Annotated in this window: 52 protein-coding genes and 2 tRNA genes (1 of these 54 running past the window's edge); 34 read left to right on the top strand and 20 right to left on the bottom strand. The window is 65.0% G+C overall.

Translation table 11 applies throughout. The features are described from left to right. From C4N9_RS15910 to ugpC, 6 genes are all read left to right on the top strand, one after another. Positions 1–1,244, top strand: partial view of an NAD(P)/FAD-dependent oxidoreductase gene (locus tag C4N9_RS15910; protein ID WP_109534343.1) — the 3' portion only. The gene continues 58 nt to the left of window position 1, outside the view; only the last 1,244 of its 1,302 coding nucleotides appear in the window; its start codon lies beyond the left edge, outside the window; the stop codon is at positions 1,242–1,244. 286 nt (positions 1,245–1,530) lie between these two features. Beyond that, on the top strand, positions 1,531–2,313 hold the full coding sequence (locus C4N9_RS15905; RefSeq protein ID WP_109534342.1) for a polysaccharide deacetylase family protein: 783 nt from the start codon (positions 1,531–1,533) through the stop codon (positions 2,311–2,313). A gap of 253 nt (positions 2,314–2,566) precedes the next feature. After that, positions 2,567–3,889, top strand: a complete 1,323-nt coding sequence (gene ugpB, locus C4N9_RS15900) for a sn-glycerol-3-phosphate ABC transporter substrate-binding protein UgpB (RefSeq protein WP_109534474.1) — start codon at positions 2,567–2,569, stop codon at positions 3,887–3,889. Between the two features lie 76 nt (positions 3,890–3,965). Continuing rightward, a complete protein-coding gene (gene ugpA, locus C4N9_RS15895) occupies positions 3,966–4,850 on the top strand; it encodes a sn-glycerol-3-phosphate ABC transporter permease UgpA (RefSeq protein WP_109534341.1) in 885 nt (294 codons plus the stop codon). A gap of 10 nt (positions 4,851–4,860) precedes the next feature. Beyond that, positions 4,861–5,709 carry a sn-glycerol-3-phosphate ABC transporter permease UgpE gene (ugpE, locus tag C4N9_RS15890; protein WP_109534340.1) on the top strand — a complete coding sequence of 283 codons (849 nt, stop codon included), beginning with the start codon at positions 4,861–4,863 and terminating at the stop codon, positions 5,707–5,709. A 1-nt stretch (position 5,710) separates the two neighbouring features. Further along, positions 5,711–6,760, top strand: coding sequence for a sn-glycerol-3-phosphate ABC transporter ATP-binding protein UgpC (ugpC, locus tag C4N9_RS15885; protein WP_109534339.1), 1,050 nt, complete (start codon positions 5,711–5,713; stop codon positions 6,758–6,760). Here the strand turns inward: ugpC and C4N9_RS15880 are convergent. From C4N9_RS15880 to C4N9_RS15870, 3 genes are all read right to left on the bottom strand, one after another. Next, positions 6,750–7,883: a peptidoglycan-binding domain-containing protein gene (locus tag C4N9_RS15880; protein WP_109534338.1), complete on the bottom strand. Its 1,134-nt coding sequence runs from the start codon at positions 7,881–7,883 to the stop codon at positions 6,750–6,752. The two genes, ugpC and C4N9_RS15880, sit on opposite strands and share 11 nt — an antisense overlap. Before the next feature lie 61 nt (positions 7,884–7,944). Continuing rightward, the gene (locus C4N9_RS15875) at positions 7,945–8,601 is read right to left on the bottom strand and encodes a GntR family transcriptional regulator (RefSeq protein ID WP_109534337.1); all 657 of its coding nucleotides are present in this window, start codon (positions 8,599–8,601) and stop codon (positions 7,945–7,947) included. A 56-nt stretch (positions 8,602–8,657) separates the two neighbouring features. After that, entirely contained in the window at positions 8,658–9,362 is a 705-nt protein-coding gene (locus tag C4N9_RS15870; protein ID WP_109534336.1) for a M48 family metallopeptidase, read from the bottom strand. A gap of 154 nt (positions 9,363–9,516) precedes the next feature. Between C4N9_RS15870 and C4N9_RS15865 the strand changes: the two genes are divergently transcribed. The 10 genes from C4N9_RS15865 to C4N9_RS15820 all read left to right on the top strand — a co-directional run bounded on the left by C4N9_RS15865 (position 9,517) and on the right by C4N9_RS15820 (position 18,080). Beyond that, a complete protein-coding gene (locus tag C4N9_RS15865; RefSeq protein WP_109534335.1) occupies positions 9,517–9,846 on the top strand; it encodes a TIGR02300 family protein in 330 nt (109 codons plus the stop codon). A gap of 221 nt (positions 9,847–10,067) precedes the next feature. Beyond that, positions 10,068–10,143: transfer RNA gene (locus C4N9_RS15860), tRNA-Ala, on the top strand. Between the two features lie 383 nt (positions 10,144–10,526). Then, positions 10,527–11,618, top strand: a complete 1,092-nt coding sequence (locus tag C4N9_RS15855) for an aminotransferase class V-fold PLP-dependent enzyme (RefSeq protein ID WP_109534334.1) — start codon at positions 10,527–10,529, stop codon at positions 11,616–11,618. Further along, positions 11,615–12,076, top strand: coding sequence for a RidA family protein (locus tag C4N9_RS15850; RefSeq protein ID WP_109534333.1), 462 nt, complete (start codon positions 11,615–11,617; stop codon positions 12,074–12,076). The genes C4N9_RS15855 and C4N9_RS15850 overlap by 4 nt, the downstream gene beginning before the upstream one ends. Continuing rightward, positions 12,073–12,801, top strand: coding sequence for a helix-turn-helix transcriptional regulator (locus C4N9_RS15845; protein WP_109534332.1), 729 nt, complete (start codon positions 12,073–12,075; stop codon positions 12,799–12,801). The genes C4N9_RS15850 and C4N9_RS15845 overlap by 4 nt, the downstream gene beginning before the upstream one ends. Positions 12,802–12,956: 155 nt before the next feature. Then, positions 12,957–13,991, top strand: coding sequence for a transporter substrate-binding domain-containing protein (locus C4N9_RS15840; RefSeq protein WP_109534331.1), 1,035 nt, complete (start codon positions 12,957–12,959; stop codon positions 13,989–13,991). A gap of 21 nt (positions 13,992–14,012) precedes the next feature. After that, on the top strand, positions 14,013–15,134 hold the full coding sequence (locus tag C4N9_RS15835) for an ABC transporter permease subunit (protein WP_168192258.1): 1,122 nt from the start codon (positions 14,013–14,015) through the stop codon (positions 15,132–15,134). Beyond that, on the top strand, positions 15,134–16,258 hold the full coding sequence (locus C4N9_RS15830) for an amino acid ABC transporter permease (RefSeq protein ID WP_109534329.1): 1,125 nt from the start codon (positions 15,134–15,136) through the stop codon (positions 16,256–16,258). Before C4N9_RS15835 ends, C4N9_RS15830 begins: the two co-directional genes overlap by 1 nt. Then, positions 16,255–17,019, top strand: coding sequence for an amino acid ABC transporter ATP-binding protein (locus C4N9_RS15825; RefSeq protein WP_109534328.1), 765 nt, complete (start codon positions 16,255–16,257; stop codon positions 17,017–17,019). The genes C4N9_RS15830 and C4N9_RS15825 overlap by 4 nt, the downstream gene beginning before the upstream one ends. A 224-nt stretch (positions 17,020–17,243) precedes the next feature. Continuing rightward, positions 17,244–18,080 carry a bifunctional allantoicase/(S)-ureidoglycine aminohydrolase gene (locus C4N9_RS15820; protein ID WP_109534327.1) on the top strand — a complete coding sequence of 279 codons (837 nt, stop codon included), beginning with the start codon at positions 17,244–17,246 and terminating at the stop codon, positions 18,078–18,080. A 12-nt stretch (positions 18,081–18,092) separates the two neighbouring features. Here the strand turns inward: C4N9_RS15820 and bhcR are convergent, their stop codons facing one another. Beyond that, on the bottom strand, positions 18,093–18,938 hold the full coding sequence (bhcR, locus tag C4N9_RS15815) for an HTH-type transcriptional regulator BhcR (RefSeq protein WP_109534326.1): 846 nt from the start codon (positions 18,936–18,938) through the stop codon (positions 18,093–18,095). A gap of 170 nt (positions 18,939–19,108) precedes the next feature. Between bhcR and bhcA the strand changes: the two genes are divergently transcribed. From bhcA to bhcD, 5 genes are all read left to right on the top strand, one after another. Further along, positions 19,109–20,302, top strand: coding sequence for an L-aspartate--glyoxylate aminotransferase BhcA (gene bhcA / locus C4N9_RS15810; RefSeq protein ID WP_109534325.1), 1,194 nt, complete (start codon positions 19,109–19,111; stop codon positions 20,300–20,302). Further along, complete coding sequence (gene bhcB / locus C4N9_RS15805) at positions 20,299–21,267, top strand: beta-hydroxyaspartate dehydratase BhcB (protein WP_109534324.1); 969 nt, start codon at positions 20,299–20,301, stop codon at positions 21,265–21,267. The genes bhcA and bhcB overlap by 4 nt, the downstream gene beginning before the upstream one ends. Before the next feature lie 27 nt (positions 21,268–21,294). Further along, entirely contained in the window at positions 21,295–22,458 is a 1,164-nt protein-coding gene (gene bhcC / locus C4N9_RS15800) for a 3-hydroxy-D-aspartate aldolase BhcC (protein WP_109534323.1), read from the top strand. A gap of 158 nt (positions 22,459–22,616) precedes the next feature. Then, complete coding sequence (locus C4N9_RS15795; RefSeq protein WP_109534322.1) at positions 22,617–24,056, top strand: NCS1 family nucleobase:cation symporter-1; 1,440 nt, start codon at positions 22,617–22,619, stop codon at positions 24,054–24,056. Positions 24,057–24,111: 55 nt separating this feature from the next. After that, on the top strand, positions 24,112–25,077 hold the full coding sequence (gene bhcD, locus C4N9_RS15790) for an iminosuccinate reductase BhcD (RefSeq protein ID WP_109534321.1): 966 nt from the start codon (positions 24,112–24,114) through the stop codon (positions 25,075–25,077). Between the two features lie 37 nt (positions 25,078–25,114). Here the strand turns inward: bhcD and C4N9_RS15785 are convergent, their stop codons facing one another. From C4N9_RS15785 to C4N9_RS15775, 3 genes are all read right to left on the bottom strand, one after another. Next, complete coding sequence (locus C4N9_RS15785) at positions 25,115–25,600, bottom strand: ureidoglycolate lyase (protein ID WP_109534320.1); 486 nt, start codon at positions 25,598–25,600, stop codon at positions 25,115–25,117. Positions 25,601–25,864: 264 nt separating this feature from the next. After that, entirely contained in the window at positions 25,865–26,767 is a 903-nt protein-coding gene (locus C4N9_RS15780; RefSeq protein WP_109534319.1) for a LysR family transcriptional regulator, read from the bottom strand. A gap of 179 nt (positions 26,768–26,946) precedes the next feature. After that, positions 26,947–27,642, bottom strand: coding sequence for a GntR family transcriptional regulator (locus C4N9_RS15775; RefSeq protein ID WP_109534318.1), 696 nt, complete (start codon positions 27,640–27,642; stop codon positions 26,947–26,949). A 136-nt stretch (positions 27,643–27,778) separates the two neighbouring features. Between C4N9_RS15775 and C4N9_RS15770 the strand changes: the two genes are divergently transcribed. Together C4N9_RS15770 and C4N9_RS15765 are read left to right on the top strand one after the other, a co-directional pair. Beyond that, positions 27,779–28,474 (top strand): aspartate/glutamate racemase family protein, encoded by a 696-nt coding sequence (locus tag C4N9_RS15770; protein ID WP_109534317.1) that lies wholly within the window; start codon positions 27,779–27,781, stop codon positions 28,472–28,474. Positions 28,475–28,500: 26 nt separating this feature from the next. Further along, on the top strand, positions 28,501–29,862 hold the full coding sequence (locus C4N9_RS15765) for an NCS1 family transporter (protein ID WP_210404056.1): 1,362 nt from the start codon (positions 28,501–28,503) through the stop codon (positions 29,860–29,862). 134 nt (positions 29,863–29,996) lie between these two features. On the opposite strand, the gene C4N9_RS15760 is transcribed toward C4N9_RS15765, so the two are convergent. The 5 genes from C4N9_RS15760 to C4N9_RS15740 form a co-directional block, all read right to left on the bottom strand. Beyond that, complete coding sequence (locus C4N9_RS15760; RefSeq protein WP_109534316.1) at positions 29,997–31,472, bottom strand: aldehyde dehydrogenase family protein; 1,476 nt, start codon at positions 31,470–31,472, stop codon at positions 29,997–29,999. A gap of 13 nt (positions 31,473–31,485) precedes the next feature. Continuing rightward, positions 31,486–32,781, bottom strand: coding sequence for a TRAP transporter large permease (locus tag C4N9_RS15755; RefSeq protein WP_109534315.1), 1,296 nt, complete (start codon positions 32,779–32,781; stop codon positions 31,486–31,488). Between the two features lie 10 nt (positions 32,782–32,791). Beyond that, positions 32,792–33,262, bottom strand: a complete 471-nt coding sequence (locus tag C4N9_RS15750; protein ID WP_109534314.1) for a TRAP transporter small permease — start codon at positions 33,260–33,262, stop codon at positions 32,792–32,794. A gap of 55 nt (positions 33,263–33,317) precedes the next feature. Then, on the bottom strand, positions 33,318–34,325 hold the full coding sequence (gene dctP, locus C4N9_RS15745; RefSeq protein WP_168192257.1) for a TRAP transporter substrate-binding protein DctP: 1,008 nt from the start codon (positions 34,323–34,325) through the stop codon (positions 33,318–33,320). A gap of 127 nt (positions 34,326–34,452) precedes the next feature. Then, the gene (locus C4N9_RS15740) at positions 34,453–35,346 is read right to left on the bottom strand and encodes a LysR family transcriptional regulator (protein WP_109534312.1); all 894 of its coding nucleotides are present in this window, start codon (positions 35,344–35,346) and stop codon (positions 34,453–34,455) included. 95 nt (positions 35,347–35,441) lie between these two features. Here C4N9_RS15740 and C4N9_RS15735 point away from each other — a divergent pair, with 95 nt between their 5' ends. Further along, the gene (locus tag C4N9_RS15735) at positions 35,442–36,230 is read left to right on the top strand and encodes a coniferyl-alcohol dehydrogenase (RefSeq protein WP_109534311.1); all 789 of its coding nucleotides are present in this window, start codon (positions 35,442–35,444) and stop codon (positions 36,228–36,230) included. 127 nt (positions 36,231–36,357) lie between these two features. Here C4N9_RS15735 and C4N9_RS15730 read toward each other — a convergent pair whose 3' ends face one another. Beyond that, entirely contained in the window at positions 36,358–36,654 is a 297-nt protein-coding gene (locus tag C4N9_RS15730; RefSeq protein WP_109534310.1) for an AzlD domain-containing protein, read from the bottom strand. Beyond that, complete coding sequence (locus C4N9_RS15725) at positions 36,651–37,343, bottom strand: AzlC family ABC transporter permease (protein ID WP_109534309.1); 693 nt, start codon at positions 37,341–37,343, stop codon at positions 36,651–36,653. Before C4N9_RS15725 ends, C4N9_RS15730 begins: the two co-directional genes overlap by 4 nt. A gap of 102 nt (positions 37,344–37,445) precedes the next feature. Here C4N9_RS15725 and C4N9_RS15720 point away from each other — a divergent pair, with 102 nt between their 5' ends. Continuing rightward, positions 37,446–37,898, top strand: coding sequence for an Lrp/AsnC family transcriptional regulator (locus C4N9_RS15720; RefSeq protein WP_109534308.1), 453 nt, complete (start codon positions 37,446–37,448; stop codon positions 37,896–37,898). A 21-nt stretch (positions 37,899–37,919) separates the two neighbouring features. Here the strand turns inward: C4N9_RS15720 and C4N9_RS15715 are convergent, their stop codons facing one another. After that, positions 37,920–39,098 carry an MFS transporter gene (locus tag C4N9_RS15715; RefSeq protein ID WP_109534307.1) on the bottom strand — a complete coding sequence of 393 codons (1,179 nt, stop codon included), beginning with the start codon at positions 39,096–39,098 and terminating at the stop codon, positions 37,920–37,922. Positions 39,099–39,195: 97 nt separating this feature from the next. Between C4N9_RS15715 and C4N9_RS15710 the strand changes: the two genes are divergently transcribed. The 4 genes from C4N9_RS15710 (at position 39,196) to C4N9_RS15695 (ending at position 43,212) form a co-directional block, all read left to right on the top strand. Continuing rightward, positions 39,196–39,636 (top strand): MarR family winged helix-turn-helix transcriptional regulator, encoded by a 441-nt coding sequence (locus C4N9_RS15710; protein WP_168192256.1) that lies wholly within the window; start codon positions 39,196–39,198, stop codon positions 39,634–39,636. A gap of 194 nt (positions 39,637–39,830) precedes the next feature. Next, a complete protein-coding gene (locus C4N9_RS15705) occupies positions 39,831–41,306 on the top strand; it encodes an FAD-dependent oxidoreductase (RefSeq protein WP_109534305.1) in 1,476 nt (491 codons plus the stop codon). A 60-nt stretch (positions 41,307–41,366) separates the two neighbouring features. Beyond that, positions 41,367–42,263, top strand: coding sequence for a LysR family transcriptional regulator (locus tag C4N9_RS15700; protein ID WP_109534304.1), 897 nt, complete (start codon positions 41,367–41,369; stop codon positions 42,261–42,263). A gap of 685 nt (positions 42,264–42,948) precedes the next feature. Then, a complete protein-coding gene (locus C4N9_RS15695) occupies positions 42,949–43,212 on the top strand; it encodes a hypothetical protein (RefSeq protein WP_109534303.1) in 264 nt (87 codons plus the stop codon). 15 nt (positions 43,213–43,227) lie between these two features. Here C4N9_RS15695 and C4N9_RS15690 read toward each other — a convergent pair whose 3' ends face one another. After that, a complete protein-coding gene (locus C4N9_RS15690; RefSeq protein ID WP_109534302.1) occupies positions 43,228–43,656 on the bottom strand; it encodes a helix-turn-helix transcriptional regulator in 429 nt (142 codons plus the stop codon). A gap of 10 nt (positions 43,657–43,666) precedes the next feature. Here C4N9_RS15690 and pglX point away from each other — a divergent pair, with 10 nt between their 5' ends. Beyond that, complete coding sequence (gene pglX, locus C4N9_RS15685; RefSeq protein ID WP_245902586.1) at positions 43,667–46,327, top strand: BREX-1 system adenine-specific DNA-methyltransferase PglX; 2,661 nt, start codon at positions 43,667–43,669, stop codon at positions 46,325–46,327. Positions 46,328–46,729: 402 nt separating this feature from the next. Here the strand turns inward: pglX and C4N9_RS15680 are convergent. Then, positions 46,730–46,804, bottom strand: a tRNA-Phe gene (locus C4N9_RS15680). A 272-nt stretch (positions 46,805–47,076) separates the two neighbouring features. On the opposite strand from C4N9_RS15680, the gene C4N9_RS15675 reads away from it, so the two are divergent. Together C4N9_RS15675 and C4N9_RS15670 are read left to right on the top strand one after the other, a co-directional pair. Further along, positions 47,077–47,994 carry a DMT family transporter gene (locus tag C4N9_RS15675; RefSeq protein ID WP_109534301.1) on the top strand — a complete coding sequence of 306 codons (918 nt, stop codon included), beginning with the start codon at positions 47,077–47,079 and terminating at the stop codon, positions 47,992–47,994. A gap of 129 nt (positions 47,995–48,123) precedes the next feature. After that, positions 48,124–49,272: an HPP family protein gene (locus C4N9_RS15670; RefSeq protein WP_109534300.1), complete on the top strand. Its 1,149-nt coding sequence runs from the start codon at positions 48,124–48,126 to the stop codon at positions 49,270–49,272. Between the two features lie 20 nt (positions 49,273–49,292). On the opposite strand, the gene C4N9_RS15665 is transcribed toward C4N9_RS15670, so the two are convergent. Together C4N9_RS15665 and serB are read right to left on the bottom strand one after the other, a co-directional pair. Then, positions 49,293–50,828 carry a helicase HerA-like domain-containing protein gene (locus C4N9_RS15665; protein WP_109534299.1) on the bottom strand — a complete coding sequence of 512 codons (1,536 nt, stop codon included), beginning with the start codon at positions 50,826–50,828 and terminating at the stop codon, positions 49,293–49,295. A 154-nt stretch (positions 50,829–50,982) separates the two neighbouring features. Further along, the gene (serB, locus tag C4N9_RS15660; RefSeq protein ID WP_109534298.1) at positions 50,983–51,861 is read right to left on the bottom strand and encodes a phosphoserine phosphatase SerB; all 879 of its coding nucleotides are present in this window, start codon (positions 51,859–51,861) and stop codon (positions 50,983–50,985) included. A 155-nt stretch (positions 51,862–52,016) separates the two neighbouring features. Here serB and C4N9_RS15655 point away from each other — a divergent pair, with 155 nt between their 5' ends. Together C4N9_RS15655 and serA are read left to right on the top strand one after the other, a co-directional pair. Beyond that, positions 52,017–53,174 (top strand): phosphoserine transaminase, encoded by a 1,158-nt coding sequence (locus tag C4N9_RS15655; RefSeq protein ID WP_109534297.1) that lies wholly within the window; start codon positions 52,017–52,019, stop codon positions 53,172–53,174. 100 nt (positions 53,175–53,274) lie between these two features. Then, complete coding sequence (serA, locus tag C4N9_RS15650) at positions 53,275–54,882, top strand: phosphoglycerate dehydrogenase (RefSeq protein ID WP_109534296.1); 1,608 nt, start codon at positions 53,275–53,277, stop codon at positions 54,880–54,882. 218 nt (positions 54,883–55,100) lie between these two features. On the opposite strand, the gene C4N9_RS15645 is transcribed toward serA, so the two are convergent. After that, positions 55,101–56,045: a formylglycine-generating enzyme family protein gene (locus tag C4N9_RS15645; RefSeq protein ID WP_109534295.1), complete on the bottom strand. Its 945-nt coding sequence runs from the start codon at positions 56,043–56,045 to the stop codon at positions 55,101–55,103. Positions 56,046–56,252: the final 207 nt, after the last annotated feature.

Here is a 56,252-nt window from a genome sequence, read left to right as displayed (position 1 = left end):
CCAGCACCGACCCTCTGCTGCCCTTCCCGGCCGCGCAGGGCGCGCTGAGCTGCGATGTCTGTGTCATCGGCGGCGGCTTTACCGGGCTGTCCGCGGCGCTGCACCTGGCCGAGCGGGGCTATGACGTGATTCTGCTGGAAGCGCAGCGCGTGGGGTTCGGGGCCTCGGGGCGCAATGGCGGGCAGGTCGGCACCGGCCAGCGGCTGGACCAGGAAGCGCTGGAAGGCATGGTCGGCAAGGAGGCCGCGCGCAGTCTTTGGGACCTGTCGCTGGAATCGGTGGACCTGACGCGCTCTCTGGCCGAGGCGCACGCCCCCGATGCGGGCTATGCGCCGGGCATCATCCATGCCGCGCACAAGGAGCGCTACGTCGCCGAGTTCCACCGCTATGCCGAGAAGATGGCGCGCGAATACGGCTATGATCAGATCCGCCCCCTGGACCGCGACGAGATGCGCGCGATGGTCGGCTCGCCCTGCTATCACGGCGGGGATATCGACCTGGGCGGCGGGCATCTGCACCCGCTGCGCTACGCGCTGGGGCTGGCGCGCGCGGCTCAGGCGGCGGGCGTGCGGATCTTCGAGCAGTCCCGCGTCGTGTCCTATACCAAGGGCGACCCCGCCCGCGTCGAAACCGGCGCGGCGCGGATCACCGCGAAGTTCCTTGTGCTGGGGGTGAACGGTTATGCCGGCCGGCTGGAGCCAGAAATCTCGGCCCGGGTGATGCCGATCAACAATTTCATCGCCGCCACCCGGCCGATGAGCGACGAGGAGCGCGCCGGGATCATCAGGGAGAACCACGCGGTCGCGGATTCGAAATTCGTCATTAACTATTTCCGGTTCTCGCAAGATAACCGGCTCTTGTTCGGCGGCGGCGAATCCTATGGCTACCGGTTTCCCGGTGATATCGCCGCGAAGGTTCGCAAGCCGATGGAAGAGATCTTTCCGCAGCTCAAGGGTATCGAGATCACCCATGCCTGGGGCGGGACGCTGGGCATCGCCTTCAACCGGATGCCTTATGTCGACCGGCTTTCGGGCAATGTGCTGAGCGCGGCGGGGTTCTCGGGCCATGGCGTGGCGATGGGGACGCTGGCAGGCAAGCTGATGGCCGAGGCGATTGCCGGTCAGGCCGAGCGCTTCGATGTCATGGCCTCGGTGCCCAGTCCGATCTTCCCCGGCGGGGCCACGCTGCGTTGGCCGCTGATGGTGCTGGCAATGGTCTGGTTCTCGTTGCGCGACCGGCTCTGACGCGGCGCTGATTCGCTGCTGCCCGGGAAGGGAGCACACGCATAGCGGGAATTTAGGGCATGGGCGGTGTCCCGCCGATGCCGTCCGGCTTGCGCCACGCGCCGTGAGTCCGTCGCGAAAGCGGCGAAATCCCCATGTTTTGTGGCATTTGCGTCGCATGATACGCGCCAAACGACAGGTTTGACGGATTCATCCTTCCCGCCTGCAGGGCGGCTTCGTAGGACTCCGAAAGCTGCCAACACAACTGTCGGGGGACAGTGTGACCAATCAAAACCGACGGACTTTCATGTCCGGGCTCGGGGCGATGTGCCTTGCCGGCACGGCGTCTGTGGGCCTGTCTTCGACCGCGCAGGCACAAAGCGTGCCCGCGGTCCCGCAACCGCCGATGCCGCGCCTTGCGCGCACGCATGAGGTGGTGTCGCTCAACGCCGTTCAGACCACGCGCCCGCGCGTCGCGCTGACCTTCGATGACGGACCGCATCCGCAGAACACGCCGTGGCTGCTGGATATCCTGGCGCAATACAACGCCAAGGCCACGTTCTTCGTGATCGGCCGCAACGCCCAGCGTTACCCCGAGATCATGCGCCGGATCGTCGCCGAGGGACACGAGATCGGCAATCATACGCTGACCCATCCGGTGCTGGCGCAGTTGGGCGACGGCAATGTCCTGCGCGAGATCGACCGAACCCAGCAGATCGTCTGGGACACGGTCGGCGCCGTGCCGGTGACGATGCGCCCGCCATACGGCTCGTTTTCGCACCGGCAGATGAACATGCTGTTCCAGCAGCGCAACCTGTCCACGGTGGTCTGGTCCGTCGATCCGCAGGACTGGCGCCGGCCCGGCGTGTCGGTCGTGGCCGACCGCATGGTGCGCGGCGCGCGTCCCGGCGCGGTGATCCTGGCGCATGACATCCACGGCCCGACGATCCGCGCCGTGCCGCAAGCCTTGCAGGGGATCCTGGCGCGCGGGCTTGAGCCCGTGACCATGTCCGACCTGCTGGCCTGGCCGCATTGGGGGCCGCGCGGGCTGCGCTATGTGAGCGCCTCGGGCCACCAGCATCGCGGCTGAGCACCGGCAAGACCGGACCTGAAACGGCGCGGCCTCTCGCGGGGCCGCGCTGTTCGCGTTTCGCGCCTTTGTAAAACGGGTCCGGCGCGCGGGATGTGACAGCGAGACGTCGAAACATTTTCGGTTTCCGTCATATACCCTTCACAAACGAAGAATATCGCAGCAAAGTGCTGAAATTCGCGCCCGCGGGACCGTGGGGAGCGGTTTCGCGAACCCGTGCGCAATACTGACGAAACCAATGGGGGGACCCCTGATGTTCAAGCAAAGCCTGATGGCCGCCACGGCCATGGCCCTTGTCGCGCCTGCCGCGGCCATGGCCCAGACCGAAATCCAGTGGTGGCACGCGATGAGCGGCCGCCTTGGCGAGCTGGTCGAAGAGACGGCGGCGACCTTCAACGAATCGCAGTCCGATTACGTCGTCGTGCCCAGCTATCGCGGCACCTATTCCGAAGCCATGAACGCCGCTATCGCCGCTTTCCGCGCCGGTGAGCAGCCGCATGTCCTGCAGGTCTTCGAGGTCGGCACCGGCACGATGATGGCCGCCGAGGGTGCGATCATCCCGATCTACCAGCTGATGGCCGAGCACGACGTCGAATTCGACCCCGAAGCCTATATCCCCACCGTCGTGGGCTATTACACCGATCCCGACGGCAACATGCTGTCCTTCCCGTTCAACTCGTCGACGCCGATCCTGTATTACAACAAGGACGCGTTCGAAGCCGCCGGTCTGGACCCGGAAACGGCGCCCGCCACCTGGGCCGAGGTCGAGCAATTCTCGCAGCAGATCATCGATTCGGGCGCGGCGACCTGCGGTTTCACCACCCGCTGGCCGTCCTGGATCCAGCTTGAAAACTTCCTCGCGCTGCACAACCTGCCGCTGGGCACCCAGCAGAACGGCTTCGCCGGGTTCGACGCCGAGCTGGTCCTGAACCAGCAGGAGCCGCTGATCCGTCACTGGGAAAACCTGGCGCGCTGGCAGTCTGAAGGCATCTTCAAATGGGCCGGCGGCAATGATGGCCCCGATGCGGGTCCGACCTTCTACTCGGCCGAATGCGCGATGATGATGGAAAGCTCGGCCGGCCGCGCGGGCGTGATGGCCAACGCGCCGTTCAACGTGGGCTACGCGATGCTGCCCTATTACGACGATGTCGAGGGCGCGCCGCAGAACTCGATCATCGGTGGCGCCACGCTGTGGACCCTGTCGGGCCATGACGAGGGCGATTACGAAGGCGTCGCGCGCTTCTTCGAGTTCCTCTCGACCCCCGAGCAGCAGGCGTGGTGGCACCAGAACACCGGCTACCTGCCGATCACGCAGGCGTCGTACGAGCTGTCGCAAGAGCAGGGCTATTACGACGCCAATCCCGGCGCCGATGTGTCGATCATGCAGATGAACCTGAACCCGCCGACCGAGAATTCGCGCGGTCTGCGCTTCGGCAACTATCTGCAGATCCGCGACATCATCTCGGAAGAGATGGAAGCAATGCTGGTCGGTTCGGTGTCGGCGCAGGAAGCCGCCGACAACATCGTCGAGCGCGGCAACGCCCTGCTGCGCGATTTCGAATCGTCGATGCAGTAAGCTGACGGATTTCTGACGCGCGGGACGGACGGCAACGCCCGTCCCGCATTCACGACCCGCGACCGGAGCCCGGCCCATGCAAACCAAGCGCATGACCTTTTCCAGCCGATGGCTGCCCTACGCGCTGCTGGCGCCGCAGGTGCTGATCACGCTGGTCTTCTTCGTCTGGCCCGCCAGCCAGGCGCTGTGGCAGTCGATGCTGCGCGAGGATCCGTTCGGGCTGCGCTCGACCTTTGTCTGGTTCCGGAATTTCGAACGTCTCTTCGCCGACCCGCATTATCTGGACGCGATGAAGACCACGGCGATCTTTTCGGTCGCCACCACCTTTCTGGCCATGGCCGTGTCGCTTCTGTTCGCGGTGATGGTCAACCGGATGCTGCGGTCGCGCGACTGGTACACCACGCTTCTGGTCTGGCCCTATGCCGTGGCCCCCGCCATCGCCGGCGTGCTGTGGTGGTTCATGTTCAACACCTCGGTCGGGATCGTGCCCTACATGCTGCAGGGCTTCGGCTATGACTGGAACCACCGGCTGGACGGGACCGACGCGATGATTCTTGTGGTGATCGCCGCCGCGTGGAAGCAGATCAGCTACAATTTCCTGTTCTTCCTGGCCGGCCTGCAATCCATCCCGCAATCGCTGATCGAGGCGGCGTCCATCGACGGCGCGGGCCGGATCAAGCGGTTCTGGACCATCGTCTTCCCGCTGCTGTCGCCCACCACCTTCTTCCTGATGGTCGTCAATGTCGTCTACGCGATGTTCGACACGTTCGGCGTGATCCATGCCACGACCGAGGGCGGCCCCGCCCGCGCCACCAATATCCTTGTCTACAAGGTGTTCCGCGACGGTTTCGTCGGCGGCAACCTGGGATCGTCGGCGGCGCAATCGGTGATCCTGATGGCCATCGTCATCGTCCTGACCGTGATCCAGTTCCGCTGGATCGAACGCCGCGTCAATTACTGAGGGTCCCGCGATGGTACAGAACGACCGCTTCGGCACCTTCCTTGCACATCTGATCCTGATCCTCGGGGTGGGGATCGTGGTGTTCCCGGTCTATGTGGCGGTGATCGCCTCGACCCATGCGCCCGGCACCTTCCTGCAGGGCGTGATGCCGCTTCTGCCCGGCAGCCACGCGATCGAGAATTACAGCGAGGTGATTTTCCAGGGCCGCTCGACCGCAGGCGCGCCGCCCATCGGGCTGATGTTGTGGAACAGCTTCGTCATGGCGATGATGATCGCCGTGGGCAAGATTGCCATCTCGCTGCTGTCGGCCTTTGCCATCGTCTATTTCCGCTTCCGCTTCCGCATCTTCTTTTTCTGGATCATCTTCATCACGCTGATGCTGCCGGTCGAAGTGCGGATCGTGCCCACCTTCGAGGTCGTGGCGAATCTCAACCTTCTCAACACCTATGCCGGGCTGACGATCCCGCTGATCGCCTCGGCCACCGCGACCTTCCTGTTCCGGCAGTTCTTCATGACCGTGCCCGAGGAAATGCTGGAAGCCGCGCGCGTCGACGGGGCGGGTCCGATGAAGTTCTTCCGGGACATCCTGCTGCCCCTCAGCGTCACCAACATCGCGGCGATGTTCGTGATCATGTTCATCTATGGCTGGAACCAGTATCTCTGGCCGCTTCTGATCACCAGCGACGAGGGCTATTACACCGTCGTCATGGGCATTCAGCGCATGGTGACCGGCGCCGACAGCGAACCGCTGTGGCATCTGGTCATGGCCACCGTCGTGCTGGCCGCGCTGCCGCCCATTCTGGTGATCCTGTTCATGCAACGGCTCTTCGTGAAGGGCCTGACCGAGACGGAGAAATAACATGGCCCGCATCGTGATGGACGACCTGCACAAGGTCTATCCCGGGGGCGTGAAGGCGGTGACGGGCATCAGCCTGGATATTGCCGACGGCGAGATGATCGTGCTGGTGGGCCCGTCGGGCTGCGGCAAGTCCACGCTTCTGCGCATGGTCGCGGGGCTTGAAACGATCACCGGCGGCACGCTGAGCATCGGCGACCGGGTGGTGAACACCCTCGAACCCGCCGACCGGGACATCGCCATGGTGTTCCAGAACTACGCGCTTTACCCGCATATGACGGTCTACAACAACCTCGCCTACGGCCTGCGCAATCAGGGCGTGGCGAAGCCCGAGATCGAGCGCCGCGTTCAGGAGGCCGCCGCGATGCTGCAGATCGGCGATTACCTTCAGCGCAAGCCGCGCGCCCTGTCGGGCGGCCAGCGTCAGCGCGTCGCGATGGGCCGCGCGCTGGTGCGCGAGCCCTCGGCCTTCCTGTTCGACGAGCCGCTGTCGAACCTCGACGCCAAGCTCAGGGTGCAGATGCGTGTCGAGATCCGGCAGTTGCAGAAACGGCTGGGCACGACTTCGCTTTACGTGACGCACGATCAGCTTGAAGCGCTGACGCTGGCTGACCGGCTGGTGGTGCTGAACGCGGGCCGGATCGAGCAGGTCGGCACCCCGATGGAGCTGTATCAGCGCCCCGAGACGCTGTTCGTCGCGGGCTTCATCGGGTCGCCCGCGATGAACATGATCGAGATGGGCTATCTGCGCGACCGGGGCGCGGCACCCTCGACCCTGCCTGCGGGCACGGATCTGGTCGGGATGCGGCCCGACGACATGCTGCTGAGCGCCCCCGCCGAGCCGCATCTGTCCCTGAGCGGGCGCGTGATGCTGCTGGAACCCGCGGGCGCCGAAAGCCACATCTACGTGTCGCTCGACGGCAACGATCAGCCGATCACCGTTCGCATTCCCGGCCTGCCGACGATGCAGGAAGGCGCGGCGATCACGCTGCATGTCCCGCTTGGCGCGCTGCACCCGTTCAACACGGCCAGCGGCCGGCGGGTCAGCGGCTGAGCAGCCCGTCCGTGCCCGTCCGGCCCAAGGCGGCGAATTCGTCATAGAAGCCCGCTAGCGGCAGACCGAACGCCTCGGCAAAGGCGCTGTCGAAGTGGCGGCCTTCGCCCATGCGCTCGTACAGATTTCCCAGCGCGCGATACCCGCCATGCCGGGCGATCAGGTAAGACACCGCCACCGCGCCGCCCAGATAGACGCCGTCGTAATCGATCTTCAGCCCCAGCCGCGTCTCCAGCTGCCGCAGATCGGGCCAGTCGCGGTTGTCGAAGGTGGAAAGCAGGCGCCGGTCGGCGGTGCTGACGGCGCTTTGCGCGGGATAGCGGCCTTCGAGGATCACCGCCGTGCCCTCGGCCATCCAGATCGGCAATTCGTGCGGATCCCAGCCGGGCGTTTCGTTGATCCGCCGCACCCGCAGCGCGGAAACCTGATGCTGGATCAGGTGCACCGCCTCGTGCCGCAGGGCATGGCGCAGGTCGCGTTCGGAAAACGTCTCGCCCAGAACGGCGTCGTTGCGCAGGCAGAAGATCGTCAGTCCCGACACCGTCCAGCCGCCCAGCCGGTTGGTGCCGGTGCAGTGCCGCTCCATCGCCTGCGCGAAGAACGGGCTGTCCCCGGCACCGCGCAGCGCCTGCATACGGGGCAGCGATTCACGCCAGGTTTCGTTGCGAACCACGATCACGTCGTCGGTCGCGGACAGATCCAGCCCCAGGAGCGCGCTGAGCGAGCGGATCTCGGCCTCGAGCCGGTTTTCGACCCGCTCGGCAAGATCGCGGGGAATATCATGCGCGATCGACAACGCCACCGGTCTCCGGGCCGAGGGCCAATAGGCGCGCAGGGCCGGATCGTTCAACCCGAGCCGCCGGCACCATGTCACCGCGTTGTCCGAGGTCAGCTCGGACCGGATCTGCAGCCCGTGATCCCGCGCGAAGTTTTCCAGCGCCCCGCGCGTGGTGTCCTCGACCTGCCCGTCGACCGGCCCGTCGCGATAGCCCGCGGCATTCAGCTGATCCTGCAGGCATCGCACATGCGCGGACAGCGCATGGACCGGCGACGAAAAGACCACCGGGGACACAACAAGGCCCAGGATCGTCAGGGACAGAACGGAGACGAGTTTGCTTACCATGCCCCGTATTTTCGGCATGCAGGCGGCGTTCTGTCTACCGTCGTAATGCGTCGCTCACCGATTATTGCGTCAGATGCCGCAGGCCCTGCGTCACATCGGTGCGAATCGCCAGCCGAAGCCCCGGTTCGTCCCCCGCTTTCAGCGCTGCCAGGATCATCCGGTGATGCGGCGGCGGCGTGTTGCGGCGCAGGCGGCCATAGAGCGCCCGCATCGTCGGCCCCAGCTGCAGCCACAGCGTTTCGACCATGGCCAGCATCGCCGGCGATTGCGCGCGCAGATAGAGGGTCCGGTGGAATTCCAGATTGGTGCGCACATAGGTCACCGCATCGCTGCGCAACACGGCATCGGTATTCGCCGAATTGATCGCTTCCATCCGGTCGATCAGCGCGGAATGCGCGCGGGGCAGGGCGCGGCTGCCCAGTTCCGGCTCCAGAAGCGCGCGGATCGTCGCCAGTTCCTCGATCCGCTCGTTGCCCAGTTCCGGCGTCTGCACGCGGCCCGATCCCGACATCGTCAGCGCGCCCTCGGCCACCAGACGCTGGATCGCCTCTCGCGCGGGGGTCATCGACACGCCGAATTCGCGGCCGATCCCGCGCAGGGTCAGCGGCTGCCCGGGCAGCAATTCACCATGCATCACCCGCGTGCGCAGCGTGCGGTAGACGCGGTCATGCGCCGAGAGGGACGAGGCATCGGGGCCGGGGCGGGCGGGAACTTCCATGTCCGAAGCGTGATCACAAATCCGCACGGGGCGTCAAGATGGACAAGAGAGCGGGCTCAGACCATCGGCTCGAAGCGATAGCGGTGCAGCCCCGCGCCGTCGGTCTTCAGCCAGCGCCGCGCCTCGTCATGGGCGGGAAACAGCCTGTGCACCTGTGCCCAGAAAGCCGCCGAATGGTTCATTTCGACCAGGTGCGCGACCTCATGCGCGGCGACGTAATCCAGGATCCGCGGCGGCGCCATGATAAGTCGCCAGCTGAACATCAAATCGCCCGTCGCCGTGCAGGACCCCCAGCGCGAGCGCGTGTCGCGCAGGGTCAGCTTGCCCGCAGGGCGCCCCAGGACGGCGCTGTGGGCTGCCACGCGCCCTGCCAGCCGGTCGCGGGCCTGCAACCGCAGGAAGGCCAGCGCGGCGGCTGCCGGGCGCTGGCGCGGCACCAGCAGGTGCGCACCCTCGATCCGGGCGGCGCGGATCGGTGCCGCTTCCAGCGTCAGCATCCGCCCCTCGACCGGGATCGCCACGCCCGGTGTCACTGCAAGCGGGGACTCGGTCCCGGCCACGGCCTGGTCCAGCCAGTCGCGGCGTTCGGTCAGAAAGGCCATCGCGTGGCGCATCGAGGCCCGCGCCGGTACGGTCAGCGTGATTGCCCCATCCAGCCGCGAGACGCGCAGCGAAACCCGCCGGGCCTGGCGTGAGCGTTTCAGCCGTACCGAAAGCGGCGGATCGCCGGGCAATTCGATCGTCTCGGTCTGGGCGGGCATGGATCTTCCTTGCGTCAGGCAGCAGGCAGGACAGAGTCGGGGCGGCGACCCCCGGGGCCGGCACCCCGTGGCACCAAACATCGCCCGAAAGGCTTTGACAAGGCAATCCAACTATGGCAACGGGCGTCGATCCAAAGCATGGGAAGGATTGTCAATGCCCAAGGAAGAATGGGGCGTAAAGCGCCTTTGCCCGACGACGGGCAAGCGATTCTACGACCTGAACAAGACGCCCGTGATCAGCCCCTACACCGGCGAGGTCGTTCCCACGGAGCAGCCGGGCCGCAAGGGCGTCACCGCCGCCACCGAATCGAACAAGTCGAAATCCGCTCCCAAATCCGATTCCGAGAGCGAAGACGTGTTGCTCGACGATGATGACGATGTCGCGGTGGAGACCGACGACGAACTGCTCGAGGACGAGGACGACGATACCGTGTCGTTCGACGATCTGGGCGATGTCGCCGACGACAGCGAAGACGACAGCTGAGCCCCGGACGCTCAGCGCAGAGAATACGGGCGCCCCGTCACGGGCGCCCGTTTGCGTTCTGGCTTCGGCGTGGCAGGTACCGGGGCCGCTCGCGGCGTGCGCCGCCTCGGCCCGATCCCGCGGCGCGCGACGAGATTCGTCCGCGCGTGCATTTTTCCTCTTGATCTGTACCGCGCGAACCCATACACCGCCCCTCGCAGCCCGATGGGATGCACCTCGGTGGGGCCATAGCTCAGTTGGGAGAGCGCTTGAATGGCATTCAAGAGGTCAGGGGTTCGACTCCCCTTGGCTCCACCAAACTTACCAAGCACCTCGTGCCCAGAAGGCCCCGCCATTGGCGGGGCTTCTTCGTTCGCGGTATCTGCAGGACCCGCCTCGGCCTAGGGACGGAAGCAGCAGAGCGAATGGCCAGAACCACGGGCCTGCTCCGCCGGACCCCCGTGACCACGTGATTCCGCATCGGCATCGATGAAATACCCTGCAGAACCGCTTTAAGGGGCTTGTCGCTCCCGACCCCCGCGCTCTTGGTGATGCGGGATAAGCGAAGCGGTGCGAAACTCGACGCGAGCAACTTTCTACACTATGTGCATGTTTCGACTTTTTGTAGACTCTCATGGATCCATGTGTAAACTCCCCAAGAGGGCAGGCGCGTTCTCAATGCGCCCAGTGTCGGGAAATACATGTCTGAGACCATTGATACTTTGGATTTCCGTCGGGACTTTCCCCATCTGGATCGGTGCATCTACCTGAACACCGCAGCGACCGGGCTGGCCGCGCCGGGCACCGGGGAGGCCGCAGCGCGCATGTATGGTGAACTGCAGTCACGCGGTTACGACGCTCAGCCGCTTTGGATGGCCGAGCGCCGGCGCGTCCTCGGCCTTCTGGCGCGTCTCTTGAACGTGGAGGCGGACTGGATCGATTTCGCGTCGAGCAGTACGGATGCTCTGACACGGGCCCTTCAGGCCCTGCCGTTGAAGGCGGGTGAGCGGGTTGTCGTGCCGGACGACGACTTCCCCTCGGTCAAGGCTGCTCTGGAAGACCTGAAGTCCCGGGGTATCACGGTCGCCCGGGTGCCGATTGCGGACGAGGCGCAACGGACCGAAGCGCTGATCGACGCCCTTCCGGGGGCCAGCCTGCTGGCCGTCTCGCATGTGCATTGGGAGACCGGCACGCGGGTGGATCTGGCACGATTGTCTGCGGCCTGTCGGGCGCGGGGCACCCTTCTGGCCGTCGATGGGGTCCATGCCGTGGGCGCGATCCCGGTCGATGCGTCCTTGGCCGATGTCTACGTGACGTCGTTCTTCAAGTGGACGCTTGCCGGCTTCGGCCTTGGGTTGGGCGTGGTCCGGCCCGCCCTGAGGGAGCGGCTGGAGCCGCGGCAAAGGGGCTACGCGAATCTCGCGCCGTCCCGGCTGCTTGCCCATTCTCATGCCAATTATCCGGGCATCTTCGTGCTCGGGGCTGCGCTCGATTATCTGGAGAAGCTGGGCCATGCGCGGATCGAGAACCGGGTGGCCAAGCTGCAGGCGGAGCTTTCCGCGCGCCTGATCGCGGATGGCTTTGCCGTCGCGACCCCGCCGGAGGCGGCGGCAGGGATCGTCGCGCTGAAGGTTCCGGACCCGGAAGGGCTGGCGCGCAGTCTCGATGAACGCGGCATCCGCACCAGCCCGCGCGGCGCAATGCTCAGACTGTCGCCGCATTTCTACAATTCATCTGACGACCTCGCTGCCTGCTGTGCCGCGCTCGTCACCCTAGCCGGACAGGACGCATGACTCCCGAAGACCGACTCTCCTTGCTGGGCCTGACATTGCCATCCGCTCAGGCGCCGCTGGCCTCCTATGTTCCGGCGCGCCAGCATAACGGTATTCTGCATCTGTCAGGCCAGGGGCCGCTGAAAGACGGAGCGCCAACGATCACCGGGCAAGTTGGGGGCGACGTCACCCTCGAACAGGGAATCGCGGCTGCCCGTCTCACGGCGCTGAATGCGCTGGCGGCGCTCAAGGCGGCACTGGGCGACCTGTCCCGCATCGTCGCGGTGCAGAGCCTGACGGCTTATGTTGCGTCGGCGCCGGGGTTTCACAGCCAGCATCTAGTGATGAACGGCGCCTCCGACCTTCTGGTGGAGGTCCTGGGCGAGGCGGGTCGTCACGCACGGGTTGCGGTCGGGACCAATGCTTTGCCGATGAATCTTCCCGTGGAGCTCTCTATGATCGTGGCGGTCACTCCATGACGGTGATCCTGAACCAGAAGCGCGAACCCTTGCATCCCACCTCCGATCCTATCCTGATACCGTCGACGGCCCGTGAACGCGCCCTCGTCATCTCAACCCTGAAATGGGTGGTCAACCACACGTCGGCGCTGCTGGGGCCGGATCTGGAACTCGTGCTTCACGATCTTTCACGACCGGACGCCTCGGTGGTCGCCATCTCGAACGGCCACATCAGCGGGCGTGGGATCGGCAGCGCGATCATCTCCGGGCCATTCGACGACAAGGCGCTCAAGGTGCTGATCGAGAATGGAGAGGTCGACGAGGCGTGTACCGTGATCGCGGATTACCACACGCGCGTTCCGGACGGGCGTACGCTCGACTCGCTGACGCTGATGTTCCGCGATGACAAGGGGCGGGCGTTCGCCGCCTTGTGCGCCAACGCCGACCGCGCGCGCCTGGTACAATTGCGCCAACTTGTGGACGGCCTGTTCGCGCAGCCGGTTACCTCGGCGAATGGCGATGACGATTCCACGGTCTCTGTGGATACGATGGTGCGCAAGATCATTGAGGAAAGCATCGCTTCGGTATCGACCACGCCCAACAGCCTCAGTCGCGATGAGCGTGCTCAGGCGGTACGATTGATGAACGAGCGCGGCTTGTTTCTGGTTCGCTCCAGTGTCGAGATGGCGGCGGAACGGCTGGGGGTGACCCGCCACACGATCTACAACTATCTCGACAAAACGTAGAATTCCCGGGCTTGATGCGACTTGGAGTCGAAAATTTGTTGACCGCAGGGTTTGCGTATGCAACGTTTCTACAAAAAGTAAAATTGCCAACAAAAATTACTTAAAATGTCGAATCTCGGATGGTCCGGATCGACTGGCACCAGGGAGGGACTTCCATGCCACTGAAGACTGGAAAGATCACTTTGACGGCTGCGCTCGCTGGCGCGGGAACGCTGTTGGCGGCGATCAGCGCGTCGGCACAGACCACCTCGCCCACCCTGGAAGCCGTGCGCGAGCGCGGCGAGCTTGCCTGTGGCGTTATCGGCAGCAGCTTCGGCTTTTCGCTGCCCGACTCGCAGGGTGTAATGCAGGGGATGGATGCGGATTCGTGCCGCGCCGTCGCGGCCGCAGCTCTCGGGGATGCCAATGCCGTTCGCTGGGTCCCGCTGGTTCCGGCGCAGCGCCTGACCGCCTTGCAGACCGGCGAGGTCGACGTGCTTTTCGCGCAGCTGACCTGGACCATGTCGCGCGAGACGGACTCGGGCGTGCAGATGACCTCTACCAACTATTTCGACGGCACGGGCTTTCTGGTGCCGACCGCGCTTGGCGTCAGCTCGGCGACCGAGCTCGACGGGGCGAATGTCTGCTCGATTCAGGGGCCGGGCGAGGTCACGGCGCGCGACTATTTCACGTCGCAGGGGATGGAGTTTACGCCGGTCCTGTTCGCTGAGGGTGAAGAACTGCGGGCGGCCTTTCTGGCAGGTCGCTGCGATGTCTACATGATCGACCAATCGGCGCTTATCAGCTTCCGGGCGTCGCTGGGCGACAATGCCGGGAATTTCACCGTCCTGCCCGAGATCATCAGTGCCGAACCGCTCAGCGGCGCCGTGCGCAAGGGGGATCCGCTGTGGTTCGATATCGCGCGCTACGCTCATATCGCGCAGGTCAATGCCGAGAATCTCGGCATCACCTCGGAGAATGTGGACAGCTTCGCCGATGACGCCAGCCCGGCGATCCGGCGTTTCCTCGGCATGGACGGCACGCTGGGCCAGTCGCTCGGTCTCGAGCCGAGCTGGGCGCATGACATCATCGCGCAGGTCGGCAATTACGGCGAGATGTGGGAGCGTCACTTCGGCCAGACGGGCGCAGACCGCGGCGCCAACCGTCTGGCGGGCGACGGGGGGCTGCAATACCCCTATCCGATGCGCTGATCGGTGAGGGGCCGGATGGCGATGGCGAAGCTCCCGTCGAGATGGCGCACCGCCGGGGCGCAGGCATTGGTCTTTGCCCTGGTCGGATTGAGCCTGATGTGGATCTTTGCCGTCACCGGTGCCGAGTTGCGCAGCAGGGGCATCGAGACGGGCTTCGCCTTCCTGACAGAGCCGGCGCGGACCGCTCTGGCCAACGCCCCCTTCGCCTTTACGGCGGGTGAGGACAGCAATGCCCTCGCCCTTCTGGCCGGCGCGGTGAACACGCTGAAAATCTCTGCGCTTGTGATCGTCCTGGCCAGTCTATTGGGGTTGGGACTTGGGCTTGGCAGGCTGTCGCGCAACCGCTTGTTGCGCGGCACTTGCCTGTTCTACATCGAAATGGTGCGCAACGTGCCGGTGCTGATCCACATCTCGCTGTGTTACGCGCTGGTGCTGGCACTGCCCGCGCCGCGGGAATCGCAGCCCGTGCTGGGGATGCTCGTCACCAACCGCGGTCTCTTCCTGCCCACGCCCACCGCCGAGCCTTTGTGGCTGATCTCCGGCGCTTCCGGGATCGTGACCTGCCTGATCCTTCTGGCGATCCGCCGCCGTGGCGGCGGGTGGATGGCCGGCAACCTGGTGCTTACCCTTTTGACCATAGCGGCGATGGCCCTGCCCTGGCTTCTGAGCGGGCGAAGCCCGGCGATGTCAGTGCCGCAGATCGCGGGATTCCGGGTCAATGGCGGTCTCTCGCTGTCGCCGGAACTGGCCGCCATCGTCGTCGCACTGACCCTCTATACCGCGACGTTTCTGGCCGAGATCATCCGCGGGGCGATCCAGTCCGTGCCGCGCGGCCAGTGGGAGGCCACGATGGCGCTGGCCCTCCCCGGCGGAACCGTCCGCCGCTCGGTCATCTATCCCCAGGCCATCCGCGTCGCGCTGCCCGCGATGTCGAATGAATATATTGGCGTCATCAAGAACAGCTCGCTGGCCGTCGTGATCGGCTATCAGGAGATCGTCGGGATCGGCAACACGGTGCTGTTCGATACCGGACAGGCCGTCGAAGTGATGGCGGTGCTGGCCGGTTTCTTCATTGTGGTGTCGCTGGGCTTCAGCGGATTGATGAACCTCATCAATGCCCGTCTGAGCTGGGGGGACCGCTGATGTCCCGTTACCTTGCCGCGACCGAAACCGATGCCCGGCCGGCCCCCGACCGCCGTCGCACCTTGCGCCAGATCCTGATCGAGGATTTCTTCTACGGGCCCGGCGCCATCCTGTGCACGCTGCTCCTGTGCGCGCTTTTGGCGATTGCCGCGTGGAAGCTTCTGGACTGGGCCCTGCTGGACGCGGTCTTCGGCCCGACAGAGACGCTCGACGCCAGTCAGGCCTGCCGCGCGGAGGATACAGAGGGCGCCTGCTGGGCTGTGATCGGGGACAAGCTGCGCCTGATCCTGTTCGGCCTCTATCCCTATGACCTGCAATGGCGACCCGGCCTTGCCTGCGTGCTGATGATCGCGCTCTATGCCCTCTCGGTGCAGCGCGCTTTGTGGCGGCCTGCACTGGCGGGAATATGGGTCGTTTTCCTGGTCGCCGTTCTGATCCTGATGCGCGGCGGGATTGCCGGGCTCGAGCCGGTCGGGGACGATCAGTGGGGCGGTCTGCCCGTGACGCTGATCCTGTCGACGTTCGGGCTGGGTCTGGCCTTCCCGGTGGCCATCGCCCTGGCACTGGCCCGCCAGCAACGACGCTTTCCGATGCTTCAGGCGGCCTCGGTCGGGGTGATCGAGTTCGCCCGTGCCGTTCCGCTGGTGGTCGTGCTGTTCATGGCCAGCGTAATGCTGCCACTGTTCCTGCCGGCCGACTGGCAGGTCTCAAAGCTGTTGCGCGTGCTGATCGCGTTCACGCTGTTCGGCGCGGCCTATCTGGCCGAGGTCATTCGCGGCGGGCTTCAGGCCATCCCGCCCGGTCAGTACGAAGCCGCCTCGGCCCTGTCACTCACCTATGCCCAGTCGATGCGCGACGTGATCCTGCCGCAGGCCCTGCGCATCGTCATTCCGGGGATCGTCAACATCTTCATCGGCTTTTTCAAGGCGACGGCGATCGTCGTCGTGGTGGGGATCTTCGACCTGATGACGGCTGCAAAACGCGCGGTCGCCGATCCGCTCTGGCAGGGCTTCGGGATCGAGGTCTACCTTTTCGCCGGGCTCATCTATTTCGTTTTCTGCTTTTCGCTCTCGCGGTTCAGCGCCCGGCTGGAACGCGACCTCGCAAGGGATCGCGCATCATGACCCACAAAGCCGAAACGCCGCTCCTGTCCATCACGGGCCTCAACAAGTGGTTCGGGGCCTATCACGCCCTTCGCGATGTCGATCTTCAGGTCGCGAAGGGCGAAAGGATCGTGGTCTGCGGTCCCTCGGGATCGGGCAAATCGACGCTCATCCGCTGTATCAACCGCATCGAACGTTTCGAGGAAGGGCGGATCGTGCTGGACGGTCTGGGATCGGCGGCCCGGGGCAGGGCAGGGCAGCGCGAGATCGAGGAGATCCGCCGACAGGTCGGCATGGTGTTCCAGCATTTCAACCTGTTTCCGCACATGACGGTGCTGCAGAATTGCATCCTCGCACCGATGCGCAGCCTGCGCGAGACCCGCGCCACGGCCGAGGCCCATGCACGCGAATTGCTGGCACGGGTCCGCATCGCCGATCAGGCGGACAAGTATCCCGGCCAGCTTTCGGGCGGACAGCAGCAGCGGGTGGCGATCGCCCGGGCCCTGTGCATGCGCCCGCGGCTGATGCTGTTCGACGAGCCCACATCGGCTTTGGACCCCGAGATGGTGCAGGAAGTGCTCGACACGATGGTTGCCTTGGCCGAAGACGGCATGACCATGATCTGCGTGACCCACGAGATGGGCTTTGCGCGTCAGGTGGCGGACCGCGTTGTTTTCATGGATCGCGGCCAGATCCTGGAAGTGGCGCCGCCGGCCGATTTCTTCGATAGCCCGCGCCACGAGCGCAGTCGCGAGTTCCTGGGCCGTATTCTGGCGCATTGAACGCCTCGATCACAGCGGGTTGCGCAGAGCCTCCGGTCGTTAAGCCGGCCGAACAGGAGGGTGTCTGTTCGCTGAGCCCGTCGCCCGGCGGGCGAGGGGACGCACGCCAGACGGCCAAGGCGCCATTGTCAATTTTTCCCTGAAAGAGATGTCAAACCTTTGCAGGTTTGCGATAAAATCCCGCCGCGCCATACTCCGTGCGAACCCCAGTTCTCGGAGTCCCCATGTCCGCAAGTTACTACGCCCCGCACGGAGGGCTTCCTGGCCAGGACCAGCTCTTGACGGATCGCGCCGTCTTTACCGACGCCTACGCGGTGATCCCCAAGGGCACGATGCGGGACATCGTCACCAGCTTCCTGCCCGGTTGGTCCGGTACGCGTCTTTGGGTTATCGCCAGGCCGATGACCGGCTTTGCCGAAACCTTCAGCCAGTACATCATGGAAGTTCAGCCCGGCGGGGGCTCGGACGCGCCCGAGCACGAAGCTGGCGCGCAGGGCGTCCTTTTCATCGTCGAGGGCAAGGCGACGCTCACCGCCAACGGTGAGACGCATGAGCTGACGCCCGGCGGCTATGCCTACCTTCCGCCTTCTGCCGAGTGGACATTGCATAACCGGGGCGAGGCGACGCTGCGCTTTCACTGGGTGCGCAAGATCTGGCAGCCCGCGCCCGGGCTTGCCGAACCCGATGTGCTGATCCTCAACGAGCAGGACATCGCCCCGACGCCGATGCCCGACACCAACGGCGCCTGGGCCACGACCCGCTTCGTCGACCCGCAAGATCTGCGCCACGACATGCATGTGACCATCGTCACTTTCCAGCCCGGCGGCGTCATTCCCTTCCTTGAAACGCATGTCATGGAGCACGGGCTTTATGTCCTGGAAGGCAAGGCTGCCTACCGCCTGAACACCGACTGGGTCGAGGTCGAAGCGGGCGATTTCATGTGGCTGCGCGCCTTCTGCCCGCAGGCTTGCTATGCCAGCGGCCCGGGCAGGTTCCGGTATCTTCTTTACAAGGACGTGAATCGCCACATGCCACTGCGGCTCGGCACGGCTGGCCGATAGGTTCAGCCCAACCTAGCTCAGCGCCTGCCGAGGCTCGCCGCCGATCGACTGCGTCAGGGCGCGGGCCGCCTCCATCACGGGGCGGCTCAACCCCTCGACGGCATCCACGGTCACCCGGCTGGTCGGCCCGGAAACAGAGATGCCCGCCACCGCCTCGCCGGTGACGCCGAATACCGGGGCCGCGATGCATCGCATGCCGATGTTGCGCTCTTCGTCGTCAAAGGCGAAGCCGCGCGCCCGGATCAGGGCAAGGTCGGCCATCAGCGCGTCCTGCGTGACAAGGGTGCGCGGCGTAAATGCCTGCAATCCGCGCGCCAGCCGCTGCGACAGGATCTCGGAATCCAGCTGCGCCAGCAGCGCCTTGCCGATGCCGGATGCGTGCATCTCCGACAAGGTGCCCGGCGGAAAGAAGGCCCGGATATTGGCGTGGGTTTCGACCTGGCTGACGAACAGGACCTTGCCGTCACGCTCCATCCCCAGATTCGCGGTCTCGCCCGTGGCCTCCATCAGCTTGCGCATGATCGGGCGGGCCCGTTCCACCAGGCTGGTGCGTCGAAGAAATCGGGACCCGATGATGAAGGCGCGCGGCCCGATGTGCCACAATTGTTCCTCGGCATCGAATTCAACCAGATCGCGCCCCTCCAGGGTGACGAGGACGCGATAGACGGTCGAGGCCGACTGCCCCATTTCGTCGGCAATGGTGCTTAACGCCATGCCTTGCCGGGCGCTGATGTATTCGAGCACCTCCATCGCCCGGTCCAAGGATTTGATCGTGTTCTGGGATGTCTTGTCATCCCAGTCCCGAGGCCGTCCGCGCGCACGCCGCTTGCGGGATTCCGGATTGTCTTGAGATTCCATGAAATGTCTTCGGACTTCCGCTGAAAATATAGTTCACGATATGAAAAACTCAAACACCTGTAAACACGTGATTTTTCGTCGCCCCGCCCGGAAAAGACGGCGCGCGCGAAAATATATCCCCGTGTCGGGTCCCGCACTAACCTTCTGCGAACGACCCGAAGGAGACCGCCATGAGCTTTCAGAATCCCGTTTTCATTCCGGGGCCGACGAATATCCCCGAGCATTTGCGCAAGGCCTGCGACATGCCGACGATCGACCACCGGTCGCCTCTGTTCGGCAAGATCTTGCACCCGGCGCGCGCAGGCGTCCGCAAGGTTCTGAAAAGCGAAAGCGCCCATGTCTTCATCTTTCCTGCGACCGGGACGGGGGGCTGGGAAACCGCGTTGACCAATTGCCTCTCGCCCGGCGACAAGGTGCTCGCCGCGCGGAACGGCATGTTCAGCCGCCGCTGGATCGACATGTGCCTTCGCCACGGGCTTGAGGTCGAGATCGTCGAAACCCCGTGGGGCCACGGGCTGCCCGCCGACCGGTACGAGGAAATCCTGACTGCCGATACCGGCCACCGGATCAAGGCGGTCCTGGCGACCCACAACGAAACGGCCACCGGCGTGAAATCCGACATCGCCGCCGTGCGCCGCGCGCTCGATGCCGCCGGCCACCCGGCGATGCTGTTTGTCGACGGGGTCAGTTCCATCGGCTCGATGGATTTCCGCTTCGACGAATGGGGCGTGGACGTGGCGGTGACCGGCTCGCAAAAGGGTTTCATGCTTCCGCCCGGGCTTGCCATCACCGGCTTCTCCGACAAGGCCATGGCCGCGACGCAGATTGCGACGCTGCCGCGGACCTATTTCGACGTGAAAGACATGGAAAAGGGCTACGCCAACAATGCCTATCCCTACACCCCGGCCGTGGGGCTGCTGAACGGGCTGAACGAAGCCTGCACCATGCTGCTGACCGAAGGGCTGGAGAACGTCTTTGCCCGCCATCACCGCATCGCCGAAGGGGTCCGCGCTGCCGTCCGCGCATGGGGGCTTGACCTCTGCGCCGCATCGCCGGCGGTGTATTCCGACAGCGTCAGCGCCATTCGCACGCCCGACGGCTTCAACGCCACCGCCATTGTCGAACATGCCGCGCAGACCTACGGCGTGGCCTTCGGCACCGGCCTTGGCGAGGTCGCGGGCAAGGTGTTCCGCATCGGGCATCTCGGTTCTCTCACCGACGTCATGGCGCTGTCCGGCATTGCCTGTGCGGAAATGTGCATGGCCGATCTTGGCCTGAACATCCCGCAGGGCATCGGTACCGGCGCGGCGCAGGACTATTACCGCGCCAACCCCGCGCAGGTTCAGAAGGTCGCCGCCGAATGAAAGACGCAGCCATGGACATCCCGACCTACGAGGACATGCTCGCCGCGCATGAGCGCATCAAGCCGCATATTCGCCGGACGGAGGTCCGCAGCTCGGCCTATCTCAACGAGTTGAGCGGCGCGGAGCTGTTCTTCAAATGCGAGAATTTCCAGGAACCCGGGGCCTTCAAGGTGCGCGGCGCCTGCAACGCGGTCTTCGGGCTCGATGACGAACAGGCCGCGCTCGGTGTGGCGACGCATTCCAGCGGCAACCACGCGTCCTGCCTCAGCTACGCGGCCATGCGTCGGGGCATTCCCTGCAACGTGGTCATGCCGCGGACAGCGCCGCAAGCCAAGAAGGACACGGTGCGCCGCTACGGCGGGGTCATCACCGAATGCGAACCCTCGACCTCTTCGCGCGAGGCGACCTTTGCCCAGGTGCAGTCGGCGACCGGGGGCGACTTCGTCCACCCCTACAACGACCCGCGCGTGATCGCCGGGCAGGGCACCTGCTCGCGCGAGTTCATGGAGCAGACGGACGGGCTGGACATGGTCGTGGCCCCGATCGGCGGCGGCGGCATGATCTCGGGCACCTGCCTGACGCTTGCCACGCTGGCCCCCGAATGCCAGGTCATCGCCGCCGAACCCGATCAGGCCGATGACGCCTATCGCAGCTTCAAGGCCGGGCACATCATCGCCGATGATGCCCCAAAGACCATTGCCGACGGTCTGCTGGTGCCGCTCAAGGACCTCACCTGGCACTTCGTGTCGACCCATGTGAGCGAAATCTACACCGCCTCCGAGACCGAGATCGTGGATGCGATGAAACTGGTCTGGAAACACCTGCGCGTGGTGATGGAGCCGTCCTCGGCGGTGCCCATGGCCTGCGTGCTGAAGAACCCCGAAGCGTTCAGGGGCAAGCGCGTCGGCATCGTGCTGACCGGCGGTAACGTCGATCTGGACCGCCTGCCCTGGATGGTCGGCTGAGCCCAGAAACCCGAAAGGATCCGAGAGATGAAAGACATGACCAACCTCGACGCCTATGATGTGGGCTACGACATTCCCGCCAAGCCCGGCATGGACGAAGCGGACATCCAGACCCCGGCGCTGGTGCTGGACCTCGACGCGCTGGAGCGCAACATCCGCAAGATGGGTGACTATGCAAAGGCTCACGGCATGCGCCACCGCGTGCATGGCAAGATGCACAAGTCGGTCGACGTGGCCAAGCTGCAGCAGGATATCGGTGGCGCCGTCGGGGTCTGCTGCCAGAAAGTGTCCGAAGCGGAAGTCTTTGCGCGCGGCGGTATCAAGGACGTGCTGGTGTCGAACCAGGTGCGCGACCCTGCCAAGCTCGACCGCCTGGCCCGGTTGCCCGAACTCGGCGCGCGCATCATCGTCTGCGTTGACGATATCGACAACGTGGCCGAGCTGTCCGCCGCCACGCAAAGGCACGGCACGCGGATCGAATGCCTGGTGGAAATCGATTGCGGGGCGGGCCGTTGCGGCGTGACCACCACCGAGGCCGTCGTCGAGATCGCCAGGGCCATCGTGGCCGCGGACGGGCTGCGCTTCACCGGCATCCAGGCCTATCAGGGCGCGATGCAGCACATGGACAGCTACGAGGACCGCAAGGCCAAGCTCGACATCGCCATCGCGCAGGTGAAAGACGCCGTCGACGCGCTGAAGGCCGCGGGCATCGAGTGCGAACTCGTCTCGGGCGGCGGCACCGGCTCTTATTACTTCGAGTCGAACTCCGGCGTTTACAACGAATTGCAGTGCGGCTCGTACGCGTTCATGGACGCGGATTATGGCCGCATCCTCGACAAGGACGGCAACCGCATCGATCGGGGCGAATGGGAGAACGCCTTTTTCATCCTGACATCGGTGATGAGCCACGCCAAGGCCGACAAGGCCATCGTCGATGCGGGGCTCAAGGCTCAGTCGGTGGACAGCGGCCTGCCGGTGATCTTCGGTCGCGATGACGTGGAATATGTGAAGTGTTCCGACGAACACGGCGTCGTCATGGACCCTCACGGCGTGCTGAAGGTCAACGACAAGCTCCGTCTCGTGCCCGGTCACTGTGACCCGACCGCCAATGTGCACGACTGGTATGTCGGCGTGCGGGGCGGCAAGGTCGAATGCGTCTGGCCGGTTTCCGCCCGCGGCCGCGCCTACTGATCGCGGCGTCCTCTTGCCCGCCCGGGGAGGGGCGCGGCAAGACACCACCCGCGCAGGCGCCTGCCCTTTTGCCCATGCAGAGCGAAGGGCGGCGGCTGCGCGACAACCAGGGAAGGCCCGGAAAGAGGCCATGAACACACGACAAAAGGGAGAGAGACATGACGGATGTCGTAGGTCAGGCTGCAAGCCAAACCGACACGGGAGCCCATACCGCGCTTGATCCGGTCGCACCGGAAGAAAAGACCTGGGGATGGTTCGCCATCTTCAACATCTGGGCGAATGACGTGCAATCGCTGTTTGGCTATTCGCTGGTGGCCTCGCTGTTCATCTCCTACGGGGTGAGCGGCTGGACCGCCTTTGCCGGGCTGATCGCCGCCGGCCTGTTCACGATGTGGATGGTCAACCTGTCCGGCGCCCCGGGCGAGAAATACGGAATCCCCTACCCGGTCCTGGCGCGCGCCAGCCTGGGCACGCAGGGGGCCAAGCTGCCCGCCATACTGCGCGCCACCGTCGCGGTGTTCTGGTACGGCGTGCAGGTCTATTTCGCCTCGACTGCGGTGGCGTTGCTGATCCGCTCGCTGACCGGGATCACGGGCGGGACCGAGGTGCTGGGCCTGACCGGCATCGACTGGCTGTCCTTCGTGCTGGTCTGGGCTTTCCATATCGTGATCTTCTGGCGCGGCATGTCCTGGGTGGAAACCTTCCTCAACATCGCGGGGCCGTTCGTCTATCTGGTGATGCTGGGGCTGGTGATCGTGCTCTGGCAGAAATCCGACGGCCAGCTGCTTGCCGCCACGCAGACGATCTTTGCCAACCCCGACGGCACCTTCCTGACCGAGTTCAACGGCTTCGTCGCCATCGTCGGCACCATGGTCGCCTATTTTGCCGCGGTGATGATCAATTTCAGCGATTTTTCGCGCTATGCACGCAGCAAACGCGCCATGGTAAAGGGCAACCTGATCGGGTTGCCGTTCAACATGATCCTGTTCTCGGCGCTGGCGCTTCTGACCACCGGCGGCGCGGCCGTCGTCTACGGCGAGGCCATCATCAACCCGACCGAGATCGTCGAGCGTACCGACAGCATCCTGCTGAGCGTGATCGCTGCCGTGACCTTCTTCGCGGCAACGGTGGGCATCAATCTGGTGGCCAACTTCATTCCCGCGGTGAACGGCATCGCCAACCTTGCGCCGGATCGCATCAGCTTCCGCGCCGGCGGTCTCATCACCTCGGTCTTCGCGCTGGTGATCGGTGGTTTCTGGACCAGCTTCATCAGCGAATTCGGCATCGGCGGCTTCGTCAACACGCTTGGCGCCACGCTGGCCCCGATCTTCGGCATCATGATCGTGGACTATTACTGGCACCGCAAGGAAACGCTGGACCGCAAGGCGCTCTATGACCTCGAGGGCGGCGCGTACCATTTCGGCAATGGCTGGAATGTTCCGGCGGTCAAGTCCTTCGCCATCGCTGCGCTGTTCTCGGTGGCGACCGTCTGGGTGCCGGCGCTGAGCTTCCTCAACGGCTATGCCTGGGTGATCGGCGCGGTGCTGGGCGGGCTGATCTACAACTTCCTTACCAAGGGACGCGTGCCTGCGTCCTGATCAGACCCCGGGCCGCCACGCCCTGCGGCGGCCCGCCCTTTCACGGAGAGACTTCATGCTGATCGTGCCCGAACGCGACATCGCGGACCTGATGACCCGGGCCGCGGCCTTTGATGCCGTCGAAAAGGTCTTTGCCGCCATGGCGGCGCAAGAGGCCTACAACTTCCCCGTGGTGCGCGAGGCCATCGGCCACGAGGATGCGCTTTACGGCTTCAAGGGCGGTTTCGACCGCGCCGGGCTGACGCTTGGCCTGAAGGCCGGCGGGTATTGGCCCAACAACCTGGAAAAGCGCGGGCTCATCAATCACCAGTCCACCGTCTTCCTGTTCGACCCCGATACCGGCAAGCCCGCGGCCATGGTCGGCGGCAACCTTCTGACCGCGCTGCGCACCGCCGCGGCCTCGTCGGTGTCCATCAAGCACCTCGCCCGCGCGGATGCCAGGGTCATCGGCATGATCGGTGCGGGGCATCAGGCGACGTTCCAGCTGCGCGCCGCGCTGGAGCAGCGCAAGTTTGACAAAGTCATCGGCTGGAATTTCCACCCCGCGATGCTGCCCAATATCGAGAAGGTCGCCACCGAGGCGGGCGTACCTTTCGAGCCGGTCGCTCTGGAGGGCATGCAGGAGGCCGATGTCATCATCTCGATCACCTCGGCCTTCGCGCCGTCGCTGATGGCGGATCACGTCAGCCCCGGGACCCACATCGCCTGCATGGGCACCGACACCAAGGGCAAGCAGGAGGTCGAGGCGGCCTTGCTGGCGCGCGCCACGGTCTTCACCGACGAGGTCGCGCAATCCGTCAGCATCGGCGAGGCGCAGCATGCCGTGGCCCAGGGCCTGATCGCCGAGACCGACGTGCAGCAACTGGGCGCCGTCATCAACGGAACCCATCCGGGTCGCACCTCGCTGAACGAGATCACCCTGTTCGACGGCACCGGTGTCGGTCTTCAGGATCTCGCGGTCGCGGCGGCGGTCGTCGATCTGGCCGTGGAAAAGGGAATCGCGATAGAGGTCGATTTCTGACCGTCGTTGATCCTGATGTCCGTGCAGAAGCCGGCGCTCAGTCTTCGATCCTGTAGGGCATGTCGAACCAGTGCTCCTGCAGGTTGTCGCCCTCTCCGATCCGGTCGATCACCGCGAACAGACCGGACCCGGAGAGCGGCGTCAGTACCCCGTGCCAGGTATTGCGGTGGTAGTTCACGCCCTGTCCCGGGGCGGTCCTGAAAGCAATCGGTGTGCCGGGGCGCCCTCCCTCGTCAGGCGCGACCACCACAAGGAAGCCATCCATCGACATCGGCAGGAAGGCCTGGCTGCCCAAAGGATGCCGTTCCATCATGTCGAGAAGGTGGGGCAGCTTGCGCAGCTCTGCCTGGAACAGGCTGATGCCCGCCGTGCCCCCTTCGATGAAATCGAGCGTCGCCCGATCATGGAAGCGTTTGCAAAGGCCCTGGTTTATCAGTTTGTCCGCCGGGCCGGCGGCATCGATTACCTCTCCGAAGGGCGCGAAGGCTTCGGCGGTCAACGGCTGGATCCGGATCGTGGTCATGCGCGCATCTTCCCGGCCAGGCGACGTTCAGCGATGCGCTCCGCCTGGGCGCAGGCCTTGGCGATTTGTGTGGGCGCGGCGTTGGACCACCGGGCGTCAGGCGTGTCGGGGCCGTGGCCGGCCATGTCTCTGGGATAGCGCTGCAAAATCTTGACCCTCCGATCTTGGCGCAGGGTAAACGATAAGATCCCGGCGTATTTTCAAAAAATAGGCGAAAGAACCTTCGGTATCCGCCCGTTTGCCTTGCGGCGACGGGTCAGCGCCCTAATCGAACGCGGCTCTGATCCGTTCGATCATGAAGTCCATGAAGATCCGGGTTTTCGGATCCTGCCGTCGCCGATGCGTGAACAGACAGGCCATCTGGATCGGCTCGGGTGGCGTCGCCTCGGCCACGGTGACCAACGCCCCCGAGGCGAGATGATCGGCAACCTCGAACCGTGGCTTCAGCACGATCCCCTGTCCGGTGAGCGCCCAGTCGGTCAGCACATCGCCGTCATCGCTTTCGTAATGTCCGCTGACGGCAAAGCGCCGGGGCCCATTTGGCGTCGACAGCCGCCACCGGGGCTCCTGGGCACCCGGAAAGCGCAGGTTCAGGCATTCATGCTGACCCGAAATCAGCGCGTCGCCGTCCTCTGGCATCCCTCGCCGTGCGACGTAATCCGGTGATGCGCAAAGCACCCGTTCCACATCCGCGATCTTGCGCATCCGCAGGTTGCTGTCCTCCAGCTGGCCCAGGAAAAACGCCAGGTCCAGCCCCTCGGCGGTCAGGTCGACCTTGCGATCCGAAAGCCGCAAGCGGACGCTGACATCGGGGTACTGCTTCAGGAAGTCCGGCACCCGCGGCGCGATCAGCCGCCGCCCGACCCCCAGCGGCGCGGCCACGTAGAGTGGTCCCTTCAGGTTCTCTGTGACGTTGACGATATGCGCTTCGGCCTTTTCGACCGCGATCAGGATCTCGGACGCGCCGGCGTAAAAGCTGTGGCCATGCTCGGTCGGGGACAGACTGCGCGTGGTGCGCTGGAACAGGCGAACGCCAAGGTGTTCTTCCAGCTGCGAAATCCGCGACGATGTCACCGCCGACGAGATGCGCAGATCCCGCCCCGCGGCGGACATGCTGCCCAGTTCGTAGACCCGGATGAAGGTACGAATATTGTCGAAATAGCTCATCGGGCCACCCGGTTCTGGGGCGTGCGGGCGGGAAGAAAATGTCCGTCACGCGGCACGGTAGGGCGCCGTCGCGACCGCGCCGGATTGCCTTGCCATTTTTGATACTGAACCGGCTTTATCGCGATGCGCGCGAAAATCAAGCCTTGCCTTCACGCCGCGCGCCCTCGGGCGCGGTCTTCTCAGACCGCCTGAGAGGGGTCGCGCCACGGGGCCAGCTGATCCTCGAGCGTCAGCTTTGCACGGGGTTTGTCATCGAAATTCAGGCCCGCTTCCAGGTGCTCAAGATGGCTGGTGGTCAGCGACACCAGCGCCTCGCTGTCCGCCCGTTCCAGCGCGTCGACGATGCGGGCATGTTCGTCCTCGGCGCAACAGGATGACCCCTGCGGCGAATAAAGCCCGAGGATCAGGGTGCTGCGCATGGTCAGTTCGGACAGGAACCGTTCAAGCACATCGTTCCCGGCGATCCGCGCAAGCCGCAAGTGGAAGTCGCGCGAGGCGCGCAGCTCGCCCGGTTTGTCGCCGGTGGCTTTCGCCTGCGCTTCTTCGGTGATGTTGCGGCGCAGGAAGGCGATGTCCTCGGGCGTGCTGCGACCGGCGGCTTCGCGGGCGATCGTGCGCTCGATGGCGCGGCGTGCCTGGAACACGTTGCGCGCTTCTCTCGGCGAGGGCGTCATGACGTAGGCGCCGCGATTCGGTCGCAGCTCGACGACATGCTGGGCGGCCAGCGTGGCCAGAGCCCGCCGGACATTGGCGCGGTTGCAGCCAAACAAATCGCTAAGCGCCTGTTCGCCAAGCTTTGTTCCGGCCGGCAGTCGCTGTTCGGCGATCGCGTCCAGAACCGAACCGACGATTTGGTCTTCGGGCAGTCCCGGCATCACGCTCTGCAAAAAGTAATCGCTTGTTATGAGTAACTTAGGCGGCGCGTCGGTGCATTGCAACACCTGCCGGCGGCAGAACGCTTGACGTGTCATCACAGATTGTTAACAATTTATGATGACAAGAGGAGGCGGTATGAAAATTCTGGTCGTGAACCCGAATTCCACCAAGGCAATGACCGACAAGGCCGTCGTGGCCGCGCGCCGGGTTGCGCATCCGGACACCGAGATCCTGGGCGCGACCGGCACCGGCCCGGCCAGCATCGAAGGGCATTTCGACGAGGCGATGTCCGTGCCCGGGCTCTTGGCCGAGGTCGCGGCCGCCGAGAAGGCCGGCATCGACGGCATCGTGGTGGCCTGTTTCGACGATCCCGGCATCGGCGCCTGCCGCGAAGTGGCCAGCGGCCCGGTGATCGGCCTCTGCGAGGCTTCGGTGAAGGCGGCGAGCCTGCTGTCGACCTCGTTCTCGGTCGTCACCACGTTGCCGCGCTCGATCCCGGTGATCGAGCGCCTGATCCACGGCTATGGCCTGTCGCATCTGTGCCGTCGCGTCCGCTCGGCGGCGATCCCGGTGCTGGCGCTGGAGGAAGAGGGCTCGGACGCGCGAGAGAAGGTGCGCGACGAGATCCTGCGCGCGATCGCCGAAGACAAGTGCGAAGCCGTGGTCCTGGGCTGCGCCGGCATGGCCGACCTGACCGACTGGCTGAGCGAGGAAACCGGGGTGCCAGTGATCGATGGCGTCACCGTGGCCGTGAAGATGGTCGAGGCGCTGGTCGGCGCCGGTCTGAAGACCAGCAAGATTTCGGGATACGCCACGCCGAACGAAAAATAGACTTCATGTCCAGGGAGGAGAGGACAATGACAATGAACGCCGAAGCGGAGATGGGCGGAGGGGAGACCGCCGATCACGTCGGGAAAGGCCTTGGAGAGGAAAGCCTTGCCCCGCAGGAAACCCGCATCATGGACCCCTGGTCCTATCTGTTCGCCTGGCTGGGGGGCTGCGTGTCGATCGGCACCTTCACCATCGGGTCGGGCCTGGTCGGCACGCTGAACCTGCTGCAGGTCGTCGTCGCCATCGCCATCGGCTGCCTGGTGATCGGCACCGCGCTGATGATCAACGGCCAGGCCGGCCACAAATACGGCATCCCCTTCATGGTGCAGGCACGCTCGGCCTTCGGCTTTTCCGGCACGCGGCTTCCGGCGCTGGTCCGCTCGGTGCCCGCCATCGTCTGGTTCGGCTTCCAGAGCTGGATCGGCGCGGGCGCGCTGAACCTCGTGTCCGAGACGCTGTTCGGCTATTCCAACATCGTGGTCTTCTTCGTGGGCTTCCAGTTCCTGCAGATCGGCCTGTCGGTGCTGGGCTTCCACGGCATCAAGTGGCTCGAGAACATCGGCTCGATCTTCATCATCGGCTCGCTGATCTACATGTTCTTCAGCGTGATCGGCAAATACGGTGACGAGATTTCGACCAACCTGGTGAATGTCGAAGGCACCTGGGGGGCACCGTTCTGGGGCGCGACCATGCTGTTCTTGGGCATCTATTCCACGATGATGCTGAACGTCTCCGATTACTCGCGCGAACTGCGCCGCAATGTCGGGCCGATGCGCCAGATCACCATCTACGCGAACTCGATCCTGCCGGCGACGTTGTTCATGGGCCTGATCGGCCTGATGGTCTCGGGCGCGACGGGCCAGGTCGATCCGATCCGCGTGTTTTCCAGCGCGGTGGACAACAAGCTGCTTCTGGTCATCACGCTGCTGTTCATCGCCTTCGCGCAGGTCACGACCAACATCCTCAACAATGTCGTGCCGCCGGCCTACGCGCTGATGGACGTGTTCAAGGTCAAGTACAAGACGGCCGCGGTGCTGGTCGGCCTGCTGGCTTTCGCCACCTTCCCCTGGGAACTGGTCAAGGACGAATCCGCCGCCGGCCTGAACCTGTTCATACAGATCTATTCGGCCTTCCTGGGTCCGATCTTCGCCATCCTGGTGGTCGACTATTTCGTGCTGCGCAAACAGGAACTGGACCTGTCCAAACTCTATGACGCGGACGGCCCCTATCGCGGCGTGAACTGGGCCGCGGTGATCGCCATGGCGATCGGCGTGGTCGCCGCGCTGACCTTCTCGGGCGTCAGCTGGTATGCCAGCCTGCTGCCCGCCGGCATCAGCTATTACGTGCTGATGCGCAGCCTGCCCTCCGCGAAACGGTTCATGGCGTAAGCCTGTCCCCGCTCACAACCGTCTTGCGGTGACGCCGCCCCGATCCAAGGGGCGGCGTTTTCGCGTCTGTCGGTGCCGAGGGACGGGGCCGGCCCAAGTTTTGGGGAACGGGTCCGTGCCCGGAAGGTGCCGCGTCAGGCCAGCAGGCCGGACGCTCCTGCAATCGCGTGGAAGCCCTGGAACTGCGTCACGCCTTCGTAGCCGAAATTCCGACCGATGCCGGATTTCTTGAAGCCACCGAAAGGCGCCAGGCCGTCGTTGGCCGAGGGGCCATGCGCGTTGATGAAGCTGTAGCCGGCCTCGATCCGGCGGGCGAGGGCGATGGCCCGCCCGGTATCGGTTGACCACACCGACGAGGCCAGCCCGAACTGGTCATCATTGGCCATGGCGACGGCCTCGTCTTCGCTGTCGAAACTCAGGATCGGCAGCACCGGGCCGAATTGCTCCTCGCGCACCACCGACAGCGCCGGATCTGCGCCGATAACCAGAGCCGGGCGCTGGAAATGGCCCTGTGCATACAGCTCGGTGTCGGGAACCTGTCCCAGTTCCAGAACATTGGCGCCGCGCGCGCGGGCCTCGTCGATCATGCCGGTGACGGTCCTGAGCTGCCTCGCGTTGTTCATCGGGCCCATGGTCGTCTCGGGCAGCAAGCCGTCGCCGACGACCTGCGCATCGACCACGGCGCGCAGACCGTCCACCAGCTCGTCGAAGCGCGAGCGGTGCACGTAGAGCCGCTTGAGCGCGTAGCAGATCTGGCCGGTCGACATGAACGCGGCGCGGTAGAGGTTCTCGAAGGTCTGGGGCGACAGATCGGCGTCGCTCAGAACCAGTCCCGCGTCATTGCCGCCCAGTTCCAGCGTGACCGGGGTGATGTTCTCGGCCGCGACCTTCATCACGTGGCGGCCGACATCGACTGACCCGGTGAAATTCACGAAGCGCACCAGGGGATGACCGATCAGCGCGTCCCCGATCCGGCTGGCCGAGCCGGTGACGATATTGACCACGCCCAGCGGCAGCAATTCGGCGATGCGGTGCAGGCTCAGCGTGGGGGCCAGCGCGGAATTGGCCGACGGTTTGACCACCACCGTATTGCCCGCCATCAGCGCCTGCGGCAGCTTGGCGCCCAGGATTGCCAGCGGCCAGTTCCACGGCACGACCAGCGCCGCAACGCCGCGCGGCTGGCGCGTGACGATGGTATCGTTGCGGGTCGCGCGGATGATCTCGTCCTGCGCCAGGCGTTCGGCGTAATCGGCCGATTGCACGAAACGCTCGCCCAGACGGCTGATCTCCAGATGCGTCTCGCGCAGGATCTTGCCGTGCTCGCGGGTGAAGATCCGTGCGCGGGCCTCGACGGCGGCGGTGTCTTCGGTCAGGGCAGCGGCGACCTTGCGCAGGATATCCGCGCGCTCTGCATAGCTCAGCGCGGCCCAGGCCGGAAAGGCAGAATGCGCGGCCCGGACGGCGCGGTCCACATCGTCCGCGGTGCCGGCGGCGGCGTGACCGACCAGCTCGGACGGGCGCGCCGGGTTGTGGATTTCGTATGTGCCGCCATCAGAGGCGCGGCAGGCGGCCCCGTCTATGTACAGATGAGTTTCAATAATCTCGGTCATGGTCAGGTCTTTCTTAGCGCATCGCGTCCGGCAGCAGCGTCGCGATCTGCGGGATGAACAGGATCAGGACCCCACCCAGAACCATCGCGGCGATATAGGGCAGGACGCCAAGGAAAATCGCTTTCAGCGGGATCTCGGGGGCGACGGATTTGACGGTGAAGACATTCATCCCGATCGGCGGCGTGATCAGGCCCAGCTCGATCACGATGATCACCAGAATGCCGAACCAGATCAGGTTCACGCCCAGCAGATCCAGCGACGGCAGGAAGACCGGGATGATCAGCAGCAGGATGCCGATGGATTCGAAAACCATGCCCAGCACGACACAGATCGCGCAGATCGTCAGCACCAGACCCGTGGGGCCCAATCCCATCTCGAGCACCAGCGCGCGCAGTTCGTAGGGCATACCGGTCAGGTTGACGAATTGCGCGAGGACCAGCGCCGAGAAGACGATGGCGAAGATCATGGCCGAGGTGGTCACGGTCTCTTCGATCACGCCGTAAAGGCTGGCACGGTCGCGGAAGTGACCGCGCAGAACGCCCATGATGAAGGCCCCTGCGCAGCCGACGCCCGCGGCCTCGGTCGGGGTGAACAGCCCGACATAGATGCCGATCAGCACGATGGCGAACAGGATGATGACGGGCCATGTCGAATAGGAGGCGCGCAGCGTTTCCATCAGGCCCATTGCCCGCCCTTTGGGGCCGATATCGGGACGGATCGCCGTGACGATCAGCACGGCCAGCAGGAACAGCACGACCAGCAGCATTCCCGGCAGGATACCCGCTATGAAGAGCTGACCGATGTCTTCGCCCGCGACGATGCCGTAGATCGCCAGCGGGACCGAGGGGGGGATCATGATGCCCAGCGTGCCGCCGGCGGCGATGGTCCCGGCCGAGAAGCCGTCGTGATACCTGAACCGGCGCATCGACGGCACCGCGACGCGGGTCATCGTCGCCGCCGTGGCCAGTGACGAACCGCAGACCGCCGCGAAGCCGGCGCAGGACATGACCCCGGCCAGCGCCAGCCCGCCCCGGAAGCGGCCAAGCCACGCATAGGAGGCGGCATAGAGGTCGCCACTGATGCCAGAGCGGTGGATCAGCGCGCCCATGAACACAAAAAGCGGGATGATCGAGAAATTGTAGTTGATCGAGGTATCGACAATCCAGCTTGACGAGGCCGCCAGCGCGGCATCGAGCCCGCGCAGGTACATCAGGCCGAAGAAGCCCACGGCGAGCGTGGCAAAGGCCAGCGGCACGCCCAGAAAAGCGAGAAGCAGCAGGATGGCGAAACCGATCAGGGTGAGGGTCATGGAGCGGCTCTTACGCGTCGGGGGATTGCGAGGCGCCGTGCCGACGCATCGCGGCAAAGGCACCCAGGATGGCCAGGACTGCCAGGGCGGTCATGCCCCCGACGATCCACAGCATCGGCAAGCGTAGGACGACCGTTGTTTCGGGATAGGACATCAGATCCCGGACCCGCCAACCCAGGATCACTGCGATCGAGCCGACACCCAGCACGCTCATGATGTTGAAGGTGAGGTGGTACAGACGGGGCGCATGTGCGCGGAAAAAGGGCTCGAACAGCGAGACCGTGACATGCGAGCGCTCGCGCGCGACGGCGAACATGCCGGCGAAGACGAGAAACCCCAGCAAGATCTGCACCATTTCCGCCGCGCCGAAGATCGGGTGGCTGAAGGCATAGCGCATGACCACTTCGGCGCAGGTGATCAGCGCCATGGCGATCAGGCAAAACCCGCCCAGAACGACGGTGCCTTTCTGAATAAGGGTCATGCGGTCCTCCCGGTGGGGGCGGGGCGGCCCGCGATCGCGCCGCCCCGGTCAAGGGTCAGGGCTGCGAGGCTTCCGCGACGCGGGCGCGGGTTGCCTCGAGGATGGCGCGGCCGTCGAGCCCGTAGGCATCATCGATCTGGTCGATCCAAAGCTGCGCCACCGTGCCCGAAGCGTCGCGCATTGCCTGCAGCAGATCGGGATCGATCGGCGCGAAGGTCACGCCCATCGCCTCAAGCTGTGCGCGGGCTTCGTCATCGGCGATATCGGTCGCCGCGCCCAACCTGCGGGCCAGCGCCGAGCCGGAATACTCGGTGATGACGGCCCGGTGGTCGTCCGGCAGCCGATCCCAGACCCGCTGGTTGAAGAAAATCGAGAAGCTGGCCGACAGCATGTGCGGCGACATGTCGACGCAAGACTTGGTATAGGGACCGATGCCGAAGGCAATCGTCGTCTCCATGGTCTGTCCGAAATGGGCGTCGACCGTATTGCGCGAGACCAGTTCTTGCAGGTTGACGGCGGGCGACGCGGTGATCGCAAGGTCCATCGCGGCGAACGTATCGGCGATCGTGCCCGGCAGGGCCCAGATGCGACGGCTGCGCAGATCCTCGAGCGTGGTGATCGGCGTGTCGGTGGTCGAGCACAGATAGGTCGGACCCAGATGGAAACCCGAAACCATTTCCACGCCGCGGATCTGCTCGACCTCGCCGAAGACTTCCTCGTAGCTTTCCCAGAACGCCACCGACATCGCCTCGGAATCGCCGAGGTCGATGAACGGCATCTGCGTCAGCATGGTGCCCGGCGCGGAATGGGCGAGAAACCCGTTGAAGATGAACCCGCCATCTGCAACGCCATTGCGCACCGCATCGACGATGCCCGGCGGTGGGGCGACGGATTGCGGCGGGAAGGTGATCCGCACCTCGCCATCCGTCGCTGCCGCGATGTCCGCGGCCCAGGACTCGAACACAGGCCAGGCGAAATGGTTCTGCGGAATGAAAAGGTTGAAGGTCAGATCGGTTTCCGCGATTGCCGGTGAGGCAAGAACGGCGGCAAACAACGTTGCCACGAACGGTTTCCTTGGTGTCATAAGCTCCTCCCACGGGCCAGCAGCAACGCTACCAAGGCGTTCCTACTGCCGTGCCGCGATAATGAGCAGCGCCAAATTTCAAATCGCGATAGGCAGGGAGTATCGCTTACAGTGAGGTCACGCGGCGGCGGATGCACATCGCCAGCGCATCGGCGGCCGGGGTCAGCGGATGCCCGGCTCGGGTCATCATCGAAATGCGCAGGGGTTCGATGGTCTCGCGGATGGGGATCCGCGCAATGCGCCAGGTTTTCTGCACATCGCCCAGCAACAGGGCCGGAAAGGTGCAGACCGCGCCAAGGCTCTCGATCAGCGACAAAGCGCCGTAATACGATTCCGACGTGGTGGTCGCGTGCGGCGGGTTGAAGCCATGGTCTTCGAAGGGTTTGCGAAAGATGTCGCCCGGCCCCCCGGGGCCCCCGATCATGATCCATTGCGCCTGTTCCAGATCCCGCAGCGATCGCGCGGCCAGAAGGGGTGACTCCGAGGCCGTGATGATGTGGATCGGTCCCTCCATGAGGTATTCGACCGCGATCTCGCGGATCATGTCGGGCGGCGGGGCCGGGCCGATGACAAGATCGGTAGCCCCTTCGCGAAGCGGTTTCAGCGCACCGGGGAACAGGCCGCTCGACAGGTGAACATCAATCTTCGGATGCGTCTTGCGAAAGGCCGCAATCGCGCGCGGCATGATCCGCGCCGCCGCAAAAGGCGACACGCAGACATGCACCGCGCCTGTCAGCTCGCCTCGCAGCTGGTTGACCTCTTCGTCCAGGCGATTGATCTCGGAGGTGATCGTGCGGGCGCGCAACAGGACACGCTCGCCGATATCGGTCAGAACCACCCCGCGCGATGTCCGCACGAAGATCGGCAATCCGAGATCGTCTTCGGCCTGACGCAGGGCCTGGGTCAGGCCCGGTTGGGACTTTCCCAGCGCCTTGGCCGCTGCGCGCAGGCTGCCATGTTCGGCAATGGCGACCAGAACCTGAATGTGTTGCACCTTCATGGCGATACGCTTTGCTTATACATCGCGCTTTTTCAAGACTGTTCGTGATTGCCCGCTTGGGGGATCTATCACCCCGAAATGCGGGGGAGACTGACATGACGCAGCGTGTATATGCCGTGACCGGCGTGGCCAGCGGGATCGGTGCCGAACTTGCGCGGATCCTGAAGGAACAGGGGCATCGCGTGATCGGCTTCGATATCCACCGGACGCAGGCCAATCTCGACCATTTCATCGCTCTGGACCTGAACGATCCGGGCTCGATCGCCGCGGCCGCCGCGCAGCTGGACGAACCCTTGGACGGGCTTTGCAACAATGCCGGTCTGCCGCCGCGTGCGGGGTTGGAAGAGACGATCCTTCAGGTGAATTTCCTGGGGACGCGCGCCTTTACCCGTGCTTTGCTGGACAGGCTGCGGCCGGGCGGTTCGGTGGTGAACATGGCCAGCCGTGCCGGTCAGCAATGGCGTGAAAACACAGCCCAGGTCAAACGGCTGGCGGCGCTGAACGCAGGAGACGACCTTCGGGCCTTCATCGCGCGGGAGAACATCGACGCGACGCGATGCTACAACCTGACGAAAGAGGCGATCATCCTCTGGACCATCGCCGAAACCGAAGCGCTGCTCGGTCGGGATCTGCGCATGAACACCCTCAGTCCGGGCGGCGTATCGACCGGGATCTTCGGTGACTTTCAGCGGGCCTTCGGCGAGGCGGTCGACCGGAATGTCCAGCGGGCCGGCCGCGCCGGGAAACCCGAAGAGATCGCCCAAATCGCCGCGTTCGTTCTGTCGCCCGAGTCGAACTGGCTCAAGGGGGCGGACATTGCCATCGACGGCGGGATGGGAGCTTTCAACCTGGCCGATGCGCTGGATCTTCACGACATCCGCTAAGCCGTGATCCATGCGCCGGTCCGCCTGTCGCCGATCGGTGCCAACGTCGCAAAACCGCGCCGGGGCCGAAGCACGCCTTTGCGCGCGGGCCGGGTTGTGATGCTTCCCGGGCATGGATCGGCAAGCTCTACAGGCCAAGACCCTGCAGAGTGGCGAAGGCTGCGACGCCCAGAACCATGGTCGCGATCACATGGTTGGTAAGCACCGCGACGCCCAGCGCGAGCGCGGCGGCGATCCATGTCGCGGTGGGCTCTCCGGCGAGCGACGACGCCACCAGACTGACCACGATCAGACCCGGCAGCGCCTCCAGGATCCAGGCATGGCGCGACGCGCGGATGCGGCCTCCGGCGATCAGCCCGGCGACGCGGATCACGAACGCCGCGAGCGCCAGCAAGCCGATCACCGCCCAATGCGCGCCGGTCATCGGACCGCTCCCTGCGCCCGGCGTATCAGGCCCGTGACGACCAGTCCGCACACGGCGCCCGCGACGATTCCATAGGCCTTGGGCGCGCCCAGCGTGACGACGACCATCGTGGCCCCTGCCGCGACGGCCCAGGGAAGCGCCTGCGCCCGGCCGCGCCACAGGCCGCGCGCCATGGCGATGAAGGCTGCGGTAAAGGCGAAGCCCAGCCCGAAGCGTTCCAGATCCGGCAGCACCGCGCCCATCGCCGCACCCAGCCCGGTCGAAACCGTCCAGACCGAGATCATCACCAGCCCCGATCCCACCAGGAAAGGCGCGCCGGTTTCGGGAAAGCGCGCGCGCCGCGCCATGGTCAGCGCCCAGTTCTCGTCGCCGGTGACATGGATTGCCAGAAGTCTGAGCCGCAAGGGAAGGCTGTCGAGCATCTCGGACAGCGAGGCCACGATGCCGATATAGCGAAGGTTCAGCGCGGCGCCGGCCAGAACCGCCCCCAGCACCGCGCCGGTCGAGGCGAATTGCTCGACGGCGACGATCTGCGACGAGCCGGCATGGACCAGCGCACTCATCAGTCCGACGCTCCACCACGCGAAGCCGACCTGCGCGGCCAGCAGCCCGAACGCGAAGCCGTAAACCGCCGCGCCCAGCGCGAGGGGCAGGATCGCGATCGCCCCGTCTTTGATACCCTGTTTCATGGGCTTGACCTTAGGCGGTCAGGTTGATGGATTCGACGCAGAATTTTGGCTCAAAGTGATCTGATACGATCACTCAGGGGATGAAAACAGCGCAAGGGCCTCATGGATCCGACGGACAGGAAGCTTCTCGATCATCTGCAAAGGAATGCCCGCATCTCGACTCAGGCGCTGGCCCAGGAGACCGGTCTGTCGACGGCCTCGGTTCAACGACGGCTGCGGGCGCTCAGGGACAACGGCACGATCCGCCGCGAGGTGGCGCTGCTCGATCCCGCGCAGGTGGGGCTCGGCATCACCGCGATCGTCGCGGTCGAGCTCGAACGTGACAGGCTGGACCAGATCGACGCGTTCAAGCGCAAGGCGCGTCAGGACCGGCAGGTCACGCATTTCTACTGCATCGCCGGAGAGGCGGATTTCATCCTCATCGTCATGGCGCGCGATATCGCCGATTACGAGGCCTTCACGCACCGGTTCTTCTTTGCCGACAGGAACGTGCGCAAGTTCCGGACATCCATCGTGGTATCGACCGAAAAGGCATCGCCGGAAATCCCGCTCTGACGGGGCGCGCGTCGGCCGCCGTCAGAGCGGGCTTTGGCGCAGCGCAGGCAGGCGCGTAAGACCGGCGAGGATCACGGCCTTGGCAACGAAGATCGCCGCCGCCGTCCAGAACAGCACCGGCAAGCTCGCCTGCGCGATGATCGGCTGGGACAGAAGCGGCGAGGCGAATTGCCCGAGGAAAATGGCCATCGTCATGATCCCCGAGGCTGCGCCCCGCCGCGCGGGCGGGATGAAGGCGAACATCCACGCGATGATGGACGGCAGGACAGCGGCGAAGCCGGCCCCGATCAGCGCCGCGCCGAGGGCTTGAAAGATCAGCGCCTCGCCATAGGCGACCGAGGCGAAGCCCAGGGCGATGATCGTCTGGCCCGCGACCATCGACCAGAGCGGTCCCGCACGCTCGCGCGCCTTGCCCGAGACCAGCGCTCCGACCCCGCCCGCCAGCGTCAGCAGGCCCAGCATCAGGCCCGCGACCGCCGGGTCCGATCCAAGCACGTCCTGCAGGTAGAACGGGAATTGCGTGGGCATGATGTAGAACACCGCCATGGACAGAAACGCCAGCAGGCTCAGGCCGCTCAGGGGTAGGATCCACGGCTGCGGCTCGGCCGTGGACGAGGTCGGAGCCTGTCCCCGGGCCTGCGGAGCGGCGGCGAAGACCCGCCAGAAATATGGCAGCATCAACAGCGCCAGGGCGTAGATCGCGAACGGGAACCGGAACGAGAACGTGGCCAGGAACCCGGCCAGCGAAATCGCCGCGAAGCCGCCGAAATTGGTGGCTGCGATCTGGTAGCCCATGAAGGTCGCGCGGTCCGGCCCTTCGAACAGGTCGCCGATCAGCGCGGATTGCGCCGTCATGATCAGCGCAACCCCTGCGCCAAGGAACAATCGGCTGACGAAGATCGCCTCGAGGCTGGCAAGATACAGACCGCCCGCCCCGGCGATGCCATAGATCAGCGTCCCCAGAAGCAGGACGGGCTTGCGACCCACCCGGTCGACGACGATACCGGCCACCGGCGCCAGCACGGCCACGAAAAGCGCAGGCGCCGTCACCAGCAGGCGCGTCAGCAACTCGGCGTCCGGGTTGTCGCGGAACGCGGCGGCGATCTGCGGCAGGGCGGGGCTGATCGTCGCGTTCGACAGGATCGTCAGCGACGCGGCCATGAGCAGCGCGACGGTGGTCGGCGTGAATTTGACGGCCATGGGGGGCTCCTGCAGGATAGCGGCCAAAGGGATTGCTTATCGTTGGTTTCACCAACTATAATTATGTTGGTTAGACCAACTATGTCTGGAGATGTCAATGCCCGGATTCGAGCAGACGACGCCCTATCTGAAGGCACTGCCCACGCGGCTTCTGGCGATTGCTGGGGTCAGGGGGTCGTCGATAAGCCGCGCGGCGCTGGCCGAACACGGCTCGGGCCAGTTCGAGTTCTCGGTCATGGTGACGCTGGCCGAATACGGTGCGGTCAGCCAGGCCGAGCTGTGCCGCCGCACGGGACTCGACCGCAAGGATGTCGCGACTGTTGTCCTGACGCTGGAACAGGCGGGTCATGTCGCGCGCACAGCGGATGCGGGCGATGCGCGCCGGAAAATCGTCTCTCTCACCGCCGAGGGGCAGAGCCGGTTCTCGCGCCTCAGGCAGGTGGCGGATGACAGTCAGGACCGGGCGTTGGCGATGTTGTCCGAGAGCGAGCGCGCGACGCTCGTTGCCCTGTTGCAGAAGATCCTGGCGGCGGATTAGCGGCACGGTCCTTCGGACCCGGGATCGTATCGGCTGATGCAAAGCGCGAACGGGGCGCTCCGCGAGGCCCAGGATGTCTTCGCGTTTCGCGAAAGCTGCCTTGCCGGATCGGGCTCTTCCCCGGAAAGCCCGGCGCCCCTTAGGGTTGCGGGGACGGGCTCCGGACAGGGGCCGAACGCGACAAGGGGGATACAATGTCCGACGACAAGCCGAAGGTTCAGGAAATCCGGCAAAGCGAGAACCGATTCCTGGGCTCCGACATTTTCGAATCGGGCAAGTATGTCTTCTCGGCCCGCAACGGGCGCGGCAGCGTGACCGAGGCCGCGCGCGACGTGCCGGTTTATCACGAATGCGACGTGCTGGTCGTGGGCGGCGGCCCTGCAGGGACCGCTGCGGCGCTGGCCGCCGCGCGCACCGGCGCCGATGTGGTGGTGATGGAACGCTACAATCATCTGGGTGGGCTTTCGACCGGCGGCGTGGTGATCTGGATCGACCGCATGACGGACTGGTCCGGCAATCTGGTGATCAAGGGATTCGCCGAAGAGGTGCTGGCCCGCCTCCCCGATGAAGGCAAGGCCGGCCCCGACCGAGCCCTCTGGGGCCGCCGCGACGATGCGCTGGCGAAATACTGGCGCCTGCGGACCTCGGCCTTTCACGGCATCGTCACCTGGGCCCCGACCATCGACCCCGAGCGGCTGAAGCTTACCAGCCAGGAAATGCTGATCGAGGCGGGCGTGCGCATCGTCTATCATTCCTGGGCTGCGGTTCCGGTGGTCGAGGACGGTGCCGTGAAGGGCGTGATCTTCGAATCCAAGGAAGGCCGCCAGGCGTTGATGGCCAAGGTCACGGTCGATTGCACCGGCGATGGTGATGTGTTTGCCCGCGCGGGCGCCGGTTTCGAAACCGATATCGAAGAGGGCGACGTTCACCATTCGATGAATACCGGCTTCATGCTGGGCGGTGTCGACATGCAGACATGGCTGGATTTCCGGCTCAACGACGAAAAGGGCTTCTCCGAGATCAACCAGCTCGGGCGCGAGACGCTGGGTTTCTTCCAGGCGCCCTATGTGTCCTGGCGCGATGACATTGCCCTGTTCCTCGGCCCGCGCCAATCGGGTCTGAGCGCGCTCAATGTCGATGACATGACCGAGGTCGAGATCCGCTCGCACCGTTTCATGCAGGCGCATTGCGAGTTCTTCCGCCGACACGCCCCCGGCTTCCAGAATGCCTATATGCTGCTCAGCGCCCCGCAGCTCGGGGTGCGCCATACGCGGCGCCTGGGCGGGCTGGGCCGGATCGAACGCGGGCAATGGAGCTCGGGTCAGGCGCTGCCCGATGAGGTCGGCGTCTCGCCTTCGATGTCGCCGAAATTCCCGGTCATCTCGGTTCCTTACTCGGCGCTGGTGCCGGCGCGGCTGAACGGTCTGCTGGCGGCCGGGCGGCATGTGTCCTGCGATGCCAACAGCCACGGCTTCATGCGCGAGATCCCGCAATGCTGGCTGACCGGCCACGCGGCGGGGGCGGCGGCCGGTGTCGCGGCCAACCGCGGCGTCCATGCGCGCGATGTCGATATCGCCGAGCTGCAGGCCACGTTGCGCAAGCAGGGCGTCTATATCCGCGATGCCGCCGAGGCCCCGGCCCGCGCGCTGGACGCGCCCGTCGCTGGTTGAGCCGCGCCGCCCGGCAGAGCCGCGCTTGACAAAGCCCGGCCTGCCCGGCACCGCTCTGGCATGGATTTCATCGTCAACCTCCGCACCTTTCTGGCGGTCGCGCGCCTGGGCAGCTTTTCCGCCGCCGCGCGCGAGGCCGGAACGGTGCCCTCGGTTGTGTCGAAGCGCGTGTCGCAGCTCGAGCATATGTGCCGCGCGCAATTGTTCGAGCGGTCGACCCGGGGGCTGGAGCTGACGGCGGTCGGACGGACCTGCCAGCAGAAATTCTCGGAACTGCTCAGCGAGATCGAGGCGACGATCCAGTCGGGCCCGGCGCGGAACCGGCTGACCGAGCATCTGCGGATCAAGTGCCCGACGACGATGTCGATCATGCATTTCAGCGACATCCTGTGCGATTTCCAGATCGCGCATCCGGGCGTGCGGCTGGATCTGAACCTCGTGGACCGCTCGGTCAACCCGATCGAGGAAGGCTATGACATCGCCATCGGCGCCTTGCCGACGACCTATCCGCAGGTGCAGGAAATCGCCCTCTGCACGTTGCCGCGCAAACTGGTCGCGGCGCCTTCCTATTTCGACAACCGTCCGGTCCCGACCCATCCGCGCGACCTGAGCCAGCTTGACGCGCTGGTGTTCCGCGCCTCGGGGAATACCTGGGCGCTGAGCGGTCCCGCGGGCGAGGTCGCGGTCGAAGTGAATCCCGTCTTCACCGCCTCTGATACGCGGCTTCTGTGCCATGCGGCGATCCGCGGGCTTGGCGTCACGCTGATCGCCGAGCCTCTCACACGCGACGCCTTCGCGGCGGGCGAACTGATCGAGGTCCTGCCGGACTGGCGCGTGCCCGAACTTTACCTGAAAGCCATGGTGCCCGAGCGCCGGATGCAAAGCCCCGCCGTGCGCCTGTTGCTGGACACGCTGGTGGCGGCCACGCAACCGCTTCCGCCCTGGGACCGCGCCTGACGGCTGCCTTCGGGCCGACGCGGCTGGCCCGCGCTGCGTGACAGCCAGGTCTTGAAGATCTTCAGATCCGCGCGGGTCGAGGAGCCGGATTGCAGAGGGCCGGCGTCTACGACCACGTCTTGAAAGGGATCGTCTCCACTCAGGCGACGTTCGACCTCGCGGAAAGAACGCTCCATGACGCGGGGGAGCGTCGCGCGGGTCAGGCCAAAGAGGAACGTCTTCGAACCAGAGCGAAGCAGATCGACCGTGAGGCAGACACCGCAGAGGCTTATGCGCGTCGGGCAACGGAGCTGCAGTCCGAGAATGCTCGAACTCGCGATGCGTTTCTCGCGAACCCTCATGAAAGTCGGAAAGAATGCAGCATCGTCGTCGGCCGGTATTTGCAGGCGCTCTGGTGTTCAGCTGAAAGAGGGCTTTCGAACTGCCGAAACGACCTTTCCGTTCAAGGTCTTGCACTGCTCTCGGGAACGGATTCTAGAATTGTGCCCAGGGCGGATCACGTAATGCAATTATTTCAATGGCTTACTCGCAATCCCAGGAGGAATCTAACGCTGGTGTAACAGTTTTACGCCCGATTTTCCCTGGCCAAACTCATGTCCGAGTACGACACGGTTTGTCACCGTGCCCATGCCAGGGATGGTGCACCGGCCCGTTTTGTGCGGCAGGTGTGAAAGGGAGAGATGCGATGAGCGGACGGGTGATCAGGATCGAGCGGGTGGCGCCGCGGGACGGGCTGGTGGAAGAGCCGGAACTGACGGCGAAGGGCTATCGCCTCGGCGATCCGCGCCACGGGGCGAAGAAACATCACGCGGTGAATTCCGTCTATGTCCGCAGTCTTGACGAGGCGGCGGAGCTGATCGCGCGTGGCTTCTCGCTGTGGATGGGCGCGAAGGGCAAGCGGCCGTCACTGGTCTCGCCCGCGTCGCTGAGAATCCTGCGCGCGGCCTGAGGCCGGACGCCCGCGTCAGGGCATCGAGCTGAAGTCACTGCGCCGGTGGTCATGGACCATCGCGCGCAGGCCTTCGGGGGCCAGAACCTCGACCTTGTCGCCCCATTGGTACAGGTGCCACGTCATTTCCAGCCAGCCGGCGGCCTCGAAGCGGACGGTCAGGCTGCCGTCGGGCTGCGGCTCCAGCCTCTGGGTCGGATGGAAGCGGAACTCGGCGGCACGCGTGGCGGCCTCAGGCGAGAACTTCCAGACCACTTCGCCGAACTGGTCCGGGTCCTGCCAGATGCCGAAAGATTGCGCCGCATATTCCGCCATGCTGAACCCCTCGGCCTGCGCGAAGCTTTGGTCCAGAACCTCGGCCGATTGGATCAGGTCCATGCGATAATTTCGGATCAGGTCATCCTTGGCCGGATCGCGCGCCACGAGATATCTGCGATGCCCCATCACGACGCCAATGCGGCTCCAGTATGCGCTTGCGGCCATCCTTGCCATAGGCGAGGCCTGCGCGGATGTCGAGATCATCGGCTGGCTCTACCAGTTCTACATCTCGGAGAAGAAGGATCAGGTATTCGCGGGCCTCAAGAAGAACCAGAAGATCACGGCCGAGAACATCCCCGCCGCGACACAGCTGTTCACCCCGCACTGGATCGTCCGCTACCTGGTCGAGAACTCGCTGGGGCGGCTCTGGCTGCTGAACCGCCCGGGCAGCCGTCTGGCGGAGCGGATGGACTACTACATCGCGCCCGAAGAGCCCGAGACGGATTTCCTGAAGATCACCCGCCCCGAAGACATCCGCATCTGCGATCCGGCGGCAGGCTCGGGGCACATGCTGACCTATGCCTTTGACCTGCTCTACGCCATCTACGAGGAAGAGGGGTATGACCCGACAGAGATCCCCTCGCTGATCCTGACGCACAACCTGACGGGGGTGGAGATCGACGACCGCGCGGGCGCGCTGGCAGCCTTTGCGCTGGCGATGAAGGCGGCGGCGCGGCTGGGGCGGCGGCGGTTCCTGCGGATGGAGGCAAAGCCCGACATCTGCGTGTTGCAGAACGTGGCCTTTACGCCTGCCGAGATGCAGGACGTGGCCGCCGTGGTGGGCAAGGATCTGTTCACCGATGAGCTACGCGAGACGCTGGGGCAGTTCGAGCAGGCCAAGAACTTCGGCTCGCTGATCGTGCCGAAACTGCGCGATCCGGCAGAGACGCTGCGGGTGGTGGCGGCGCGGGATTTCGGCTCCGACCTGCTGCTGAAGGAAGTGCAGGACCGGATCGTCGCCGTGCTGCGCATGGCCGAGGCGCTGTCGCCGAAGTATCATGTGGTTGTGGCCAATCCGCCTTATGCTGGGGCAAAAGGACTGAACCCCGCTCTGAAATCTTGGCTCGAAGACAAGTATCCGACTTCTAAAGCTGATCTTATGACCTGCTTTATGGATCGAGCAACGATCTTGACACGAAAAAACTCTTTCTGGGGCATGATCAATCTACCCAGCTGGCTATTCCTCTCCTCATTTTACGAACTCCGCAAATATCTGTTGGTGAAGTCAACGATTTCGTCTCTACTCCAACTCGGACGTGGCATATTTGGCGCGGATTTCGGAGCAGTTGCTTTTGTTGTTCGCACATCTCGGTCTACGGATGGAGAGAAAGGGTATTTTCGACGCCTTTTTGACAAGCATGTGGAAGTCAGAAATCCTGATGCCATCGAAGCTCGATTTTTGGACAAATCTGATGGCGTCTATTGGGCCGATCCAATCGATTTCACGAATATCCCTGGCGCACCGATTGCCTATTGGGTGAGTGAAACGGTTAGAGGTTTGTTCAATGCCGAACCTTCCTTGGGCGACAAACTTGAAGCGAAGCAAGGTGTCGCTACGGCGGACAGTGGACGTTTCCTGCGTCAATGGTGGGAACCAGACTCGACCAATTGTATGCTTGATGCATCGTCGCAAGACCAAGTAGAAGTAAGCGGCTCAAAGTGGGTGAGTTACAACAAAGGTGGTGAATTTCGACGCTGGTATGGCAACCAAGAGTTTGTCGTGAATTGGGAGAACTCTGGCGAAGAACTCTATGCGTTCCGACCGAAGTCAGTGATCCGAAATCCCGATTATTATTTCCGCCGTTCGGTATCGTGGTCAGACGTAACCAGTGGAGGGTCAGCCTTCAGGCTATATCCGAAGGGCTTCATCTTCGATTCGACGGGTCACTCCGCGTTTTGCACCTCCGCGTATTCAGAAAACCAGGTTCTGTGTTTCGCCAACACGAAGATCGCGCAAGATCTGTTTAATATCATAAACCCTACTATCCACCTTCATGTGGGCTACTTCAAATCCCTTCCTGCACTCAAAATTCCCGACGAAGATGCACGGCGAATTGCGACGAAATGTGTAGCCTTCGCCTGCTCCGACTGGAACGCCTACGAAACCTCCTGGGATTTCACCACGCTCCCGCTGCTCTCCGAGGGTCATCGTTGCGAGACGCTGGCGGACAGCTATGCCACGCTGCGCGGCCATTGGCAGTCCATGACGGACGAGGTGCAGGCCTTGGAGGAAGAGAACAACCGCATCTTCATCGACGCCTATGGCCTGCAAGACGAGCTGGCTCCCGAGGTGCCGATCGAGGAGATCACCCTCACCTGCAACCCCGCCTATTCCATTGGCGGGGACAAAAGCGACGAGGACAGGGAAAAGGCGCTGCTTGCGCGGACCATGGCCGAGTTCCTCAGCTATGCCGTGGGCTGCATGTTCGGGCGCTACAGCCTCGACGCGCCGGGCCTGATCCTCGCCAATCAGGGCGAGCGGCTGGAGGATTACCTCGCCCGGCTGGCGGAACGGGGCATCCCCGAGCCGCGCTTCATGCCCGATGCGGACAACGTGATCCCCGTGCTCGACGGTGACTGGTTCGCCGATGACATCACCGAGCGTTTCCGCCTGTTCCTGCGCGTGACCTTCGGCGAGGCTCATTTCCGTGAGAACCTGCGCTATGTCGAGGAGGCCTTGGGTAAAGACATCCGCAAGTATTTCACCAAGGATTTCTACGCCGACCACGTGAAGCGGTACAAGAAGCGCCCGATCTACTGGATGTTCTCCAGCCCAAGGGGACGTTCAACGCGCTGATCTACATGCACCGCTACCGCGCCGACACGGTGTCGGTGCTGCTGAACGACTAAGCTCAACGCTACTCCAGCAAGAGCGCAAAGGCGAGCTTTCTGGTCACGGCACGCCTATGCTCGTATTCGTCATGCATGAACCGGATCAGGCACATGGGGTCACACGCGGCGGGAACATATGCGGATATTTCTGTGCCCGAACGACCTCTTTAGCTATCGCGAATTCCCAAGCCAGCCGCTCCATCGCAACGCTCTCGCCCATTGTGTCGAGAGCGATCTGCAAATCTCTGGTGCTTCTGAGTAGCAGAAACTGTAGCAAATTGCTGTAGCAAGTGGCTGCAGGCCGCCGACGAGCATCCTGAAAGTCAATTGAATTTCAAGAACTTGGGCGATCTCTGTCGAAGAATAATGGTGCCCGGGGGCGGAATCGAACCACCGACACGAGGATTTTCAATCCACTGCTCTACCCCTGAGCTACCCGGGCACGGGTGAAAGCGACGCTTTCGGGTGGGCGTGTCTTAGGCGAGGGCGCGGGCGGTGTCCAGAGGGAAATTTGCGCCCGCTCTCGTCTTGCGCGCGGTGAATCCGTGTCTCGCCCTTGCGCCGCTTAAGTCCGGAGATTTGCCCGGTTTCGTTTCCGGCCCCGCCCTTGCCGCGCCGCCGCATCGGTGGGAGACTACGCCACAGGCGCAGGTGCCAATCAACGGGCCGGCACAACGCTGGCAAAACGGCCTGACAGGCGGGCAGGGGGCGGGCATGCGACCGATCCGGGGTATCCTCTACAAGCTGATCTCGGTGACCTGCTTCATCGCGATGTCGAGCCTTGTGAAATCCGTCTCGGACACGATCCCGCCGGGCGAGGCGGTGTTCTTCCGGTCGCTTTTCGCGATCCCGGTGATCTTTGTCTGGCTCACGATTCGCGGCGAGGTGCGGACCGGGCTGAAGGCCACGAAACCCCTGGGGCATTTCTGGCGCGGGCTCGTCGGCACCTCGGCCATGGGAATGGGCTTTGCCGCGCTGGCCTTCCTGCCGCTGCCCGAGGTCACGGCGATCGGCTATGCCGCGCCGCTTCTGGTGGTGATCTTCGCGTCGATGTTCCTGGGCGAGGAAGTCCGGCTTTTCCGCCTCAGCGCCGTCTTCGCGGGGCTGACCGGGGTGATGATCGTGCTGTCGCCGCGACTGTCGGTTGGCGCGGATGTCTCGACCGCCGAGGCGCTGGGCGCGATGATGGCGCTGACCGGCGCGGTCTGCGCGGCGCTGGCGCAGGTGACGGTGCGCAAGCTGGTGGCGACCGAGCAGACCTCGGCCATCGTCTTCTGGTTCTCGGTCACCGCGACCGGGCTGTCGCTTCTGACCATTCCCTTCGGCTGGGTTCTGCCCTCGCCCGGACAAGCCGCGCTGTTGGTCCTGACCGGGCTGATCGGCGGGGTCGGGCAGATCTTCCTGACCTCGAGCTATCGCGAGGCCGATGCCTCGCTGGTGGCGCCCTTCGATTACGCGTCGATGCTGATGGCGCTGGCGATCGGTTACTGGGTGTTCGATGAGATCCCCACCCGCACCATGCTGATCGGCGCCTCGATCGTCGTCTCGGCGGGCATCCTGATCATCTGGCGCGAGCGGCAACTGGGAATCGAGCGGTCGCGGCAACGCAAGGTGATGACGCCCCAGGGATAGGGCCTGCGCAGCACGAGACGCGCTCGCCCGTGGGCGTCCGGGCCCGTACTAACCGGCTCTCATACCTGGAAACCGCGCTTGAACCTTCCGGCGTCCCGCGGGACTGTGGCGCAAAGTCCGGGGGCTGTCGTGCATCATCTGAAATCTCTGGGTCCCGCCGTCGCGCGTGTCTCCGGGCTGGAAGCCTTTCGCGCCGGGTTGGGCGCCCTGATCGGCCTGGGCCTTGCGGGGCTCTTCGTGCTGTCGCCGCAGGGCGATCCCCGGCTCGGCCTTTATCTGGTGGCCCCCTTCGGCGCGACCTCCGTGCTGCTCTTCGCGGTGCCCAACAGCCCGCTGGCGCAGCCCTGGTCGGCGGTGGTGGGCAACACGGTCGCGGCGCTTGTCGGCGTCGCGGTCTGCCTGACCGTGCCCGATCCGACCCTGCGAATCGCGCTGGCGGTGGGGCTGTCGGTCACCGCGACCATCCTGTGCCGCGCGGTCCATCCGCCCGCGGGCGCGGTGGCGATGACGGCGGCAATGTCGCCCGACGCCATCGCGCATCTCGGCTTCTGGTTCGCGCTGACCCCGGTGGCGCTGGGCACCGTCGTCCTGGTGCTGCTGGCCACGCTCTACGCGCGCCTGACCGGACGCCGCTATCCGTTCCGGCAGTTTGACGAACCAAGCCGCCACGGAACCGGGGACCGCGACCCGGTCGAACGGCTGGGCCTGTCGGAAGACGCGCTGATCGCCATTCTCGACCGCTACAGCCAGTCCTTCAACCTGGGTGTCGAAGATCTGGCCCGGCTGATCGGCGCGGCGGAACTGCAGGCGGCGGCCGCGTCCTCGGGGCCGCTTGCGGCGCGGGACATCATGTCGCGCGACCTGATCACGGTGACGCCCGACACGCCGCTGGATGCCGTGGCCGATCTGTTCCGGGCGCATCGCTTCACCGCGTTGCCCGTGATCGGCCCCGAAAGCCGGTTCCTGGGCGCCATCTTCCAGATGCACCTGATCGACCGCGCGCGGTCGGAGCCACGAGGGCCGGGGCGCGGCGTCGTCGCGGTCTTGCGCGGATTTCCGGGCGCCCGGAAGCAGACCGCGCCGAAAGCCGGGGATATCATGGACGCGCAGGGCCCGCGCGCGGCCCCGGACACACCCGTTGCCGCGCTTTTGCCGATGATGGCCGGGGGCGATACCGACGCCGTGCCCGTGCTCGACCGCGACCGGATCGTGGGGATCGTCACCCGCACCGACCTGATCGCCGCGCTGGCCCGCGAGGCCGCCCGCGGGCCCCGCTGAGGCCCGGCTGACGCATCCCGCTACCGACCGCGGAACAGGCTGCCCAACACCCCCCGCACAAGGGCGCTGCCGGCGCGAGTGCCGATCGAGCGGGCCATGGACTTCGTGAACGCCTCGGTCACGCTGTCACCGCGGCGGCTGGCCGAGCGCGGGGCGCGGGGTTTTTCCGCGTCCTCGACTCGGCGCGCGCGCGACGAACCGGGAGAATAGCGCCGCGCGCGGGTGAAACCCTCGTCGCGCTCTTCCTCCGCACCCGCCTGCCGGGCAGCCGTTTCGGCCCGCCGCGCCAGCATCTCATGCGCCGAATCGCGGTCGATGGACGTGGCGTATTTGCGCCCCAGCGGCGAGCCGGCGATCAGTGCGCGGCGCGCGTCATCGGGGCAGGGGCCCATCATCGACGCGGGCGGGCGGATCAGCGTGCGCTCGACCATGCCGGGCACGCCCTTGGCCTCGAGAAACGAGGTCACGGCCTCGCCCACGCCCACCTCCCGGATCGCCGTTTCGGTCTCGAAGCGCGGATTGGCGCGGTAGGTCTGCGCGGCGCGCCGGAGCGCCTGCTGATCGCGCGCGGTAAAGGCCCGCAGCGCATGCTGCACCCGGTTGCCCAGCTGGCCCAGGATATCCTCGGGCACGTCGTCGGGATTTTGCGTGACGAAATACACGCCCACGCCTTTCGAGCGGATCAGCCGCGCCACCTGCTCGACCTTCGCGACCAGCGCCCGCGGGGCGCGGTCGAACAGCAGATGCGCCTCGTCGAAGAAAAACACCAGTTTCGGACGGTCCGGATCGCCAATTTCGGGCAGGTCTTCGAACAGCTCGGACAGAAGCCACAGCATGAAGGTCGCGTAAAGCCGGGGCGTCTGCATCAGCGTCGCGGCATGCAGGATATTGACCTGACCGCGCCCGTCATGGACCTGCATCAGGTCGGCGATCTCCAGGGCCGGCTCGCCGAAGAATTGCGCCGCGCCCTGGTTTTCCAGCACCAGAAGCCGCCGCTGGATCGCCCCGATCGAGGCGCTGGTGACATTGCCGTAGCGCGCCGACATCTCGCGCTGGTTCTCGGACAGGAATTGCAGCATCGCCCGCAGATCGTCCAGATCGAGGATCGGCCAGCCCTCTTCATCCGACAGCCGGAAGGCGACGTTGATCACGCCTTCCTGCGCCTCGGTCAGCTCCAGGATCCGGCTTAGCAGCAACGGCCCCATATCCGAGATCGTCGTGCGCACAGGGTGGCCGTGCTGGCCGAACAGGTCCCAGAACGTGACCGGCATCGCCTCGTGCACCATCGGTCCCAGCCCGATCGTGTCCGCGCGCCGCTGGAACGCCTCGCGCGGCGCGCCCGCGACCGCCATGCCGCTGACATCGCCCTTGATATCGGTCAGAAAGACCGGCACGCCCGCGCGGCTGAATTCCTCGGCCATGATCTGCATGGTGATCGTCTTGCCGGTGCCGGTGGCGCCGGCGATCAGCCCGTGCCGGTTGCCGTATTTCAACAGCAGATCCTGCGGTTCCCCGTAACCCTCGCCGCCGCCGCCGATGAAAACGCTGTCCGTCATGCCCCGATCCCCATAGCCCGATCGCCACCCGATCGCCTGAAGGGACGCAACCGCGCGCCCCTTTCACTTTGCCTCAAATACTCCACGGGGGTGCGGGGGTGTGAAACCCCCGCTTGCCCGCGCCCGCCGTCGAAAGACCGGCCGGGTCGACGGCTCAGATTGCCGCGAAATCCTCGGCCGCGTAACCCTGCAAATACAGAAGCGCGGTCAGGTCGCCGTGGTTCACGCGCAGCTCGCATTGCGCCGCGACCGAAGGCTTGGCATGCAGCGCGACACCCGATCCGGCCAGATGCAGCATGCCCAGATCGTTGGCCCCGTCGCCCACCGCAATCACCTCGGCCGGTGTAATGCCCAGCCGGGCGGTGATCTGGTTCAGCGCGTCGATCTTGGCCTGTTTGCCGAGAATCGGCTGCGCGACCTCGCCTGTCAGCGTGCCGTCCCGCTCCAGAAGGGTGTTCGCGCGGTTTTCGTCAAAGCCCAGCTCGGCGGCGACCTTCGCGGTGAAGGCCGTGAACCCGCCCGAGACCAATGCTGCGTGGCCGCCATGCGCCTTCATCGTGGCGATCAGCACCTTGCCGCCGGGCATGTAGGTGATTCGCTCGGCCAGCACCTGGTCGATCACCGAGACCGGCAGATCCTTCAGCAGCCCCACCCGTTCCGTCAGCGCCGCTTCGAAGTCCAGCTCGCCATTCATCGCCCGCGCGGTGATGCCCGCGACATGCGCGCCGACGCCCGCCATATCGGCCAGCTCGTCGATGCATTCCTGCTGGATCATGGTCGAATCCATATCCGCCAGCAGCATCGCCTTGCGCCGTCCGGCAGTTGTCTGCACGCACAGGTCTATGCCCAACTCCTGCAGGTTTTCCCAGCTTTCCCAGCGGTTTGCGGGCAAGGCGGCGATCTCGAACTCGGCGGCGATCCCCCGGTCCAGCCAGCGCGCCGCACCACCGCCCCAGGCATTGCGCAGGTTTTCCACCAGCGGGCTATCCAGAACCGGGTTGGCGGGATTGGTGAGAAGCGTGACGGTGAACATGGCGCGGGTTTCCGATGGTGAACCTGAAGGGTCGCTTTCGAGGGCATTTCCGCCGCATTAGGCCAATTTTCCCGCTTGTGCCAGTCACGGCGCGGGCCTATGTCCGTCGGCGGGACACCTCTCCCCAACGAGAGGCATCTATCTGGAAGGGTACTATGTCTGCACCTGCGACCCCGGCCACGCGGCCGGCCAATCCGCGTTTTTCTTCTGGCCCCTGTGCCAAGATCCCCCACTTTTCTCTGGACATGCTGGCTGACGCGCCTCTGGGCCGGTCGCACCGCGCCGCCATCGGCAAGTCCAAGCTGGCCGAGGCCATCGACCTGACCCGCGAGGTTCTGGGCGTGCCCGCCGATTACCGCATCGGCATCGTGCCGGGCTCGGATACCGGCGCCGTCGAGATGGCGATGTGGTCGATGCTGGGCGCCCGCCCGGTCGAGATGCTGGCCTGGGAAAGCTTCGGCGAAGGCTGGGTCACCGATGTGGTCAAGCAGCTCAAGCTCGATGCCGAGGTCAAGAAAGCCCCCTATGGCCAGATCGTCGATTTCGCGACGGTCGATTTCGACAAGGACGTGGTCTTCACCTGGAACGGCACGACCTCGGGCGTGCGGGTGGCCAATGGCGACGCGATCCCCGCCGACCGCGCCGGCCTGACGATCTGCGACGCGACCTCGGCCGCGTTCGCGATGGAGTTGCCCTTCGACAAGCTCGATGTGGTGACCTTCAGCTGGCAGAAGGTTCTGGGCGGCGAGGGTGCGCATGGCGTGCTGATCCTGTCCCCGCGCGCCGTCGAGCGGCTGGAAAGCTACACCCCCGCCTGGCCGCTGCCGAAGATCTTCCGCATGACCAAGGGCGGCAAGCTGAACGAAGGCATCTTCAAGGGCGAGACGATCAACACGCCGTCGATGCTGGCGGTCGAGGATTACCTTGTCGCGCTGAAATGGGCGCAGTCGCTGGGCGGCCGCAAGGCGCTGATCGCGCGGGCCGAAGCGAATGCCAAGGTCGTGTGGGATTTCTGCGCGCAGAAGGACTGGCTGGAAAACCTGGCCCGGGACGCGGCGAATGCCTCGACCACCTCGGTCTGCCTGAAATTCGTCGATGCGCGCATCACCGATGGCGCCGCTTTCGCCAAGGCCGTGGCCAAGCGGCTGGAGAAGGAAGGCGTGGCGCTGGATATCGGCGCCTATCGCGATGCGCCGGCCGGTCTGCGGATCTGGTGCGGCTCGACGGTGGAAACCGCCGATGTCGAGGCGCTGATGCCGTGGCTGGAATGGGCTTTCGAAGCCGAGATCGCCGCGCTGGCGCAAGCCGCCTGAGACCCGGTAGCGGTGCGTGACATCACGCACCCTACAGCCTTCTTCCCCATGACAGGCGCGACGCTTCGCGCCATCCCCCGATTTTTCAGGAGCCCAGACCATGGCTGCCCAGACGAAACCCCGCGTTCTCGTTTCCGACAAACTGTCCGAAACCGCCGTCCAGATCTTCCGCGACCGCGGCATCGAGGTCGATTTCGAGCCCAACCTCGGCAAGGACAAGGACAGGCTGCTCGAGGTGATCGGCCAGTATGACGGCCTTGCCATCCGCTCGAACACCAAGGTGACCGAGAAGATCATCGCCGCTGCGACCAATCTGAAGGTCATCGGCCGCGCCGGCATCGGCGTCGACAATGTCGACATCCCCGAAGCCTCGAAGAAGGGCATCATCGTGATGAACACGCCCTTCGGCAACTCGATCACCACCGCCGAACACGCCATCGCGATGATGTTCGCGGTCGCCCGCCAGATCCCGGAAGCCAATGCCTCGACCCATGCCGGCAAGTGGGAAAAGTCGAAGTTCATGGGCGTCGAGCTGTATAACAAGACGCTGGGCGTGATCGGCGCGGGCAATATCGGCGGCATCGTCTGCGACCGCGCGGTCGGTCTGAAGATGAAGGTCGTGGCCTACGATCCGTTCCTGTCGGAAGAGCGCGCGACGCAGCTCGGCGTGACCAAGGTCGAGCTGGACGAATTGCTGGCGCGGGCCGATTTCATCACGCTGCACGTGCCGATGACCGACAAGACCCGCAATATCCTGTCGCGCGAGAACATTGCCAAGACCAAGAAGGGCGTGCGGATCATCAACTGCGCCCGGGGCGGCCTGGTCGACGAGGACGCGCTGGCCGAGGCGCTGACCTCGGGCCATGTCGCCGGTGCCGCGCTGGACGTCTTCGCGGTCGAGCCCGCGACCGAGAGCCCGCTTTTCAACATGCCCAACGTGGTCTGCACGCCGCATCTGGGCGCCTCGACCACCGAGGCGCAGGAGAACGTGGCGCTGCAGGTGGCCGAGCAGATGTCGGATTACCTGCTGACCGGCGCCGTGACCAACGCGCTGAACATGCCGTCCGTCACCGCCGAGGAAGCCGCCGTGATGGGCCCGTGGATCAAGCTGGCGGGCCATCTGGGCAATTTCGCGGGCCAGATGACCGAAGAGCCGGTGCGCGCGATCAACGTGCTTTATGACGGCGCGCCGTCGCGGATGAACCTGAAGGCGCTGGATTGCGCGGTGATCGCCGGGATCCTGAAATCGGCGAACCCGGATGTGAACCTTGTTTCGGCGCCGATCGTGGCCAAGGAGCGCGGGATCAAGCTGTCCACCACGACGCAGGAAAAGGCCGGCGCCTTCGACGGCTATATCAAGATCACCGTGGTGACCGACAAGCGCGAGCGGTCGCTGGCCGGAACCGTGTTCTCGGACGGCAAGCCGCGCTTCATCCAGATCAAGGGCATCAATATTGACGCCGAGATCGGTGAGCACATGCTTTACACCACGAACGAGGACGTGCCGGGCATCATCGGCCTTCTGGGTGCGACGATGGGCAAGAACGGCGTCAACATCGCCAACTTCACGCTGGGCCGTTCGGGCGTGGGCCAGGACGCGATCGCGCTCTTGTATCTCGACCAGGCGCTGGACCAGAAGGTCGTCGAGACGCTGGAAGGGACGGGGATGTTCCAGCAGGTCCGTCCGCTGAAGTTCGAGGTCGCCTGAGCGTGCTTCCGGCTCATCGCATTGCAAAAGGCCCCGCTCGCGCGGGGCCTTTTCGCTGTGGGCGGTGCGTGCGAGCACGCACCCTACAGGCGCGGCCACGGTTGTTCCGGGGGGGGGTGCGCATGCCGTCCGGGTGCGCCTGCCCGAGAGGCGGTCTTCCGGCAGACCGGTCGCCGTGAGTATTTGTGGCAAAGTGAAAGGGCGAAGGGCAGCGCGCCTTACCGGGCAAGCCGTGCGCCGCCATGGCCGGTCGAGCTGTCGGGGGTGTTATGGGTGCGCGAATGGACCTGGTAGCGTTCGCAATAGCTGGCATGGCACAGATACGAGCCGCCGCGGATCACGTAGCCCGGTCCCTCGGCCGGCCCCTGCGGGTCGCGCGGCGGCAATCTGCCGGGATTATGCGGCAGCGGTCCGAATTTCGTCGCCGTCCATTCCCAGACATTGCCGGTCATGTTGTGGAAGCCATAGGCATTGGGCGGGAAGTGATCGGCGGGGCAGGTGCCGGTGAAGCCGTCCTCGGCGGTGTTGGTCTGAGGGAACTGCCCCTGCCAGGTATTGTGGCGGTGCCCCGATGCGGGGACGAGGTCGTTGCCCCAGGGAAAGCGCTTGCCCTTGAGCCCGCCGCGCGCGGCGAATTCCCATTCGGCCTCGGTCGGCAGGCGGGTTCCGGTGAACTCGGCCAGCGCCTGCGCGTCGAACCAGCTCAGATGCACCGCCGGGTGGTCGGGCCGGTCGTGCCAATCCGAGCCCGGTCCTTCGGGCGCGGCCCAGCTGGCCCCCGCGACGGCGCGCCACCAAGGGGTCTGCGGCGGATGCTCGACCCAGCCCAGCGGGTCGTCCAGGAACAGGTGGAAGACAAAGGACCAGCCCTCGGTTTCGGCAACGGTGCGATAGCCCGATTCGGCGGCGAAGGCGGCGAAGAGGCGGTTGGTGACGCTGGTACGCCCGAGCGAAAAGGGCGAGACGAAGACGCGGCGCGGCGGGCTGTCGAGATCGTCGGGATAGCGGCCGATCGTGGCCCCCATTTCGAAGAACCCGCCTTTGACGGGAATCAGGCTGTCCGCGACCATGGCGCGCAACGTGTCCGAGGCGCGGCGCGCCAGCGCAGGGGACGCGATCACCCGCCCCGGTCCCTTGGGGGCGCAGCAGCTTTTGCCCTCCATCCTGTTCTCCCTTCGCCACGTCGTGGCGTCAGGAATGCACCCTTGGCGCGCGAAAGGCAACGGACGGCCCCGGCGGGACCGTCCGTACCGAAAGGTGGCGCCTGTCCCTCACCATCCGAACTGGACGGTGAGGCCGGTCTGTCCGCCGGTCTGGCTGACATGGGAGGTGGTGTTCTGGCCGAACTGGAAGAGGCCATAGGCGTTGTG

This window comes from Pararhodobacter marinus (assembly GCF_003122215.1).
GTDB lineage: Bacteria > Pseudomonadota > Alphaproteobacteria > Rhodobacterales > Rhodobacteraceae > Pararhodobacter > Pararhodobacter marinus.
The sequence above is the reverse complement of the archived record's forward strand: the minus strand, read 5'-3'. Positions and strand labels throughout refer to the sequence as shown.

Coding starts and splice junctions, on each gene's coding strand:
- C4N9_RS15905 (WP_109534342.1), top strand. CDS start 1,531: ATGTCCGGGCTCGGGGCGATGTGCCTTGCCGGCACGGCGTCTGTGGGC.
- ugpB (WP_109534474.1), top strand. CDS start 2,567: ATGTTCAAGCAAAGCCTGATGGCCGCCACGGCCATGGCCCTTGTCGCG.
- ugpA (WP_109534341.1), top strand. CDS start 3,966: ATGCAAACCAAGCGCATGACCTTTTCCAGCCGATGGCTGCCCTACGCG.
- ugpE (WP_109534340.1), top strand. CDS start 4,861: ATGGTACAGAACGACCGCTTCGGCACCTTCCTTGCACATCTGATCCTG.
- ugpC (WP_109534339.1), top strand. CDS start 5,711: ATGGCCCGCATCGTGATGGACGACCTGCACAAGGTCTATCCCGGGGGC.
- C4N9_RS15880 (WP_109534338.1), bottom strand. CDS start 7,883: ATGGTAAGCAAACTCGTCTCCGTTCTGTCCCTGACGATCCTGGGCCTT.
- C4N9_RS15875 (WP_109534337.1), bottom strand. CDS start 8,601: ATGGAAGTTCCCGCCCGCCCCGGCCCCGATGCCTCGTCCCTCTCGGCG.
- C4N9_RS15870 (WP_109534336.1), bottom strand. CDS start 9,362: ATGCCCGCCCAGACCGAGACGATCGAATTGCCCGGCGATCCGCCGCTT.
- C4N9_RS15865 (WP_109534335.1), top strand. CDS start 9,517: ATGCCCAAGGAAGAATGGGGCGTAAAGCGCCTTTGCCCGACGACGGGC.
- C4N9_RS15855 (WP_109534334.1), top strand. CDS start 10,527: ATGTCTGAGACCATTGATACTTTGGATTTCCGTCGGGACTTTCCCCAT.
- C4N9_RS15850 (WP_109534333.1), top strand. CDS start 11,615: ATGACTCCCGAAGACCGACTCTCCTTGCTGGGCCTGACATTGCCATCC.
- C4N9_RS15845 (WP_109534332.1), top strand. CDS start 12,073: ATGACGGTGATCCTGAACCAGAAGCGCGAACCCTTGCATCCCACCTCC.
- C4N9_RS15840 (WP_109534331.1), top strand. CDS start 12,957: ATGCCACTGAAGACTGGAAAGATCACTTTGACGGCTGCGCTCGCTGGC.
- C4N9_RS15835 (WP_168192258.1), top strand. CDS start 14,013: ATGGCGAAGCTCCCGTCGAGATGGCGCACCGCCGGGGCGCAGGCATTG.
- C4N9_RS15830 (WP_109534329.1), top strand. CDS start 15,134: ATGTCCCGTTACCTTGCCGCGACCGAAACCGATGCCCGGCCGGCCCCC.
- C4N9_RS15825 (WP_109534328.1), top strand. CDS start 16,255: ATGACCCACAAAGCCGAAACGCCGCTCCTGTCCATCACGGGCCTCAAC.
- C4N9_RS15820 (WP_109534327.1), top strand. CDS start 17,244: ATGTCCGCAAGTTACTACGCCCCGCACGGAGGGCTTCCTGGCCAGGAC.
- bhcR (WP_109534326.1), bottom strand. CDS start 18,938: ATGGAATCTCAAGACAATCCGGAATCCCGCAAGCGGCGTGCGCGCGGA.
- bhcA (WP_109534325.1), top strand. CDS start 19,109: ATGAGCTTTCAGAATCCCGTTTTCATTCCGGGGCCGACGAATATCCCC.
- bhcB (WP_109534324.1), top strand. CDS start 20,299: ATGAAAGACGCAGCCATGGACATCCCGACCTACGAGGACATGCTCGCC.
- bhcC (WP_109534323.1), top strand. CDS start 21,295: ATGAAAGACATGACCAACCTCGACGCCTATGATGTGGGCTACGACATT.
- C4N9_RS15795 (WP_109534322.1), top strand. CDS start 22,617: ATGACGGATGTCGTAGGTCAGGCTGCAAGCCAAACCGACACGGGAGCC.
- bhcD (WP_109534321.1), top strand. CDS start 24,112: ATGCTGATCGTGCCCGAACGCGACATCGCGGACCTGATGACCCGGGCC.
- C4N9_RS15785 (WP_109534320.1), bottom strand. CDS start 25,600: ATGACCACGATCCGGATCCAGCCGTTGACCGCCGAAGCCTTCGCGCCC.
- C4N9_RS15780 (WP_109534319.1), bottom strand. CDS start 26,767: ATGAGCTATTTCGACAATATTCGTACCTTCATCCGGGTCTACGAACTG.
- C4N9_RS15775 (WP_109534318.1), bottom strand. CDS start 27,642: ATGCCGGGACTGCCCGAAGACCAAATCGTCGGTTCGGTTCTGGACGCG.
- C4N9_RS15770 (WP_109534317.1), top strand. CDS start 27,779: ATGAAAATTCTGGTCGTGAACCCGAATTCCACCAAGGCAATGACCGAC.
- C4N9_RS15765 (WP_210404056.1), top strand. CDS start 28,501: ATGACAATGAACGCCGAAGCGGAGATGGGCGGAGGGGAGACCGCCGAT.
- C4N9_RS15760 (WP_109534316.1), bottom strand. CDS start 31,472: ATGACCGAGATTATTGAAACTCATCTGTACATAGACGGGGCCGCCTGC.
- C4N9_RS15755 (WP_109534315.1), bottom strand. CDS start 32,781: ATGACCCTCACCCTGATCGGTTTCGCCATCCTGCTGCTTCTCGCTTTT.
- C4N9_RS15750 (WP_109534314.1), bottom strand. CDS start 33,262: ATGACCCTTATTCAGAAAGGCACCGTCGTTCTGGGCGGGTTTTGCCTG.
- C4N9_RS15740 (WP_109534312.1), bottom strand. CDS start 35,346: ATGAAGGTGCAACACATTCAGGTTCTGGTCGCCATTGCCGAACATGGC.
- C4N9_RS15735 (WP_109534311.1), top strand. CDS start 35,442: ATGACGCAGCGTGTATATGCCGTGACCGGCGTGGCCAGCGGGATCGGT.
- C4N9_RS15730 (WP_109534310.1), bottom strand. CDS start 36,654: ATGACCGGCGCGCATTGGGCGGTGATCGGCTTGCTGGCGCTCGCGGCG.
- C4N9_RS15725 (WP_109534309.1), bottom strand. CDS start 37,343: ATGAAACAGGGTATCAAAGACGGGGCGATCGCGATCCTGCCCCTCGCG.
- C4N9_RS15720 (WP_109534308.1), top strand. CDS start 37,446: ATGGATCCGACGGACAGGAAGCTTCTCGATCATCTGCAAAGGAATGCC.
- C4N9_RS15715 (WP_109534307.1), bottom strand. CDS start 39,098: ATGGCCGTCAAATTCACGCCGACCACCGTCGCGCTGCTCATGGCCGCG.
- C4N9_RS15710 (WP_168192256.1), top strand. CDS start 39,196: ATGCCCGGATTCGAGCAGACGACGCCCTATCTGAAGGCACTGCCCACG.
- C4N9_RS15705 (WP_109534305.1), top strand. CDS start 39,831: ATGTCCGACGACAAGCCGAAGGTTCAGGAAATCCGGCAAAGCGAGAAC.
- C4N9_RS15700 (WP_109534304.1), top strand. CDS start 41,367: ATGGATTTCATCGTCAACCTCCGCACCTTTCTGGCGGTCGCGCGCCTG.
- C4N9_RS15695 (WP_109534303.1), top strand. CDS start 42,949: ATGAGCGGACGGGTGATCAGGATCGAGCGGGTGGCGCCGCGGGACGGG.
- C4N9_RS15690 (WP_109534302.1), bottom strand. CDS start 43,656: ATGGGGCATCGCAGATATCTCGTGGCGCGCGATCCGGCCAAGGATGAC.
- pglX (WP_245902586.1), top strand. CDS start 43,667: ATGCGGCTCCAGTATGCGCTTGCGGCCATCCTTGCCATAGGCGAGGCC.
- C4N9_RS15675 (WP_109534301.1), top strand. CDS start 47,077: ATGCGACCGATCCGGGGTATCCTCTACAAGCTGATCTCGGTGACCTGC.
- C4N9_RS15665 (WP_109534299.1), bottom strand. CDS start 50,828: ATGACGGACAGCGTTTTCATCGGCGGCGGCGGCGAGGGTTACGGGGAA.
- serB (WP_109534298.1), bottom strand. CDS start 51,861: ATGTTCACCGTCACGCTTCTCACCAATCCCGCCAACCCGGTTCTGGAT.
- C4N9_RS15655 (WP_109534297.1), top strand. CDS start 52,017: ATGTCTGCACCTGCGACCCCGGCCACGCGGCCGGCCAATCCGCGTTTT.
- serA (WP_109534296.1), top strand. CDS start 53,275: ATGGCTGCCCAGACGAAACCCCGCGTTCTCGTTTCCGACAAACTGTCC.
- C4N9_RS15645 (WP_109534295.1), bottom strand. CDS start 56,045: ATGGAGGGCAAAAGCTGCTGCGCCCCCAAGGGACCGGGGCGGGTGATC.